The following is a 57,671-nucleotide window of genomic DNA, read 5'->3' on the forward strand; positions in this document are numbered from 1 at the left end:
TTCGCTTAACTGCTCTATATTCTTCCATTTAGCCTACCAGAAGAATATAGCGGAACAACGCTAAACAATTCTAATTACCAAACACTTACTCTATTCTTCCTGATTTTGCCTATCTTTGCGAGATTCTCACTATCTTTGTAAAACGTTAAATACGTAAACTGGAAAATATATGGGAGAGATTATAAAATTAGATTCGGTGCAAGACTACAACGAACTATTAGGAGTGGAAACCCTTCATCCGTTGGTAAGCGTTGTTGATATGTCGCAATTGGAGGTAATCCGTCACAGCGGCAAGAATTTTGGATTCTATTGCATAATTCTTAAACAACTTCATTGCGGTCCATTGTTGTATGGTCGCAATCAGTATGATTATCGGGAGGGAACACTTGTATTTGTTGCTCCCGGACAAGTTGCAGGTAATAATGATAATGGAGAAACCCTCAATCCACATGGGTGGATACTTATGTTTCATCCAGACCTACTACGTGGCACATCACTTGACAAGCAGATGAAAGAGTACACATTCTTTTCATACGAGTCGAACGAGGCTCTGCATATGTCTGAACGTGAACGTCAAATCGTCATCAACTGCTTTAACGAAATCCGTGAGGAGTTGGAACATGCTATTGACAAACACAGCAAACAGATTATTGCGGCAAATATAGAGGTGTTGCTCAATCATTGTGTGCGTTTCTATGATCGTCAGTTTGTTACTCGTGAGATTGTGAATCGTGACCTGTTAAGTAGATTTGAAAATTTACTTTGCAATTATTTCAATTCGGATAAACCGCAACAATTCGGCTTACCCTCTGTGGCATGGTGTTCTGGAGAGCTACATCTCTCTTCCAACTATTTCGGGGATCTGATAAAAAAAGAGACAGGCAAATCGGCGCAAGAATATATCCAACTGACAACTATTGAACGAGCAAAAGAACTCCTCTCCGAAGGCAAACGTTCTGTTAGTGAAATTGCCTATATATTGGGATTTAAGTACCCCCACCATCTAAGTCGTCTTTTCAAAAAAGTAACTGGGGTATCGCCGAATGACTATAGGCGTGTAAGTTGAGTATTTGAAAAACCTATTAATAGCTCCTCAATTACAAGCTAATCCCAAGCTCCGAAACATGAATGGAAGCATTTGAATATCGAATTAACCTTAAAAGAAGATCCTCAATTCCTTTGGGTCCAAATAAACCTTCATCAAAACGAGTTCTTGAAAATCGCAATGGAACAAACCGGAGTCAAACAGGGAAAGAACGGATTCGAAAAGAATAAGACGCCTGAAGGTACACCTGATACTCCGGACAATCCCGACAAATATAAAACACATAAATGACTTATAATGATGCATTTAATAGAAGAATTACCAGAAACGAATTGATTGAGCAAGTCGGATTAAGTACCGATAACTACTGGGGATTCTTCGAATTAACAGATGAGCAGTTTAACAATATAATATCAAGAGGTAAAATAAATGAAAGTATTATTATCGATTAAGCCTGAGTTTGTTCGCGAAATATTTGCAGTAAACAAAAAGTTTGAATATAGGATAGATATGTCTTTAATATAAAAGGTAATGATTATAGACTGGTTGCAATAGTATTGTTTACCGCTAAAAAGGTATTTATCCGATGGATTGGCACTCATAAAGAATATGATAATAAAGATTGTTCAAATGCTTAAAATATAAGGATATGGCAAAAATTAAAACAGAAAAGCAATAGATGAATAAAATAGAATACCCGAAAATGCATATTTTAAATTCTCTCGAAATATTTGAGATAGAGGAGGAGAAATATGAAATACCCAAAAGCCTTGTTTCTTTTGAAAAATGGGCAGGCTAATCCTATTTGATATTCGTATTGATTAAAATTAGATAACTTCATAAATATCACTATTTTTGCAAAAAAAATAAATCTACAAATATATGGCAAAACCAAGAATTTTTATCAGCTCTACATTTTATGACTTGCGACAAATTAGAGTAGAACTTGATAAGTTTTTAGAAAGTTTAGGATATGAACCTGTAAGAAATGAAGAAGGTGATATCCCCTATGGAAAAGAGGAAGCTCTTCAAAATTACTGCTATAAAGAAATATCTAATATAGATATTCTTGTTTCAATTATTGGGAGTAGGTATGGAAGTTCTGGAATTTCTAAAGAAAAAGAGCAAGAATATTCAGTCTCTCAGCTTGAAGGGAAGACTGCGTTAAAAGAGGATAAACAAGTTTTTATTTTTATTGATAAAAATGTATTTACCGAATACGAAACATATATTCTGAATAAAAATAATAAGGATGTTGTCTATAAGTATGTTGATAATGTAAATATTTATAAGTTTATCGAGGAAATAAAAGCCTTGCCGCATAACAACAATATCAAAGGATTTGAAACTGCTGAAGACATTACAGGTTATTTGAAGGAACAATTTGCAGGTTTATTCAAGCAGTTTATGTTAGAGAGCAAGAGGGTAAAAGAAGCTCTTGTCATTAAAGACATTGAAAGCACTGCAAAAACTTTGCGAGAAATGGTGGATTACTTAAAAGAAGAATCCCAAGGTAAGGATGAGGAAATAAATCGCATTATTAGAGTTAGCCACCCAATCGTCAATAGAATTAAGCAAGCATTGGGGGTAAATTACAATATATACATAGAAGGCGTCACTGACCTTGCAGCCCTTTTTAATGCCAGAGGGTATAAATTAGTTGAGGATTTATCTGAATCGCATTGGGAAAGGACTTCTAATCGTCCCAATAGTAAAATCGTTAAGAAAATCTATATTAAAGATAGCCTTTTTGAAGAAGGAAAGCTAAAATATATTAAGCAAGAAGATTGGGATGATAACTTTATTCGGATAGAAGAAACTGAAACTAAGAATAATCCGCTTGATGATGATTTGCCATTCTAAAGAACTTAGCTTACCGCCCCTATTTGCACCCCCTCCAAAAAAGAAAACCTCTGAAACGCCTTATTATAAGTAGTTTCAGAGGTTTCTTTGAGGTTCCTGGCGGATTCGAACCGCCGTACACGGTTTTGCAGACCGCTGACTAAGCCACTCATCCAAGGAACCATTTTTTCCTGTTTGCGGTTGCAAAGGTAGTACAAATTTTGAAATTACCAACTATCCGCAGCAATTTTTCTTTGTACTTTTTTTCTTTGTTTCGCACTCTTTTCGCTTCTTATCCATCATATCCTTTAGTTCACAACCAGTTACACAAGTTGAACAAGGATTAGTATTTTCTTTTGTCCGACGAAAAAAAAGAAAAATCCCATAAAATACACGGATAACGCAGAGTACAATTAATAAACCAACTACCCATTCCTGCCAATTACTCATACAAACAATCCTCCAATTTGATAAACAGCAAATGCAACAACCCAAGCCAAAATCGTAGTATACCCCGCTGCAAAAAGTGCCCACTTCCAACTGCCGGATTCGTGTTTAATAGCCACAAAAGTTGCAATACACGGGAAATAGATCAACACAAACAACATATAACAATACGCAATCAATGGAGTAATCGGTATACGGTCCGCCAAACTAACTTCTTCAGCATCAGCATCACCAGCATATAAAACGCCCAATGTGCTCACCACCAATTCTTTTGCTCCCACACCCGATATCAATCCGATACCCAATTTCCAATCAAATCCCAAAGGTTTTATAACAGGTTCAATTGCCTGCCCAATCCGCCCGATATAAGAATTTTCCTGTTGCTCTGCTACAGTTTCATACCCATCGTGATTCGGATAATATCCGAGGAACCAGATAATAATAGAAGCAATCATAATGATACCTCCCATCTTCTTCAGATATTGTTCACCCTTCTCCCATGTGTGACGGATGATAGATTTCGCTGTTGGCATACGATACGGAGGAAGTTCCATTACAAACGGAGTATCATCTCCTTTCACCAGAAATTTACTAAATATTCGGGCCAACAAAACCGCCAGCAAAATACCCGTCATATAAATACTCAACAATACCAAACTTGCTGAATGTGGGAAAAAGGCTCCTACCAACAACAAATATATAGGCAACCGGGCACTACATGACATCAATGGATTAATCAGCATCGTGATCAGGCGACTTTTCCTATTCTCTATAGTACGGGAAGCCATAATAGCAGGGACATTACAACCAAATCCCATAATCAAAGGAATAAACGACTTTCCATGCAATCCCATCTTGTGCATAATCTTATCCATAATAAAAGCAGCACGAGCCATATAACCGGAATCCTCCATCAATGAGATACAGAAATAAAGAATCAGGATATTGGGCAAAAAGACAATTACCCCGCCTACTCCACCGACAATTCCATCAATCAGCATATCCTTCAATGGACCTTCACCCATATTATTACGAATCAGATTTCCAAGCTGCTCTACCAGCCATTCAATCCCCATCATCGGATATTCGCCTAATACAAATGTCCCTTCAAACATCAGATACATAAAAAGGAAAAAAATAGGATACCCCCAGATACGATGGGTAACAATCGAATCGAGCACCTTCGTCGTCTGTTCCTGTTCCAAGTGATTATCAGTAAATGTCTCCTTCAATGCCCCACTGATAAAACCATATTTAGCATCGGTTATGGCAGATTCACAATCTTCATTCATTGTCTCCTGAATGCGTTTAGCCATTTTATCACGGACACGAATGACCTCTGCCCCATTAGGCAATGAATGAACAAACCGTTCAATATCGGGATCATTCTCCAATAATTTTATAGAAAGAAAACGAGTTGAATATTTGTGACGGATAAATTCATTTTTAGACACTTCCTCTTTGACCGCTTCAATCGCTTTCTCCAGATCGGGACCATGATTGATATGAATATGCCGGAACACACGTCCGGAAGAAGGATGTTTGTGCACATAATCCTCCATATGATCCTCTTCATGATTCTTACGATCCTCCAAAGAATCGTGCCATTCCGTCAGATCCTTCAATACTTCCGGATTCATCTTCCCACGCTTATCAAAGAAATCAATCCCTTCGTACAGATTAATGACGACATGAAACAACGTATCCACTCCCCTATTCTTCTTACAAACCGTAGGCACCATAGGCACCCCGAAGAGCTTGCTCAGCAGGTGATAATCCAAATCATTTCCACTGGCTTCCAGCTCATCATAAATATTGAGAGCCACCACCATGCGGACATTCATATCAATAAGTTGCGTTGTAAGATACAGATTACGTTCCAGGTTAGAAGAATCGACTACATTGATAATAACATCCGGAGTTTCATCAATAATATGCCGGCGGACATAAATTTCTTCCGGAGTATAAGCAGATAACGAATAGGTCCCGGGCAAATCGACAATCCGGAAATGATAACCTTCAAAATCAAAATAACCTTCCTTGGCATCAACAGTCACGCCACTATAATTTCCCACATGTTCGTGCGCACCGGAAGCCAGATTAAAAAGAGAAGTCTTACCACAATTCGGATTCCCCACCAAAGCAACATTAATCGTACGGCGTTTTCCCAAAGCAGCCCGCTTCAAGTCTTCTTCTTTGACGGATACATCCTCTGCCAGCCCTTCATGATAAGCAGAATCGATAGCAGTTCTTTTAGCTTCCTCTTCACTTACCACCTCTATCATCTCAGCTTCCTGCCGACGGAGAGATATTTCATAACCAAGAATCTTATATTTAATGGGGTCCTTAAGTGGAGCATTCAGTAATACTTCAACGGTTTTACCCTTAATAAAACCCATCTCCACAATACGTTTACGAAAACCGCCGTGTCCCAGCACCTTAACAATGACACCCTTTTCACCCGTTCTTAACTCAGATAAACGCATAACTCTCTTAATTTTCGGCAAAGATAATTCATAACTTTTTAGCACGCAAATTATTTAGAATGTTTTTAAATAACGTCATCAGATACCCCCTCATCCATTGTTCAATTGCCGATCTTCCTCATGTAAATGTTCACATTCCTTTTTACACCGGATATAGCGTAAAGTCCATTCATGTGTTTTTTGCAAAAACTCTTCTTCCGTAAGAAGTTCATAGTAATAATTAAGAATGCGCTCGTAAAAGTTTAAACATTTATCATCCCTTTTTTTAGTTTCTCATAAGTTTCTTTACTCATGTCTATTTCACAACACATTTTTGAAATATTCACATGATCAATTTTTAGTATTTCTTCGATAAAAAGTCCTAAGGCATAATGGTGATATTTTTTTTTCATTTTCTTTTCTTATTAAATTATTAAAAAATACAATCATACACTAAACATTTTAACAATGGTTCGGATATGTCCGAACCACATCCTTTGGGTTTATAATACTTTTGCAGCACGTTTTGAAAAACAAAGCAATAGTAAGTTTAACCAATAAAACAACAAATTTAATGACTAATATTTTAGTAGACAAATTTAAGATGTCCTATTTTATGTCACCCATTGCTCCGATAAGAGATGAACGGGGACGGACTGTCACTCCTGCCACACTGATTCCCTTTTGCGAAGTATCAGTAGAGCAGATACACCAGATGATTACCTGTAACGAAGACCTCAAAGTATTGACCGAACAAGTACGTGGCGCAGCAGATATGCGGGCAGCCAAATCTTCACTACTGCCTTACGTAACCCCTTGCGGCATATTCACCCGTCGAAATGGAAAGTGTTTGGTATCATCTTCCGGTTTAGTGATAGTCGATATAGATCACCTGGAATCCTATGAGGAAGCAGTAGAAATGCGTCATGCGCTGTTCGACGACCCTTTCCTGTGTCCGGTGCTCACATTCATCAGTCCCAGTGGTCGGGGTGTGAAAGCATTCGTACCCTACCGTGCGATAAAGCGGGATGATGAAATAAAATATGTTACAGAAAACATGATCTGGGCGATGCAATATGTGGAACTAACCTATGGCTCGAAAACTGAGCTTCCTTCCAATACGCCTGCTAAGGGAGTAGACATTTCAGGAAAAGACATCGTAAGAGCCTGTTTCCTTAGTCATGATCCGGAAGCATTATTTCGAAAATTATAAATTTTATCAATAGCGAATTACAAAATTCAAATTATTATCAATCATTAAAAAAATGAACAACATTGAATCTTTACGCCACCTCACCGAAGTGGTAGAAACAGCCGGGACCGATATTGCCCCTACTTATGCCGAGTATGTACAATTAGCATTTGCCATCGCAACAGATTGCGGTGAAGCCGGACGTGAGTTTTTCCATCGTCTATGCCGATTGTCGGCCAAGTATCAACATGAACACGCCGAACAGATATTCTCCAACGCACTCCTCAAGCAGCATGGAGACATACACTTAGGCACAGTATTTCATCTGTCCGAAATGGCAGGAATAGAATTCCCCGCGGAAAAAGCGATAAACAACCAAATGGGGACAGTAGGTACAGAAAATTCACCCCACCAAAATCTCACACACGCGCACGTATATAATAAGGTAAGCAATAAAGAAACAGAGGACGAAAGTGAAACAGAAGAACTACTGCCCGGCAGTGAACCCCAACAGCCACTGCCTACTTTTCCCACGGCAGACTGGCCAGAATTCTTAATGCGTATTATGAGCTACGGAACCACCGCCGCACAACATGATATTCTTTTACTCGGATCATTAACTGCCTTAGGTGCCAGCATGGAACGATATGTAAGATGTCCTTATGCCGGAAAATACCAATCACCTTGCCTACAGACCTTCATTGTGGCTCCTCCAGCTTCCGGAAAGGGAATTCTTTCTTTCGTTCGCCTGCTCGTAGAACCTATTCACGACCAACTCCGCCAGCAAACAGAAGAAGATATGAAAAACTACCAAAAAGAAAAAGCAGCCTACGACGTGATGGGCAAGGAACGTGGCAAAACAAGTGCTCCTGAAATGCCTAAAAACAAAATGTTTCTTATCTCAGGCAACAACACCGGTACAGGAATCCTGCAAAACATTATGGATGCCAACGGAACAGGCTTTATCTGCGAGGCCGAAGCAGACACCATCTCTACCGCCATCGGTTCAGAGTACGGACACTGGAGCGACACACTCCGCAAGGCGTTCGACCACGACCGATTGTCATATAACCGTCGCACCGACCGGGAATACCGGGAGGTAAAGAAGAGCTTTCTTTCCGTCTTACTCTCAGGAACGCCTGCACAAGTTAAATCACTCATTCCTTCATCAGAAAACGGTCTCCTTTCACGCCAAATCTTCTACTATATGTACGGCATACAGATATGGATCAATCAATTCGACAAGGACGAGACGGATCTGGAAACCACCTTCACGAATATGGGGCTGGAATGGAAAGAGAAACTAGAGCTACTGAAAAAACATGGTATTCACACACTCCGCTTCACCGACAAGCAGAAACAGGAATTCAATCAACATTTTTCCAACCTATTCAACCGTTCAGACATTGCCAACGGCAATGAAATGAGCAGTTCCGTAGCACGTCTCGCCATCAATACGTGCCGCATTATGGCTGAGGTAGCCACGCTGCGCGCCCTCGAGAACCCCGACCCCTATCACTTGCAAGCCACCGGCAACCCAAACTTTACTCCGGACAAGGAAATCGCTGCCGACAACATCAAAGATAACATCATTACCCGTTGGGATGTAACCATCACTCCCGAAGATTTTAAAGCTGTACTAGGGCTTATAACGCCCCTCTATCGTCATGCCACGCATATATTGTCCTTTCTTCCTTCCACCGAAGTCAGCCATCGAACGAATGCCGACCGCGATGCGTTTTTCGAAGCCCTGGGCAACGAATTCACCCGTAGACAGGTGCTAGAAGTGGCAGAAAAAATGGCAATCAAGCCCAACACAGCTCTCACCTGGCTAAAACGCTCGATCAAGCGCGGATTAATTACCAGTGTGGACGGTAAAGGTACTTACGCGCGCACACGCGTATGTGCGTGCTAGGGAGGCCCGGGAAAAGTGTACCTACTGTACCTGCGTCACTACAAAATAGCACCATACTTTGCAGGAGCTAAAGCAAAGCTTTAGAAGTCATAAAGCTATGCTTTAGCCAACGCAAAGCATAGCTTTCTACGGCTCGCCCAGTGCATCTACAATCACCCTTACTTCCAACGGGGTATAAGATCTCCGCTGTGGTTGATATCCCAAGTCGTAAAGATGTTGTTGAAGTCCGGGACATCGAGTAATCCATTTATTCATTTTCCGGTAAGCGGCAATACTAGTCAGTTCGGGAGAATAAAGTTGAGCAAGTTCCATGCGGCCATAAGCGCGTATTTTGAATTCTATCATGACTTATATGTTTCTGATTTACAGTCACAAAAATAGCAAAATATATTCACATTCGCAACATTATCCACCTGGAATAATGGACTATAATTGACTATAACTGACTCTTACAGATCATAACAGAACATAACCGACATTCCCGAATTCCAGTGAGTTATCTTTGTATCGTCCAAAGGGAGAAATCTCCGGGACAAGATGTTTAACCATTAAATTTTATTGTTTTATGATTCGTTACAAAATCTATCAAAACCAACAAAAGAAAGGAGTGAACGCAGGTAAGTGGTTCGCCCGTTCGGTAGCCGACGAAACGTTTGACTTAGCCAAGCTAGCCGAACATATGTCCAAACACAACACGCCGTATTCCAGTGGCGTCATCAAAGGTGTACTCACGGACATGGTAGGCTGTATCAAAGAATTGTTGCTCGATGGCAAGAATGTAAAAATTGACGATCTGGCAATCTTTGGGGTGGGAATCCGCAGTAAAGCGGCCGAAACACTGGAAGATTTCTCACTGGAGAAAAACATCACAGGTATGCGGCTCAAAGCCAGAGCTACCGGTAATCTATCAACCACCAATTTGAAACTTAACAGCCAGTTGAAGCAGCAAACTGAGTATCAGAAACCGACTACCACCGGAGGAGATGATTCCGGTTCCACTCCCGATCCTAAGCCGGATGAAGGCGAATCTCCTGATCCCACTCTTTAACCTTTCAACTTAAAAACTTATTCACTTAAAAATCAAAGCACATGAGTAGTTCATCGTCACCTCGCTCCAAATGGAGCCTTATTGTTAAAGTCATCATTACTATCGCTACCGCTATCGGAGGATTGATAGGCGTACAGAGTTGTATGTAGGCTTATGCGGACCATCACTCTACTCATCATTCATTGCAGTGCCACGCCGGAGGGAAAATCCCTCTCGGCGGAGGCTTGCCGAGAAGACCATATCCGTCATCGGAGGTTCCGTGATATCGGCTATCATTTTTACATCACACGTGATGGAGAAATCCACCGGGGACGTCCCCTGGAAAAAGTCGGAGCACATTGTCTGAATCACAATGCACACTCTATCGGGATCTGCTACGAAGGAGGATTAGATATTGACGGACTGCCCAAAGATACACGCACGCTGGCGCAACAAGGTTCTTTGCTGGCCTTGCTACGTGAATTACGAAGAAGATTTCCGAAGGCGTTGATTGTAGGACATCATGATTTGAATCCGATGAAGGAGTGTCCGTGTTTTAATTGTGTGAAAGAGTACACGGATTTATGATGAGGATAAATATTTTTTATTCTTACATATATGACAAAGGCGGTCAATTGACCGCCTTTATTTATTTGATTTCAGAAGAACGGTTATCTAATCTCTAAAGATAGCTCCCTGATAATCGATCCAATAATACGCCCAAATTCTCATGTTCGTGCACCACGTCCAACAGATTAACCAGCTTCTCTTTATCTACATACTTTGCCATACTCATGTCAAAGTTTAGCACCGATACTCTATCCATTCTTTCTCCAACCTCTCCATTGCCAGTCCCCGAAACAAATCTTTGCGACTGGAAAAATAGCTATGTAACGTAGAGGTAAGCAATGACTTTCCAAAACGACGGGGCCGACTCAGAAACATATAGCTAGATGCAGAATGCGTCATGCGATAAACATATTCCGTTTTATCAATATAGAGGTAATCACCCTCACGAATCTTCGAAAATGTTTGTATCCCTATAGGATATAATCGCTGCAAATCTTCCATATCGACTATCTTTTGCACAAAACTACAAAAAAGTATTAGACTTACCTAATCTTTTCTTACTCATAACATCGATTATATCCGTTATGTTTTTCCTGTACACAGACACTGTATGGCTATAATGCCCTTGCAAATATCATAGCCCACATTAAGCTATTTTTTTGATTAAACTTTAAGCTATTTTGCAATATTCATTGGCACAAGTGCCATGTAATCGGTATACTGGATACTAGTTTTCGTAAAACATCCGCAATATATTTAACAGGACGAAGCCCGTTTATCTTGCAGTTTTCAATAATTGAGTAAATCAAGGAAGTATTCTTGGCTGCTTGCTCCGAACCACAGAACAAATAATTCTTGCGACCTAAACAGATAGGCTTCATCATTCACTCCGCAGTATTATTGTCAATCTCAGCCCGACCGTTCTTCACGTTTTCACGATACCACTTGATAAAATTATGATGTTAAATACCCTCTGAAATACAATAAACATTGATAGAGATTTTTCGGGGAGCGGCCTCCGTTTGATAACGAAGCAAAAAGTCACTGTAAAATTCACTCATGTTCATAAAATTATAGCTTTAAAATTATGACACAAAAGTAACGGACGAAGATAATAATTTCAAGAGCCGTACAATAAGTGCTTAAAGATTTATATTAAGAAAAGAACTTTAGATAATCATCCTTTTGATATATATTCCTCGTGCTTTGCAAGGGATTCATTTGCTTATTAGGTTATTTTAATCTCTTCTAAAAACATCTCGAGTGTAAACTTTATCTACCACATCATCCAAGAGTGAATCATAACGATTTGCTATAATGGAATTGCACATAGATTTAAATTTATTTAAATCATTAACAACAAGACTTCCAAAGAATGTTGTTCCATCTTCAAGTGCTGGTTCATATATAATAACAGCTGCACCCTTAGCTTTAACACGCTTCATTATGCCTTGTATTGAACTCTGGCGAAAATTGTCAGAGTTTGCTTTCATCGTAAGACGGTAAACTCCAATAGTACAACCTTTCTCATTAGCCACATTGAAACCCGGTTCTGAATATGAATAATATCCAGCCTTTTGAAGCACTCTATCTGCAATAAAATCTTTACGAGTTCTATTTGATCCTACAATAGCCGACATCATGTTCTGAGGAACGTCCTCATAATTAGCTAATAATTGTTTGGTATCCTTTGGTAAGCAATAGCCTCCATATCCAAATGAAGGGTTATTGTACTGAGTGCCAATACGAGGATCAAGACACACTCCATCAATGATATGCTGAGTATTCAAACCTTTCATCTCCGCATAAGTATCTAACTCATTAAAGTAAGACACACGCAAAGCAAGATATGTATTAGCAAATAACTTAACAGCCTCTGCCTCTGTAAAACCCATAAACAAAGTGTCAATCTCTTCCTTGATAGCTCCTTCTTGGAGTAGTCCAGCGAATACCTTAGCTCGTTCAACTAATCTAGGACTATCCATATTGGTACCTACAATGATACGTGAAGGATACAAGTTATCATATAAGGCTTTTGATTCACGAAGAAACTCTGGACTAAATATTATATTGTCAGAGAGGTATTTTGCACATACAGATACAGTAAAACCTACTGGGATTGTAGACTTAATCACCATAATCGCATTAGGATTATACTGTATCACTAATTTAATAACAGCTTCTACCGCAGATGTATCAAAGAAGTTCTTCTTCGGATCATAATTGGTAGGAGCAGCAATAATGACAAAATCAGCATCTTTATATGCTTTTTCCGCATCAAGAGTCGCAACAAGTTTCAACTCCTTTTCTGCAAAATACTTTTCGATGTATTCGTCTTGTATAGGTGATATGCGATTATTAATTTTATCAACTTTTTCAGGTACTATATCTACAGCCATCACTTCGTGATGCTGAGATAGTAATGTCGCTATTGATAAACCCACATAACCTGTTCCGGCAACTGCTATTTTCATATTGACTTTATTATTTATTATTAGATTTATTCAAACACCACTGTGGGATGAATAAGAATACTAGTATTTTACCCAAATAGAAAAAACACTTTTTCATAATTACTATTGATTAAAAACTATTCAGTTATAGCCTCTTTAATGCAATCAACAATATACTTCACATCTTCGTCAGTTACACAAGGACCTGCAGGAAGACAAAAACCGACCTTGAACAAAGCCTCCGAAACTCCATTTAGGTATGCAGGACAGTCTTTGTAAACGGGCTGTTTATGCATAGGCTTCCACAATGGACGGCATTCGATACCTTTCATATCCATAAAAATACGTAGTGCCTCAACATTTGCATTAGGCTCACAATCTGTGTGAATTGAACTACCTGCATGAGTGACGCCAGCAGCACCACCAACTGCAGCTGTGATAGCTTTTGTATAAGCATTTTCTTGACCTTTCATATGTACATTTTCATCGATTGTAACAGTGCAAAGCCAATAGTTACTATCATACTCGCCAGTTGTCGGTTGGCAATGCAGGTGGATACCCTTCACATCTTTCAAAAGTTCCTCATACAGAGCCTGAATATGCTTGTGATGATTCACATGAACCTCTGCTACAGTCATCTGGCCACGACCAATACCTGCACAAATATTACTCATGCGATAGTTGTAGCCAATATATTCATGTTGATAGTAAGGATATGCTTCACGAGCCTGGGTAGCATAGAACATTATTTCTTTTTTATCTTCTGCAGTTGGTACAACGAGAGCACCACCACCAGAAGTAGTAATCATCTTGTTTCCATTGAAAGAGAAAACACCATACTTTCCAAAAGTACCACATACTTTTCCTTTATAACGAGACCCCAGCCCTTCAGCAGCATCCTCAATTACAGGTATGTCATACTTGCGAGAAATCTCCATAATCTCATCAAGTTTAGCAGGCATACCATAGAGATATACTGGAATGATAGCCTTGGGTTTTTTTCCAGTTTTTTCAATACGTTCAATAATAGCTTGTTCTAATAGCATAGGGTCCATATTCCAAGTGTCGGGCTCGGAGTCAATGAAAATAGGTGTTGCACCAAGATACTTGATTGGGTGACATGACGCACAGAATGTGAAACTCTGTACCAGAACCTCGTCCCCTGGTACTACACTACAAGCTATTAGTGCGAGATGTATAGCCGCTGTACCTGCGCTCAGTGCTACCACTTCATGGTCTCCACCAACATATTGTTTAATATCTTCTTCAAATCCGTTTACATTAGGACCAAGAGGCACAACCCAGTTTGTATCGAAAGCCTCTTGAATAAATTTCTGTTCATTGCCACTCATATGAGCTAGGCAAAGATAAATGCGTTTGTACAACATATTTACAATAAATCGTTTATGTATAAAATCAAATCATTTCTCCATTATATTCCATCTTTTTATCAAACAATGTGCAGAAAATAATCTGAATGTCCTTGATGAATGAGTAGTGCTCGTAGTAGTACTTGTTGATGCGTACCTTATCAGGATAAATCACCAGATCATTATATTCTTCTGCAATTTCTCGAACTGTACGAGTATCACTAGCTTTTTGTTTCTCAGCAACATACTCCGAAATCATTTCATCTTCAAGTCGATATTTCAGTGTAGCAGGACCAGTGATACCGGGACGAAGTTTTAGCACTATACGATCATCCCCTGTTAATTTATCGGCATAACCTGATATATCAGGACGCGGACCAACAAACGACATATTACCTATAATCACATCCCATAAACCAGGTAACTCGTCAATCTTATAATGACGCAACTTTGTCCCCAGCGGAGTGATACGACTATCACCAGCTACACTCACCGTAGAACCATTATGCTTTATCGTCATCGAACGAAATTTATGGCAAGTAAACAACCTGCCATCCTTACCTACTCGCTTTTGTTTGAAAATAGCTGGACCGTCCGGCATTTTCACTCGAATCAATACCCAAACCACAAGAAATACAGGCCACAAAACCAATAGACCGAACAACGCAGCCAGTCGGTCAAAAATAAATTTATAAAACATAATCTATTATTTTATGCGTTTAGCAGGAACTCCAGCATGGATCTCCCCGTCAGGAACTGATTTTATTACTAGCGAATTGGCACCGATAATCGCTTTTTCTCCGATAATCAAACCTAATTTCTGATGAGCCACCACTGAGGTCCGCATTCCAATATACGCACCATCTTTAATTACCATCTTCACATGTCCCTGACCTCTACCATGACACGCAAAATAGACACCATAAGAAATGGTCACATTATCCCCAATTTCAATAAAATCGTAGCACATATCATCTAAGTAACACCGCATTCCGATAAAGGTATTCTTACCAATCTTATATCCACACCGACGGTAGCACCACACACGAAGATTGTTAAATGGAATCGTTGGTATTAGTACGGCAGAGAACCATTTTCTGATGGGTTTACCAATGATAATAGCAAGAGAATAGTAACAATAATACGGTGGTTCCTTATGATATATCTTCCGATATAGCCACGAAATCAACGTTTCTTCACATTCTTTAGGGGAAGAAGATAAATTATTCATATTAAGTTTATTTGAGAATATGAAGTATAGATTCTTTAGATTGAATTTTTTTGTATTTAAAAAAGGCCTTTACAAACATATGGGTAAAAACACACCAATGTGCAAATAAAAGACTCTTTTGCTCGAATTGATGGACAACCATTATGAATGTTTTAAGTACTTTCCATTTATTACGAGAAATACTCCCTTTACGAATTCTGTAGAGAGCTAGACATTCATCCATCCCCATCGCATTCTTGCAATATTTCAACACACGCAAAAACAAAGCATGATCATTATTTTTCTTGATATCCTCTGCATAAATCTTGTGATTCAAATTCTGCTTATACATCACTGTTAGACATCCAGGCCAACAGTGCATGAGCATTTTGTTATATGTCAGATGTTTGATTACTTGAGCCTGTTTTAGAAGTGATTTCCCCTCTTCACTGATATGTTCGTAACAAGCAAAAGAAAAATCACAATTATTCTTTATCATAAAATCCAACTGCTTTTCAATCTTAGTTGGAAGCCAAATATCATCACTATCAAGATATGCAAGATACTCTCCTTTTGAACGTTCTATTGCATTATTACGAGTTATAGCAGCACCGCTTCTTTGGGTATTTATCTTAATTTTTATTCTAGAATCCTTTTTTGCGTACGACATAGCAATTTCTATACTTTTGTCTGTTGAACAATCATCTTGAATAAGCATTTCCCAATTCTGATATGTCTGAGATAATACTGATTCAATAGTCCTCCCTATATACTCTTCGCAGTTATAATTTGGAGTAATAATTGAAATTAAAGCATTACAATTCATTTTATAGATTGTATAATTACCTTTATACTTGCTAAAATTCTTGTCATATAAAAACATGTATCATATTTCCCAAAATCACCAAAATAAATCTTAGTATATTCATAAATTAATTTAATTCTATTTTGTAAAACATACTTACGCGACAACATACGGGACACAGCACTACCAACTCTATTACGTCTAAAGTATATTGCAAATGAAGATGATTGCCCAATATGTTTTATATTTTTAGAAATCAAGAACATAAAGAGTGAGTCTTCACCATTTTTAAACGATTCATCGAATGTGAAACCTTCTAAAACTGATTTATGAATCAACTTCATTACCGGTCCTGAAAAAAATTTTCTTGTATTATTAATAGTTTTCACCTCATGACATAATTTATTAAAAGCTAAATGAATATCATAGTTCTCATCTATTTGCCCCGTTACATCATCAAATGAGAATGTGTTTGATATAATAATATCATTATTTATTGATTCTTTTAATAATTCGTCAAGGAATGTAGATGAAATATAATCATCATCATCAATAAAAGTTATATATTCACCACTCGATATATTTAAACCAATATTTCTTGCATTGGAAACTCCTCCTTTATCAGTTTGAACTAATATTACATTATAATCGTATAGCGATAGATTTATAAATTTTTTTATTTGGGTTTGATATGGCTCATTACATCCATTTAATACAATTATAATCTCAAATAGATTCTTCGAAAGTGTCTGTTCTTTTATAGAATCCAAGCATTTCCAAATCCATTTTTCAGGTTTATATGATGGAATAATTATTGAAACTAACATGATTATATTTTACAAACAAAAAGAATATGGGACAGTTCCCTGACCATTATTAATAATTGAAGATATAAAAGGATAAATAACCAAAAAAGAGAATACCAAAAAGCATAACACCTTATTTTGATTACTAATCAATTTAAATAAAATTCCCCAAAAAAGAATTTCATATAAAGAGAACAGCAAACCTATTCTTTCCATAAATGGAAAAAAGTATCCTATTGACACCAAACATAAACCAAGTATTACTGTTAATATAGTATTCCTAATAAAAACATCTAATGATAGATTATCTATTCTAAAATCTTTTTTTTTCTTGAATAAATTAAAAGAAAAACATGCATAACAAATAAACAGCATTTTTCCAGAAGTCAAAAAACCAATATTTGATTCAGAATTTGAAAAGTACCCTCCAAATTGATTAAATGCAAACCTTGAAGCAACATATAAGATAAATGGAGACATCGCAATACCTATTCCTAATAATAGTTTCTGCGCTCTATTGAGATTTTTCCACTTTAATATCTCAAATGCAAACATTAAAAATCCAATCAATGATGAAAGGTGTAAAGTAGACGCAATTAAAATTCCAATAATAAATCTAATATAATCTCCTTTTGATAGATACCTAGTAAAATAAAAGATAATAGCAACAGCACAATATTGCCTTAACACATTCATACTCATCATTAAATGAGACATATATAACACTGATATCATTACAGGAAATGATGCTATTCTTTTAAAATCCCACAACCTGTTTATAATTAAAAAATATATTATCGAAGAAGAAGTAACAAAAATAGCAACAGGATTATCTGTAAATTTTTGTAATGCCAAATTCATCAGAGTAAACCCAGGTTCGACAAATGTCGCTCTACCATAATACAAATTATCCCATATATTAATATAATTTTCTGTATCAATTCCAACTTGCGATCCTCTAAATCCTGTTATAATAACAAAAATGACGCATATTAAAAATTTCAAAGGTTTACTATCTTTTTTATCTGCTACAACTGATAAAATAAGACAAATAAGATAGACAGAAATATAAAAAACCATATTTAATTAACAATATATTTTTTATTTTTCTTATAATTATTTTTTAATACAAATAAAGATTTAGGCCAGTCTTTCCAACCAATAAATATATTTTGCCTATAACATATAGCTTGTTTGACAAATTCCCAAAAAACATTTATACCATACGAAAAAGATTTAACCAAGTAAATCATAACAGAACTTTGATATATCCCAAGACCTCTTTCTTTTAAAAATTGATTTTTATTAAGGCATACTAAATATCGAGATTTAATAACTGGATAGTCCCAACGTTGTGATAGACTACCCCGTCTCATAGTAACGACATATACTGTACCAGAACTCACAATAAAGCTCTGAGCATAGTAGCCAGATTTTACGGAAAACATTACATCATTTGCAGCTAAAACCTCATCATAGCGAATATTATACTTAAGGATAAAAGACTTTCTCACCATTTTAGCCCACGGTACTACTATAGAAAGTTTAAACTTTATACTTGAAATACTATTACTTATATAATTATCAATTGCATTAACAAAAGGAATATGCCTATCACATTGTTCTAAAGTATCATCATATACACTATTTGATTTAAAATAAATCAAATCTGCATTATCTTTATGATACTTATCAAAAATATCAAATGCTTTTTCAGTAAAAAAATCATCAGAATCAGCAAATATAAGCCATTCTCCTTTAGCTTTGTCTATACCTGTATTTCTAGCTCCCCCTGCAAATTTTTCAGGGTTGGAATGTAAAACTATTAAATCTCTATTAATTTTTATATCATCTAAACTTATTCCTTTAACCGAATTATCTATTATAAAAATTTCAATATCATCCCGTCTAGGTATACTATTAATCAATCTAGGTAATGTTTCTAGAGAATTTTTATGCGGAATAATTACACTATAAATTATGTCTTTCATAATTAATCAAACAATCCAAACAATATTACAATTCGACATCTATAATCTTTTAAATCTAATATCTTTTATGTATATGTTGATCACTTACAATATTAAAGAAATCTACAACAGTAACATTTTATCTCATTATACAAAAATTCTTCGGCTTCAACAATAGATCCAATATTAGCATAATAATGACCATCTAGTTTGTATTTTTTTACAATAATTCTTATTATCCTATTCAATGCAGATCGTATTACTCTAACCATAAACACTCTCGACTTAGCAATATAAAAAGATAGGCTATTCCTATATCTCTTTTTTGCATCTAAAAAGAATTCATGAGAAATATCAGAATATGCTAACCAAATATTCTTATAATTTAAATATTGAATAAAATCTCTTCTATCAACATATTTTAAAGCAGACAGTGCTGATTCTGGCCATACTAAAGAACCATTCCAAATTCTTGGTAAACTACTGTCCCATTTTTCTATTGCTTTTTTTGAGATAAAGGACACCTCGTCTAAAGATAGTGTTTTATTTTTTTTAGCATAAACTCCACCGCCTGTGTTGCGACTTGTTCCTGGCACAATAATGGGTAGATTAATGAAGGCATATTTTTTTATGAAAAAAGACAATGCCACTCCATTAGCTATATCTGCGGAATTTCCAGGAAAGTATGTGTTACCTATAGCATAAATCTTATCTAAGCTTTCTTTCTTTACTATGCCATAATATAACGAAGGTAAAAGATCTATTTCTTGACATCCATTAGATAACACTTTTTTTAAAGACTCTATAGGAGACAAATACTTGATTTTTTTAGAATATAAACCTGTAGTTAATAAAGAATTCTTTCTAAAATCATCTGACCAATAGTAATTAGCTCGGCGAAACTTTACTGCATCAATATCATTATTATTCATAAAGGAAACAATATCGCATATATTTCGCAAGAGAAAGTCGTCATCCCCAATAAAAGCGATATATTTACCACTAGTATTTAATACAGCTTTATCAAAATTTTCTACACTAGTGAGATGGGAAGATTCATAATAATATTTAAATCTTGGGTCATTTATTGTATTCAAAAAAGGAATAAACACAGCATTATCACTTGTGTTATCTTGAATAATTAATTCAAATTCTTTCGAATCAAAAGACAAAATTAAATCTAGTATTTCTTTTAAATAATTATAACGCCCTTTTGTTGGAATAATTATGCTTAATAACGGAGTCATTACATCTAAATTATATGTTTATTAATTCACCCATTTTATTGAGTCTTGATTGTATAATAGTATTGTCATATCCTCCTGATGAAGTAAAAGTCATTTCACCAAAATATACTCTTCCACCAACTAAATAAAAATCTACCCTGACCTCGGGAAAACCTTGAGACAATATTTTTGCACTATGCAACATAGTTTCTAATGTTAATGGCTTATCAAAACTCTCACCTCTTGTAAATTTACCTTTAAAATCAAAATACGAATCAGTTATATTATTCCAATTTATATCATAAGCAAGACATTTAACGTCATGTTTTGTTCTATTATAATAGATTTCTATAGAATATGGATTTCCGTCAAAACACCAGATCTTATAATCAACTAAAGAACAAGATTCTACACTTTGCGAATCCTCTTTCAATAATTGCTCAATAACTAGTTTAGGTTTAATTTTTAGATAATGTGGCTCAGCTCTTAATAAACCTAATCTTGATTTCAAAGCTTTTTTAAGATCTTTTCTAAGTTTATTTATATCAATTTTTGACTTATCATTCACAATTACAACATCTCCACTACCATGGGTTGGTTTAATTATAAATTCATTTGGAAGAGACTCAAAGTCAATCTGTCTAGGAGTAGTATAAACTCCTATAAGAGGTACTAAAAGATCTTTTAGTCCCATTTCCTCAATGTATGTTCGAACTTGGTATTTATCTGCTAAACGACTCCAAGATGAAGTATCTGAATAAAATTTCAAATAATTGATTTTTTCATTTAAATCAACGGGATTCTTAAAATCTAATTTCCGTCCTAAACTTTTTCTAAATATATGCTTAGCAAGTGTCTTTGGCGATATTCTTCCCCACACACAATAAATAGAATTTAATACAAGTATTAATTTTTCTTTCATTTTATATCATTTTTTCAACTTATTAATTACAATAGCTAACAGATCTATTTCAAAACAATTCTTACAAACACGATATGAAAAAAACATAGAAATCGAAAATATCACTAATCCTAATAATGTTCTAGTTATTATGTCTGGAATGTAAGATATTAAGGTAGAAACAACCGCAAATCCTAATACAGTAGAGAACAATTTTATAAATTGCCTACTAAACTTTATTTTATATAGAACATAAACTGTGATGCACATTATTACCATATGTATCACCCCCAAACAAGCATATCCAACACCCAAACCCGTCAAACCATAGAGAGTATATAAAAATAAACAAAGCACCAATTGTATTATTCTAAAGACTATGGAAATAAATAAAAACACTTTAGATTTACCCTTGGCTACTAAAATCATATCAACTTGATTAGAACAAACTATAATTAAGGTCCAATAAATACCGTATCTTAAATAATCAATCGCAGGAATAAACTCTTTAGAATATAAAATAATAATAAAAAATTCAACAAAAGAAACAAGAAAAACAAACATTGGACAACACAAAACCACACTTACAGACGACTGTTTATTCAATTCATCCTGTAATAATGAATTATCCTTATTTACAGCTGCTATTCTTGGATAATAATCTGTTGATAATGCGTTAATTATTAGAGCAAAATAATTATTAATAATAGCCATTGCTGCAGAATAACATCCTACGTCCTCCAAACCTCCAGTTCTTTTAATATAAGAATTGATAACAAGAGCAATAGCTGTTTGCAACACACTAGTGAACATTAAAGCAGACCCTAGCTTAATCATCGGCATAGCTCCTATGAATACCTCTTTAATACTTATATTATTATATTTTCCAATAGAAGATTTCTTAATAAAAAATTTAGTAGCTATAAGTGCTATAGACCCTGCTATTATAAGTTCTGGAACAATACCTTTTTCTCCAAAAAAGTAATACAAGGGAATAGCAGTAAGTAATCCAGCACCTGTTCCAATCATAGAAGCAAAAGCCAAATAACGTAATTTTCTTAATCCCTTAAGTATAGCTAAATTTCCTTCATTAAGTATATTAAAAAAAACTGCTATACTTAATATCGCATAAGAAATAGTATAATTCGAATCACCCATCGTCCAATCACTAAGCTTACTAGAAAACAATAAAGTTATAATCGCTCCTATTAAAGCTATAATTAGAATAATATTAGTAGTTATCGATATAATTTTTGAAACAAGAATCTTATTATTTGAGCCATTAGACTCAGCTATATCTCTTACTGCACTTTGACTAATACCTAAACCAGCACCCGTTTGAATCAGTTGTAATGTAGAATTATAAATACCCATTACGCCCATGCCAGCAGGTCCCAATAACAATGCAACAGCTTTACTTTTTATTATTGATATAATTGCTTTAAATAATTGAACAAAGCCAAATAATGCTGTAGACTTAAATATGCCCTTATAAGTGTTATCTGCCATCTGCTATTCCATCCACCAGCCACAAGGTATGGCTACAAATTTTGTATAAAACTCCTCAACACAAGGTAAAGATCCTTGCTGACCAAATACTGAGTAGTAACTATTAGGAAGATGTACTCCAGATGCATAATATCCTTTATCTTTCATTCCTCTCAAAAAATCTAATTTATCCTCTCTCACTACACCATAAACCCAATAGTTTGGCTCTATCTCATCTCGATCTAGAGTTATTCTATTTTCTCCTAGAATATTAGTCCACTTTACTGCTTGTTGTTTCTGCTTTGCCAACAAAGTGTTTATATCCCCCATAGCAACACAACCAATATAGCTATTAAGTTCATTCATAGTAGCTCCATAGCCTTTCATGTAGATATCGCAATCTTTAGATATCTCACCATCTTGATCCCTAAAGATATTTCTACTAATACCAAAATCTCTCATTAAAAGAGCTTTTTCATACAAATCTTTATCTTTAAAAACAATTGCACCTCCATCTATAGTATTCGGCAATCTGACTGTCTGAAAAGAGAACAATGTAATATCCGTACCGAAATTACCAGCATAATTTCCTTTATATTTACTCCCGAAAGCCTCGACACAATCATCAATTACAAACAAACCATACTCTTTAGCAGTAGTATTAATTTCATCCACATACCCAATATACCCACAAAAATGATTATGAAAAATTAACTTAGTATTGTTAGTGATTTTTTGTTTTACGCTATCTGGCGATAATGTTCCAGTTTTAGGATCAATATCTGCCCAAACAACTTTTAAACCATATGTTGCTAATGGCATATTAGAAGCCAAACAACTCATCGGAGATGCAATAACTTCATCTCCAGGCTGTAAATCCAAGGCTGTTAAAGCTAGCTGAATTGCAGATGAAAAAGAGTTCGTTGTCATAAGGTTATTTATATTAACAAAACAACTTAATCTATTTTCAAATTCTCTCCCCCATTTCCCGTATGCTAAACTACCTGAACGAAGAATATTCTCCAACTCGGATAACTCTGCTGGCATATAAGGCTTATATAGTGATATCATTCTTAAAATAAGGGATTTGTATATTCTAATTTATTATAATCACTTGTGATATTAAAGACCATTGTATAAATATCATTCATAAAATATGGAATCTCATAATTGTTAGGTTCAACAATTATCCAACCAAATTTAGAATAGAATGGAACCAACTTATTCTTACAGAATAAAAGTCCTACTCTTGATTGTGCTACAATGTATTCATTAACCATTTGCATTAATAAACGACCATACCCTTTCCCTACATCAGTAGAGCAAACGTTACCAATACCATATAACTTAGTATTTTGACCATCAATGTACATAAATGAATCAACTAAATTCATATATGCTAATGGTTCATCTCCATTGATAAGAAGACAATGTATGTCATTTCCTAATAAATGCTCATAAATCCACTGAAGTTGCTTATCATATGGATAATTCCAAGCAACAGTTTTAATTCTAATAATATCTTTTAATTGTTGTTCGGAAACATCTTGATGTCTGATACACTGTAATTTGAACATCTTACCAGCCTTTCTTGATAGTATCTACAATCATTTGTCTATCTTCTTCAGATACCCACCATCCACATGGAATATGTACAAAATGATTATACCATTCTTCCATTCCAGGAAGGTTTCTCTTAGATGAATTAAAGATACTGTGAGTGTCACTTCTATGATGAAGTGGAGAAGCTAAGATCCCGGCTGCTTCCATTGACTTCATGAAGTTCTCTCTATCCTCTACCTTCATTGTATATAGCCAATAAGAAGCTTCTGTATTTGGACAATAGTCAACTAGTTTAACTCCATCTACACCTAACAATTCTTTATCATAGAACTTACCATTATTAATGTATTTGCTAATAACTTCCTCTATATGTCTCATCTGTACTAAACCAATAGTTGCATTTACATTATTCATAGCATATTTAAAACCTACTTCTATAATGTCATTCTCAAGACGTGAACGCTTCTTATCCAAACCAAACCATCTCATTCTACGGGCTCTATCCATCTGATCTGAATTGTTCATAGCCAAAAATCCACCATCTACTGTAGTCATATGCTTAATAGCCTGTAGAGAAAAGATTGTGTATGCAGAATTACATCCAGTTTGCTTACCATTGTACTTACTTCCCAAAGAATGAGCTGCATCTTCTATAATTGGAATATTAAACTTTTTAGAAATCTTATTAAACTCATCCATATTACATACCATACCAGCATAATGAACAAGAACAATAGCTTTAGTCTTTTCAGTAATTAACTCTCTAACACTATTGGGATCTAAAAGACCATTATTAGGATTCACATCACCCCAAACTACTTTACCACCTACCATTGCAATCGAAGTATTAGTAGGTTCCGCTGTCATTGGTGTACTAATAATCTCATCATTAGGTTGAATGCCAGCAAGTATATATGCTAAATGAAGTGCATCAGTACCTGAATGCAATGCCAAACAATTAGGATTCCCAATAAATGCTCTAAACTTATCTTCAAAATCATATACAGGCTGTCCTTCCGCAACATAACCACTATATATAATTTGCTCTAATTCTGGCATAAGTTCCTCTCTCGGAGGAAAAAATGGTTTAACCAAAGGAATCATACTATATTTTTTTTAATTCATTTTGTACATATTCTAGAGATAGAAGAAGCTCTTTCATCTCTTCAATATTCAGTCTTCTTGTATTATCCGAGTTGTACTCGTCATAATCTACTCTATGACCAAACTCATCTACATATTTGCTGTAATTAAGGTCACGCAAATCTGCTGGAATGCGATAGAAATCACCTATATCTTGTGCTTTTGCCATCTCCTCTTTTGTACAAAGCGTTTCGTACATCTTCTCACCATGTCGCGCACCAATAATCTTAATCTCATTGTCTGCATTAAAAATCTCTTTAACAGCCTGCGCAAGTACATCAATTGTTGCAGCAGGTGCCTTTTGGACGAAAAGATCACCTGGTTCTGCATTTTTAAATGCGAAAAGTACCAAGTCTACAGCCTCGTCAAGTGACATCATATAACGAGTCATCTCAGGAACTGTAATCGTCATAGGTTTACCTGCACGAATTTGGTCAATAAATAAAGGAATAATTGAACCGCGAGAACAAAGAACATTGCCATATCTCGTTGCACAAATAACAGTGCCTATTTCTTTTGCTCTTGGGTCTCTAGCCTTAGAGATTGCTAATTTCTCCATCAAAGCTTTAGTCATTCCCATTGTATTGATAGGATAAGCAGCTTTATCCGTACTAAGAACAACAACTTTTTTTACTTTATTTCGAACTGCAGCTTCAAGTACATTCTCAGAACCTAGAATATTAGTTCTTACTGCCTGCATGGGATAGAACTCACAGGAAGGAACTTGTTTTAATGCAGCAGCACTAAAAACATAGTCCACATTTGCCATTGCATTATTAATACTTTCAAAATCTCTTATATCTCCAATAATGAAATTAACTTTTGGATTGTTTAGTTTATGACGCATCTCATCTTGCTTCTTCTCGTCACGGCTAAAAATTCTAATTTCTTTAAAATCTTCGTTAATGAAACGATTCAAAACAGCATTACCAAAAGATCCTGTTCCTCCAGTAATCAAAAGTATTTTGTCTTTAAACATAATATTATAAAATTGTTTTAGTTTTTACCTATTAAATATTTTAACGAATTAAACTCAAATATCTTAACATATATCGACAACACAAAAGCGACACAAAATAATAATATAGAAAATTTACATGACGAGTACCCAGCTTCTTCTAAGAAGATATATAGAACAATTCTCATAATTATCCAATGCGCGGATAAGAAGATAATATATTTTTCCACGTAAAATAAAATCCGAAAATTATAGCGTATATTCTTAAACAGATTATTTATAACTATTATTACACTGATAAAATATCCATACCCAATTAACTAATGTTTATAAATTTCCGCATTCGTACAAACATCAACTACTGAAGGAGCCATAAACAATATTGATATAGAGGCTATTATTATACTATTTTTCAAACAGGTTATAAGGAATTTAGCTCGAGACACAGAAAGACTAAATCGAGACTTCTACCAAAAGTGTATCCACCTTATAACGGACAAATAAATATTCAAAAGAATTGTAGTTATACATTATTCAAAATCTTTAATTATAATGTTGCAAAAATCAGCTTTTATTATCATACGGGCAATACGCCATAATTTAATGCTAGCACATTACTATGCCATAAAAGATATAATACCCAAATCTAGAAATCAGTCATCTATTTGGTGAATTTATCCAATATTTCAAACCTTGAATTCCTAGAGATAAATTCCGGGACGATCTTCTTCATCAAAGCGACCGTGTCTACGATCCTGACGTTCCGGGCCAAGTTTTCAAATTCGGAGTAAGACTCCAACACGTCATCATACTCATAACGACGGACTTTGGCAATCTTAATCTTCTTATTAGAGGTCGGAAGCGTATTTTCCTCAGTACTCAACAACTCCTCATAAAGTTTCTCCCCGGGACGTAATCCTGTAAACTCTATCTTTATATCTTCATCCAAACGATAGCCTGCTAGCTCAATCATACGGGTAGCTAGATCCACAATCTTTACCGGTTCACCCATCTCAAAGACAAAGATTTCATTTCCCTCGCCCATCATACCGGCCTCCATTACCAGACGGCAGGCCTCAGGGATGGTCATAAAGTAACGAATGATATCAGGGTGGGTCACTGTCACTGGTCCTCCATTTTCAATCTGTTCCTTAAAGCGAGGAATTACAGAACCATTACTGCCCAATACATTACCAAAACGAGTAGTAATAAATTTAGTCTTGCCTTTTACCTTGCTTTCTTTGATGGCAGTTCCCAAACTTTGAACATAAATTTCAGCCAGACGTTTGGAAGCTCCCATTACATTGGTAGGATTTACAGCTTTATCTGTTGAAATCATGATCATTTTCTCTGCCTCATATTCCACTGCCATTTCAGCAACCTGACGGGAACCGATGACATTGACATAAACTGCTTCGCAAGGATTCTCTTCCATCAAAGGAACATGTTTATAAGCAGCGGCATGAAATACAATTTGCGGATGATGTTGTTCAAAAACCATACGTATGCGTTGCTTCACACGAACATCACCAATGACAGGAACAAAATTGATATTCGGATATTTCTTCTCAAACTCCAAACGGACATTATGAAGAGGGGTTTCTGCGGAATCAAACAAGATCAATTTACGAACTCCGATTTGGGCTAACTGCCGGCACAATTCGCTACCGATACTTCCGGCTGCTCCCGTGACTAATATCGTTTTATTGCAATATTCGGAAGCAATCTCTTGCATATTAATTTTGATTTCTTCACGCCCCAACAGGTCTTCAATCCGAATAGGACGGACAAATTGGTGGAAAACACCATCCGCATCAGCCTCACTGATGGAAGGTGCGATCATCATTTTTATGCCGCTACTTTTACAATACTCAAGCAGACGGTTCTCTTCATCTTTTATAGATTCATTCCGAGCAAACAGAATGCCCTGTATATGATGCTTTTTTACTAAGAGATCAAAATTTTCCTTATCACTAAAAGAATAAACTCGGGAGTCCACTAGTATTCTACGACTATGGTCAGGACTATAGATGCAAAAACCGGCTATCTTATAATGAGAACTATTACGCAAACGGGTTTTAAGAGCAACACTTTTGTCGTCGGTTCCATAAATTAAAATCTTCATATCTGTTTTACGGACAATACCGATCAAGGATTCATAGGTGACAATGACTAACACACGGAGACCTATCAAAGTGATCAAGGTAAGCATTCCGTCAGAGATGACAAATACCAGGTTCTGACTGCCGAACAGTTTATCATCCTTAAAAAAGAAAAAAACAAAGATAGCCATGCAAGCAGTTTTAAACAGGACACTGCAAGTGACTCGCCATAAATCTTTTATCTCAGAATAGCGAATCGTGTTACGGAATGTATTGAAGACCAAGTCTCCAATTATACTTGACAATAAGGCAATAGTAATTACCTGAATCAGTTGAATCGTATTCCACTCTATACCTGTAATATAGTGAATACCAACAAAAGTAAACAATGTGCATAAGCTGGCAATTACCGTATCTACTCCTAAAATAAGCCAGCAACTAAAAAAATTCCGACTGGTATATTGAAGGAACTTTTCCAATGATTTCTTCATGATTATATATCTATAGATTCCCCATTAAACATTATGCAAGCTCTTTCTTAAGCTTATTCAAAATATCTTTTACCCATAGTTTCCATACCGATGTGACAGCTACAGCCAAGAACACAAAAAGTATTACATACATTTTCTTTCCGGTGCCGGAAGGTTGTTGTGGAACGACGGCAGGTTCCACTATCGCAAACACGGGTTTCTCCTCCTGAACTTTCGCTCTGGCAACCTGCAATTGATTAGCCACCTGACTGTATACCTGATAGGCTAAACTCATATCGTTCTGCAAACGTTCCTGTTCGGCACGAACACTCTGAAGAATCAAATTGTCATGGGTATCTACATATTCCGCATATTTCTTTTGTGCCATATAATATTCATCCTGACGTTCTTTGAACAGTTTCTCTAAGTAAATGCAATCTTCTTTTGCTTTGGAGGTACGATAACCTGTTATGCATTCTTGCAATTTACGAACTACTGAATCTGCAACAGTTGCTGCAACCTTAGGATCTTGTAAGGTCACAGAAACACTGGTAATAGCTGTTTTCTTATCTACTGTAGCCGATATTTTTTTCTTTAAAGCATCTATTTTTTCTTTTTCTTCTTTGGTTAATGTGATTGTTCCCGATTTCTTTTTATCAGTAATATTATCTTCATTGTCATCAGTAAATAATGATTTCACACCACCTATGACCATACCGGGCATACCTAAGACGTAGCCCCACCAGGGAGAAGACTGCGTATCCAAATAAGAAGTCAAAGTCATGCTTTCGCCTTCATCTAAAGTAGGAACATTAATATCAAAAAGTTCTAATAAAAAAGGTGTAGAAGAGACAATGTCTGATGAAAGAGAAACATTCAATGCGTCAGAACCTTCCCCTACTGTTGCTCCATTACCCAAAAAAGAAGCAGCAAGTCCCGCAAGACCATTGTTGCCCTTGGAATTTCCCATTTCAGGAGATAAAGTTACTTTAACAGTATATTGTTTAGGAACACTCAAAGCCACCACAATGCCTATAATCAATCCTATCCCGGCAGCTTTATACAAAGTCTTACGGATACCTATTATTTTGCGTAAGATATCCATCAAATCAATCTCTACCTCATCAGTCTTTGGTTCGTTCGATATAGATGAGATTTCTTTATCTAGTTTCTGTTCTGTCATGATAGGTATTTATTATTTCTTTATCAGGTTAGCAACAGAAGCGATCATCATCCCTAAGGAACTGAATGAAGTAGCATAACCTAAAATCTCGGCCACATTCACTTTCTTTTTAGACTTACTAGGAACTATAATCTCACAACCAGGCTCAATCTGCTTCTTACCATTACCCTTTACCTTGGTTACCTGACCATTCATATAAATGATGAACTTCTTGCTCTTTTTCGCATTGTCTGAATATCCACCGGACTGATTCAAATAGTAATTAATATCCTTACCTTCGAGGTAAGATACGGTATTGGGCATCATCACAGCACCATCAATGGTTACGGTATTCGTATTCTTTGGAATAGAAATGACATCGCCTTCACGCAAAACAAGATCGGCATTACTCTTTGGGTTCTTTAGTGCTTTCTCCAAATCAATACCCACAGTAAACGTATTTTCCACTTCAATACCTAAAGAATCGATCATCGCTTCCCCCAACTGACGACGCATCAAACGGATGACATCGCCCATACGTTTCTTTTCACTGGCATTGGCTACACGAGTCAGTTTTGCTCCACGCAGGTAAGCGTAGTTGGTAGCTCCTCCGGCTTTGTTGATTAAATCGGAGAGGCGTTCTTCGCGACTGGTCAAGGCGTAAGTACCATCAAAAAGGATTTCTCCTTGAATACCGACATTTTGCTGAGCCTGATAACCGGGACTTCTACGAACATAGACTTCATCATAAGGCTGAAGCACAAAGCCGGGCTGACCGTCTATGACAAAACCGTCTTTCAAAGAAAAAGAAAACATTTGACCTATTGTGTCATTATCGACTGTACTACGGGAATTCTTAATTCGTCTGGTCACATCTACACGAACGGTAGAGGCGGCTTCACGCAAACCACCGGCTTGAATAATCAGATCCTCTAAGGTCATGTTGTCGGCATAGGGATAGGAATCGGGTTTGGCTACTTCACCATGAACTGTTATGTTGCCTCTGTCTTCCAAGTCGTGAATGCTGGGGATATAGAGGATGTCGTTCTTCATCAAGGCGATATTGGGAATGGTACCATCCATGATAGACTTAATGTCGATTGATAGTACTTCGGTGGTAAGGTCTTCGCGCTGACGATATAATACGGAACGGTTCAGGAAGGCGTCACCGGTCAAACCTTGGGCTTCATTCACTAGTTCACGGATGGTATTGAGTTTGCCGCTTAGTTGGTAGATACCGGGACGGTAGACGGCTCCGCGAATTTCAAGTTTATTGGTGAAGCGGTTGAGGATGGCTTCGGCGGTCACTACGTCGCCGTTACGCATCGGGTAAACACTGTAATCCATATCTTGCACGGTATTGACTTCGTATTCCTGTCCGTTCTGACGAACAACGCGCAAGGAACGGGTGTAGGAGTCGGCTTCAAAACCACCGGCATATTTAATTAAGGTGGAAAGTGTTTCATCTTTCTTCATTTCAAAACGCATGGGGCGTTTTACTTTACCACTGATCTTGACTAGGACTTCGTAAGCGGGGACGATAACGACATCACCTTCCTGTAGGCGGATGTCGTCTTGGGCGTTGCCTTTCATGATGAAGTCGTAGACGTCGATGGTAGCAATCTTCTTGCCATTTCTTACCAGTTGGACATTACGCAAACTTCCGATATCACTAACTCCGCCGGCACGATACAGTGCATGAAAGACGGTGGAGAAGGAAGAGAGTGCATAGGTGCCGGGCTGAACGACTTCACCCATGATATTGATCTGAATGGTACGGATATTACCTAATGTCAAATTGATATCAGAACTCGGATCGGTAGCATTGCTCAGACCATTATAGATTTTATTCAGGGATTTTTTGAGATAGTCATTTGCTTCAGTAACGGTTAATCCGCTCAGATTAACGGGACCGATTTTTTGGATATTAATGGTACCTTCCGGAGATATACGCTGACGAATCGTGTTTTGGCTGGCTCCCCAGATATCTATAATGACTTCGTCGCCGGGACCTAAACGATAATTGGAAGGGGTGGCGAGATTGACGCTGGGCTCGAATGTGAGGTTTCGGGTGTTGAAGATGTTACGGCCAAATACTTGGTCTTCACGGGCTAAATCCCGGGCAGTAGGCTGATCTTCGAGCATATCGGAAGTATTTTCCTTCATTTCCTCCCGAAGGCGGGATTCGTTGATGTCGGTTCCGGTGGATTTGGAGGTGTTTACGTTATTTTGCTTCTCGTAAAGTTCTTTGACCCGTATCGCTTGTTCTTTAGTGACTCCCTGACGTGCCAGCTCGGAGGCTATCTGTTTTTGTTCTTTTCCTTGCTTGATGCCTTCTTTTACATATTCGAGTACTTGCTGGTCGCTCATGGTTTGAGCAAGCAGTGAAGATGTATTTCCCAACATCAAAGCTAATAGTAGTATACTAAATAGTTTTTGTATTTTCATTTACTAATCAAATAAATATCAATTAATTTCGAATAAGTGTTGTAAACCGTTATAAGCTGAAAGAAGCTGTTCTTTTAAAGAAGAAGGTGGAAGAAATGAAAGAATTTTCCAAGTACGGAGTAGTACGGTCTGCTTTTTTAGCTCGTCTTCAGGATTAGCATACATCGACACACTATATCCCATCAAAAGAGCCAAACATAAAGTAGCTTCCTGCTCTATGGTTCTTCCTTGCTGAGAATATAGTTCATTCATCTGATCGTGAATGCTTTTATTTAAAAAGGAAAGGTCATCGGCATAGATATTCTCCATATCACTCCCAACAGGAAGCAACTTATGAGTCGCACTTAGCAAGTTTTCTATTTTTTCCTGTAATATAATCGTATCCATCTTATACACTGACACAAGTTCTGTGTGGTTCTACATAACCAACAGGCATATCGACACAAGCGCAACCTAACATATTCAGGCGAATAGCAATTTTACTTTTACCATCCATGGTGACAAACTCACCGATAAGTCCTGCTAATGGACCTTTAATCACACGCACTTCCTCACCACGAGACAAAGGAGTACTGTTCATTTGAACAGCTTCTTCGGAATAGTCAAGCATGAAACGGAAACGGGCCATCTGGTCATCCGGAATAACTGTCGGAGTGCTTTCACCGCGCATCACCATATAGCGGCTGACCGTAGAAAGAGTCAAAACGTCCATGCGTTCTTTAGGTGTAACATGGACAAAAACCATCATAGGAAGAAGAACCGCTTCCACTTTTTTGCGACGGTCACTCCATTGATGAATCTCCTGCTGAACAGGAATAAAACTGTCAATCCCCATTTTGCCTAAACGTTCGGCAACCTTCTTTTCGTGGTGCATACGAACCAACGCAACATACCAGCGTTTAGGGTGTGCTACGCCTTCCCCTGTCCCATAAATAGGCCCAGCACTTACTGATTTTTTTTCTAATGAAATCATATTTTTTACCCCATATTCATCTGTTACTTCTTAGGTAACGGAAAGAATACAAGCAGAAACAGACTAAACTAGAAAAGAGAAAAAAAATGACGAGATAACTAGAAAAGAGTATTTATCTTTAGTGATTGAGAGTATTCTTTTGAAAACAAGGCACATAACTTCTGAACATGAATATAAAATTATTTCATGTTCGAATATTTGTTTACTATATATCAAGAAAAAAAAGAGATTTTTTTGCTACCGATATATTATTTTGTCTATCTTTGCGCTGAATTCACATCCGTTACCTAAGAAGTAACACACACACATCATCACTATAATTCAACAAATTACCTCAATTCACTTAGTCACAAAATAATTTTTCACGTAAAATAAATTCTTTCTATTAACTTCTGTGCGTTCTTGAAGTTCAAAACCTTTAAGGTAAGTTTGAGTGGTTTTGATAGAGGTATGCCCTAGAGATTCACTTATCATTTCTACTGCGACTCCACGATACTTGGCTGTAGTAGCCCAAGAATGGCGAAGTGCATAGGAAGTGACATGGGAATGCAGTTTCAACGCCCGGGCGAGAGATTTCAGGCTATTATTAAAGTTACGGAGTGCTGATTGATATTCACGATAGGAACGTACATCTTTACGTGGCTTGTCACCGCAGAGAATATCAAAAAGATAATCAGGACAACCGGGTTGAGGAGGAAGACGATTACGAAGACTCTTTATTGTATCTCGGGCAGTATCAAGTACCTCTACGCACATCGGAGTTTTAGTTTTGATACGGTTATAATGGAGAATATTTTGTTCCAAAGCCGTTTTTTCTAAATGAGCAAAATCAGCAAAGGACATTCCGCAGAACTGGAACATTAAACCCGCAACAGACTGAGTACGCCGTAGACGTTCTGTACCGGGGTCTCCATACAATAAACGATGAAGTTCCCCAACGGGCAAGGCTTTCTTTTGACGAACAGCCACACCCGTATAAACCTCATGAAATAATAAAGGGACATAACTAGCATTACCGGACTCTATCCCTCGATTGTAAATACTGCGAAGCATACGCATATACGTTGAAACGGTGTTGGGTTTAAGACCACACTCGTAAAGATAACGCTCATAATGACGCAGACGATCCCGGTTAATTTGATTGAAAGATACGCTGGACACACCACAAAAACGGCTAAAAGACTTCAATGCATTCTCATACACATGAGCCGTAGCATGGCGACCTTCTCCCCTTAAACGGCCAATGTAGCGTTCTGCACATCGGCTAAATCCATCTTTTTTCATAATTTTCTTCTTGTTTTATTCATTACAACATGGAATTGCTTAATCCACGAGCAGGCAAAATTAGTTAAATTACAGTTCTTACATTGTTGATGCATTCATTGCATCGAACAGAATCTCTTCCTTCTGTACATACAAAGGGAAAATGCTTTGCTGCGCGCTGCATGAAACAGATAGTAGTAAGATAATGAAATATGAGTACTTACCCTCAATTATTTATTTTTTGCTTTTTCAATAAAAATCATACCTTTGCAGATATGATTAAACAACAAGTCATACGATACATCGAAAAAGAGCAGCTATTTTCGCAAAATAGTAAAATACTTGTAGCACTGAGTGGTGGAGCCGATTCAGTGGCTTTATTACGTATTCTTCATTCACTCGGCTACGATTGTGAAGCTGCACATTGCAATTTTCATCTACGAGGTAAAGAATCTGACAGGGACGAAATGTTTGTACGCCAGCTTTGCCAACAATATAACGTTCCGTTGCATAACATTGATTTTGACACCACCCGATATGCTGAAGAGAAACGTATTTCAATAGAAATGGCTGCCAGAGAGCTTCGCTACAAATGGTTTGAGAGGAAAAGAATGGAATGCGGTGCAGATTGGATCGCTGTTGCCCACCACCAGGACGACAGCGTAGAAACCATGCTACTAAATCTCATTCGGGGTACAGGAATCACCGGCCTATTGGGGATACGCCCCATAAACGGACACATAGTACGTCCACTTCTATGTGTCAGTCGAGAAGAAATTATCTGCTATCTAGAAAGTATCGGGCAAGAATATGTTACAGACAGCACTAATCTGGAAGACGAATATACTCGTAATAAAATCCGGCTTCACTTACTTCCATGGATGCAGGAAATTAATCCGGCCATCAAAAGTAGCCTGATCACAACAAGCAATCACTTAAATGAAGTGGCTACTATATATAATAGAAGTATAGCTGAAACAAAAGATAGAGTTATAACTCCGAAAGGTATTCTAATCAGTGCTCTATTGAATGAGCCGGCTCACGAAACAGTTTTATTTGAAATATTGCACCCACTGGGATTCAATCCGGCACAAATCAAAGACGTTTGTCATTCACTTCACGGACAGCCCGGAAAACAATTTAGCAGCAAAGAATGGAAAATTATCAAAGACCGTGATTTCTTGTTATTGGAAAAGACACAGTCAGAAAATGAAAATGAACCTTCTTTCCGGTTAATCAGAGAAGAAGCCGAATACACCACCTACTTCCGAATTCCACGTGAGAAAGAGGTAGCTTGCTTTGATGCTGATAAATTAAATGGAACAATCAGTCTGCGCAAATGGCAACCGGGTGATACTTTTATCCCCTTCGGCATGACAGGAAAGAAAAAAGTAAGCGATTACCTGACCGACCGTAAATTCTCTATTAGCCAAAAAGAACATCAATGGGTGCTTTGTTGCGACGAACGCATTGCTTGGCTGATAGGCGAGCGAACAGATAATCGCTTTCGTGTTGATGAAAACACAAAAAGAGTAGTTATCTACAGAATGGTTTGAGGCAATTTTTGTTTCTTGAAACAATCCGCCAACAACGCCGCAAAAGGAGTATCATATACTCTCGCATTCTTGTTACAGCATTTTACGCAAGCACAGCATTTAATACATTTATCGGCATCCGTATGTAGCTCGTCCCCTTTAATAATGGCTCCGGCGGGACAACGTGTCACACACAAACCACAGTGGGTACACAGACTTTCCTCCTCTACCCAAGGCGTGCGCGGGAGCGGAGTATCACTTTTACGCAGTTTGATTACTTTCCACAAGAAACGCAACAACGCGAAAAAAGGTTGAGCGGGACGACGAATAGCACGGATATCTACCTGATAAAGCTTGTCGGGACTGATAGCCGCTTGTATCTTTTCCATGATCTTACTTCCAAACTCGTTGGCTAAATTTAAATCCATATCGTCGGGACGTCCTTGAGCAATTGGATTTTTATCGGTACTATACGAGTGTTCTCCAATAAAAGTAGCTCCCGCGATTATTTTAAAACCATGAGGGATGGCAAAAGTATCCAACTCTATCAACGCTTTTTCATAAGCGCGATTTCCATAAACAACCACCAATACCGTAGGAGTATCGAGCCCACATATATTTTCCAAACGTTCCATGGCCAAGGGAGCCACATGCCCTCCATACACCGGAACCACAATAATAGCTAATGAGGATGCGGGAATTACAGTTTTCTCAGCCATTTGCAATGTCAAATCTACCGGAATTACATTTTTTATGCCAGTCCCGCAAACAATTGCCTCTCCCACTTGTTTAGAAGTATGGGTAGGCGAGAAATAAATTAAATGAGCTTCATTTACTGTCATACTATTTTCTTTTATACAGCAAAGATAGTCTTTTACATGAAAAAAACAGTTGATTGTTTATGAAAACAAAAAAAATTATTATCTTTGTCGCGTTGAAACTTTCTACGATTCAACACTAATATCCCTAATTCATAATAAAGAACAAAACATATGCTAGCATATCTGCAGTTATTGAGCCGCAGTAATGCTGTCCATATTCCGGCAAAAAAAGAAATATTAATAACTTACCATACTATATGTATAACATTATCCAATTGAACGACAAAAATCTGTCGGAACTTCAAATTATTGCTCAAGAACTGGGCATAAAAAAAGCAGACTCATTTAAAAAAGAAGAACTTGTTTATAAAATACTTGATGAACAAGCAATAGCAGGAGCTACTAAAAAAGTTGCCGCAGACAAGCTCAAAGAAGAACGCAAAGAAGATAAGAATAAGCGTTCACGTGTAAATCCAATTAAAAAAGAAGATAAGGTAATGTCCGCAACGAAAAACGGAGAAGTTACCAAAAACAAAGAAACTACTCCCCTTGCTAAACCACAACTTAAAGGTGAAATCACAAATAAGGAAATGGTAAACAAGGAAGTTGTCAGCAAAGAGATTGTAAACAAGGAAGTTGCAAATAAGGAGATTGTCAGCAAAGAGATTGTGAACAAGGAAGTTGCAAACAAGGAAATTATCAGCAAAGAAACTGCAAACAAAGAAAAAGAAAACTCTTCTGTAGAAACTAAGTCGGAGGAAACTACTGCCAAACGTAAAGTAGGACGTCCTCGCAAAGAGGCTAAAGTAACGGTGAAAAAAGAAATACAAGCTGTAAAACCGGTAGAAAAAGTAATAGAAAAAGCTCCCGAACAAAAAGCTCTTGTAGAACCTACAATCATTACTACTCCCAAAACGACTCCGGTTGAAGCTGAAAATAAAGTAAAAATAAACAAGCCGATTGCGGAACAAAAACCTATCTTAAAACCTAGAAAAGCAGAACCTGTAATTGACGAAGAAAGTAATATTTTGTCTGAAGCCGACGATGAAGACTTTATTCCAATTGAAGATCTCCCATCTGAAAAGATAGAGCTACCTACCGAACTCTTCGGTAAATTCGAAGCTACAAAAGCCGAACAAGCTCAAGAACCGGAACAAACTCCACAGCCTCAGCCTCAGCCACAGCAACCTCAACAAAATATCCAACGCCAACGTGTCGTACGCCCGCGCGACAATAATAATGGTAACAATAATGCTAATAACAGCATTAACAATGCCAACATTAATAACCCCAATAATAGTAATTACCAGCGCAACACCCCACGTACGCAGACGCAGCGTCCCGTACAACAGAATAATGGAAACGAAAATCTGCCGATACCACAGGAACGCAAAGTCATCGAGCGCGAAAAGCCATATGAATTCGACGATATCCTGAATGGTGTAGGTGTACTGGAAATTATGCAGGACGGCTATGGATTCCTCCGTTCTTCTGATTACAACTATCTTTCTTCGCCGGATGATATTTACGTATCACAATCACAAATCAAGCTCTTTGGGCTAAAAACCGGTGATGTAGTAGAAGGTGTAATCCGCCCGCCGAAAGAAGGAGAAAAATATTTCCCGTTGGTTAAAGTATCGAAGATTAACGGACGTGACGCTGCTTTTGTCCGCGACCGTGTACCTTTCGAACACCTGACACCTCTTTTCCCGGATGAAAAGTTCAGACTCTGCAAAGGCGGTTACTCTGACTCGATGTCTGCTCGCGTAGTAGACCTTTTTGCTCCGATTGGTAAAGGACAACGTGCTTTGATCGTGGCACAGCCAAAAACTGGTAAGACTATCCTGATGAAAGACATTGCCAATGCTATCGCAGCCAATCACCCGGAAGTATATATGATTATGTTGCTGATCGACGAACGTCCGGAAGAAGTTACCGACATGGCACGTAGTGTTAATGCCGAAGTAATTGCTTCTACTTTCGACGAACCGGCTGAACGTCACGTGAAAATTGCAGGTATCGTATTGGAAAAAGCAAAACGATTAGTAGAATGCGGACACGATGTTGTTATCTTCCTCGATTCTATCACCCGTCTGGCCCGTGCATACAATACAGTATCCCCTGCATCCGGTAAAGTACTTTCCGGTGGTGTGGATGCTAATGCACTTCATAAACCCAAACGATTCTTCGGTGCTGCACGTAACATCGAAAACGGAGGTTCATTGACTATCATCGCTACTGCTCTGATAGACACCGGTTCTAAAATGGATGAAGTTATCTTCGAAGAATTCAAAGGTACGGGTAACATGGAATTGCAACTCGACCGCAACTTGTCCAACAAACGTATCTTCCCCGCTGTCAATATCACTGCATCAAGTACCCGTCGTGATGACTTATTGCTCGACAAGACGACTCTTGACCGTATGTGGATCTTACGCAAATATCTTGCCGACATGAATCCGATCGAAGCTATGAATTTTGTTAAAGACCGTTTGGAGAAGACAAGAGACAACGAAGAATTCCTGATGAGCATGAACAGCTAATCAACGATACAATTTAAGTGAATGTCTCAAAATAAAAAAGCTATCATTATGCTCTGAATGACAAAATGATAAGTTTATTTATATTTTGAGACATTCTTTTTTTTCTCTTGCAGTACTCTTATCTGCATACATCTTTCATTTTTAACCGGTATCATTTATTGTTCTTCATTCAGTTTCCTTTGTTTGTTTCATTTTTGTAGAAATTCCTTTCACTCACGTCCAAAACTATTTCCAAGCACTTTTTCGCCTTCCTCTTTTACTTACTTTTGCCTCAAAATGATTTATTACTTAATTCTAACCGGAATGAAAACAATTTATCCATTCATGGGATTGGCTTTTTACGGTATGGCGGCCCAAGCACAAGAAAAGCCCAATTTTCTGATTATCCAATGCGATCACCTGACACAACGTGTTGTTGGTGCTTACGGACATACACAAGGCTGTACCCTCCCCATTGATGAAATAGCTTCCAAAGGAGTCATTTTCTCTAATGCTTATGTAGGCTGTCCCCTCAGTCAGCCATCACGTGCAGCTCTATGGAGTGGCATGATGCCTCATCAAACAAATGTACGTTCCAACTCAGAGGAGCCTATCAACACGCGCATACCGGAAAATGTACCAACTTTAGGAAGTCTTTTTTCTGAAAATGGTTATGAAGCCATTCATTTTGGAAAAACTCACGATATGGGTTCATTAAGAGGATTCAAGCATAAAGCACCGGTAGCAAAGCCATTTACAGATCCTGAGTTTCCGGTCAATAATGATAGTTTTCTAGATGTAGGTACTTGCGAAGATGCAGTTGCCTATCTGAGCAATCCTCCCAAAGAACCGTTCATTTGTATCGCCGACTTTCAAAATCCTCACAACATTTGCGGGTTTATAGGTGAAAACCAAGGGATACATACCGACCGTCCAATCAGCCAACCTCTACCCGACCTACCCGATAACTTTGATATTGAGGACTGGAATAACGTGCCGACTCCGGTACAATATATTTGTTGCAGCCATCGACGCATGACTCAAGCTTCTCATTGGAACAATGATAATTATCGCCATTATATCGCAGCTTTCCAGCACTATACCAAGATGGTGTCAAAACAAGTAAAAAGTGTATTGAAAGCTCTTTATTCTACACCGGCAGGTAAAAACACAATTGTAGTTATTTTGGCTGATCATGGCGATGGCATGGCTTCTCATCGAATGGTGACCAAGCATATCAGTTTTTATGACGAAATGACGAATGTTCCGTTTATCTTTGCCGGACCCGGTATTCAACATCAGAAAAAACCGGTAGATCATATTCTAACTCAGCCCACTCTGGACCTTCTGCCTACACTTTGCGACCTAGCAGGAATCCCAGTCCCGGCAGAAAAGATGGGTATCAGCCTTGCTCCAACCCTAAAGGGAGAAAAACAGAAAAAAACTCATCCTTATGTCGTGTCCGAATGGCATAGTGAATACGAGCTTATCACTACTCCCGGACGTATGATACGTGGTCCCAGATATAAATATACCCATTATCTGGAAGGTAATGGAGAAGAACTTTATGACATGAAAAAAGATCCGGGTGAACGCAAAAATCTGGTTAAGAACCCTAAATATGCCAAGATTCTTGCTGAACACCGCGTCTTACTGGATGATTATATCAAACGTACCAATGACGATTACCGCAGTTTAAAAGTAGATGCAGATTCCCGATGCAGAAATCACGCTCCCGGTTATCCTAATCACGAAGGACCGGGAGCAAGGGAAATCATTAAAAACAAAAAGTAAGTAGTATACAACCATTCCGTCATGAAAATTGAAAACATAAATACAATATCATCTAAGACATAAAAGCATAGAATGATATAGATTGTGAGACTGTCAGACGTTAATCATGTAACTAATATGTGTTTTCTTGACGCGGATGAGCGCGGATTTTTTCTTATCTTCCTAATAATCTCAACAGCTTCACTACATCTAGCAATAATATAAAAAGACAATATTACATTTAACATATGTACTTGTGTCTTCACAGCGATAGAGATTTCAGAATAAAGCGCTATCTTTGCAAAATGCAAACTTAAACACTTAATTATGTACACCAACAAACAGATTTGGAGTGTCAGTTACCCCATTTTACTCAGCTTGCTGGCACAAAATGTCATTAATGTCACCGATACAGCATTCCTTGGGCACGTAGGAGAAGTGGCCCTGGGAGCTTCTGCGATGGCCGGATTATTCTATATATGCATATTTACAATTGCATTCGGTTTCAGTATCGGATCACAGATCGTCATTGCCCGACGCAATGGTGAAGGACGTTATACCGATGTTGGTCCGGTGATGATTCAGGGAGTCATATTTATGTTACTCATGGCATTGCTCCTGTTTAGTTTCACAAAAGCCTTTGGTGGGAATATCATGCGTTTGTTAGTATCTTCCGAAGCCATTTATAAAGGAACAATGGAGTTTCTGGACTGGCGTATTTACGGATTCTTTTTCTCCTTTATCAATGTTATGTTCCGGGCTTTATACATAGGTATCACACGCACCAAAGTACTGACCATTAATGCTATCGTTATGGCATTAACCAACGTTGTGCTAGACTATGGGTTAATTTTTGGAAATCTCGGTCTGCCCGAAATGGGAATAAAAGGAGCTGCCATCGCTTCGGTATTGGCAGAAGCCTCTTCTATCCTTTTCTTCCTTATTTATACTTATATTACTGTTGATCTGAAAAAATATGGAATGAATCGTTTACGCACTTTCGACTTGTCTTTACTGATGCGTATCCTCAGCATTTCTTGTTTTACCATGCTTCAATACTTCCTTTCAATGGCTACCTGGTTTATCTTCTTTGTTGCCGTAGAACGGTTGGGACAAAGAGAATTGGCAATCGCCAACATCGTACGAAGCATTTACATTGTACTATTAATTCCGGTCAATGCATTAGCTACAACTACCAATAGTTTAGTCAGCAATGCCATCGGTGCAGGAGGTATCCAGTATGTGATACCACTTATAAAAAAAATAGCCCGCTTCTCATTCTTTATCATGTTGGGATTGGTTATCTTATCAGTATTATTCCCACAGTTCCTACTTTCCATTTACACCAGTGAAGCGGCATTAATTGCAGAATCAGTACCTTCGGTTTACGTTATTTGCAGTGCCATGCTTATTGCGTCGGTAGCAAATATTGCATTCAACGGAATCTCGGGTACAGGAAATACACAAGCTGCCTTATTGCTCGAAACAATTACAATTGCCATCTATGGTTCATACATTATTTTTATCGGTATGTGGCTGAAAGCTCCTATCGAAATCTGTTTTACAATTGAAATAGTGTACTATACCTTACTGTTGGTAACGAGTTATATTTACCTCAAAAAAGCAAAATGGCAGAATAAAAAGATATAAATATGAGAGATTTTTGTAAATTTGCAGCCTTAATTTAGTAATTAGTAATAAAAATAAATATGTTCGACAATTTAAGTGAGAGACTAGAACGGTCATTTAAGATTCTGAAAGGTGAAGGACAAATCACCGAAATCAACGTAGCGGAAACGCTGAAAGATGTACGTAAAGCGCTACTTGATGCCGACGTAAACTATAAAGTTGCCAAGAACTTCACTGATACAGTGAAGGAAAAAGCCATCGGCCAGAACGTACTTACGGCTGTGAAGCCAAGCCAGTTGATGGTAAAAATCGTACATGACGAACTTACTCAGTTGATGGGTGGAGAAACTGCCGAAATAGACATTGATGCCCGTCCGGCAGTAATCTTGATGTCAGGTCTGCAAGGTTCAGGTAAGACTACCTTCTCGGGTAAATTGGCACGTATGCTGAAAACGAAGAAGAATCGTAAACCGTTACTGGTTGCCTGTGACGTTTACCGTCCGGCAGCTATCGAACAGTTGCGCGTATTGGCTGAGCAGATTGAAGTACCGATGTACTGCGAACTGGACAGTAAAAATCCGGTAGAAATCGCTCAACACGCTATTCAAGAAGCCAAAGCCAAAGGATATGACCTTGTCATCGTCGATACAGCCGGTCGTCTGGCAGTAGACGAACAGATGATGAACGAAATTGCTGCTATCAAGAAAGCGATCAATCCGAACGAAATCTTGTTTGTAGTAGACTCTATGACAGGCCAGGATGCTGTAAACACAGCTAAAGAATTTAATGAGCGTCTGGACTTCAACGGTGTGGTATTGACCAAACTTGATGGTGATACCCGTGGTGGTGCGGCTCTTTCTATCCGTTCGGTAGTCAATAAACCAATCAAATTCGTTGGAACCGGTGAAAAGCTAGATGCAATCGACCAATTCCACCCGGCACGTATGGCTGACCGTATCCTCGGTATGGGTGATATCGTGTCTTTGGTAGAACGTGCTCAGGAACAATATGACGAAGAAGAAGCAAAACGATTGCAGAAGAAGATTGCCAAGAATCAGTTCGACTTCAACGACTTCCTCAGCCAGATTGCCCAAATCAAGAAAATGGGTAACCTGAAAGACCTCGCTTCCATGATTCCGGGGGTAGGTAAAGCCATTAAAGATATTGATATTGATGATAACGCTTTCAAGAGTATTGAAGCGATTATTCATTCAATGACTCCCGCAGAACGTTCTAATCCTGAAATCCTGAACGGTTCACGCCGTACTCGTATTGCTAAAGGTAGTGGAACAACTATTCAGGAAGTAAATCGTTTGCTAAAACAGTTTGACCAGACTCGTAAAATGATGAAGATGGTAACTAGCAGTAAAATGGGCAAGATGATGCCTAAAATGAAACGATAGACTTTCATCAAATAAGATTAAGTTAAAACAGAGAATCAAACAATGAAGAAACAGATCTTATTTTTAATAATATGTCTGTCAGTATCCTTTTCTGCCCAAGCCAAAATAATAAAGATACTTGCTATTGGCAACAGTTTTTCGGCTGACGCCATAGAGCAATATCTATACGAATTAGCTGCAGAAGGGGGTGACAGTTTGGTTATCGGTAATGCTTATCGGGCTGGACAAGGTTTCGAATCACATTGGAAAGTGGCTGAGCAAAACAAAGCGAATTTTAAATACCATAAAATAGTTGGCGGCAAGAATACTAACCAAAGAAAAACATTATTGGAATGTATTCAAGATGAAGAATGGGATTATATAACCTTTCAACAAGCAAGTCAGGATAGCGGTGATTATGCAACCTATGAACCTTGGCTGACCCAGTTGCTGGAATACGTAAAACAGTATGCACGTAACCCCAAAGTGAAATATGCACTACACCGGACTTGGGCTTACTCGCAAAGTTCCGATCATAGAGGATTCCACAAATATGGCAAGGATCAGTTGCAGATGTTTAAGAAAATAGTAGAAGCTACTAATCTATCAAAGAAACAGCATAAGGAATTTTGCATGATCATTCCTGCCGGAACAGCTATACAGAATGGGCGTTCAAGCATGATAGGAGATAATTTTAATCGTGACGGTTATCATCTCAGCCTTGGACTTGGACGTTATACGGCAGCTTGTACCTGGCTTGAGAAAATAACAAAACAAAAGGCTGTTGGGAAAAAATTCAGACCGAAAGATGTCAGTGAGGAAGAAGCGCTTATTGCTCAGAAAGCTGCTCACTATGCTGTTCGTCATCCGGATGTGATCACTGAGATTAAAATAAAAAAGAAATGATTATATAAAGAGGGAGTTTAGGCTTCCTCTTTTTTTATGTCCGAAAGATTGCCGGGTTCGACAAAATATTCTATTTTTGTCCATTATCAAAAGAATAATGCATATGAAACGTACTTTTTCATTAAGTTTAATCGTCATTTTTGCCTGTTTCTGTTACGCACAGCAAAAGGTAGCAACATACATTGTTAAAGGTCTCCTGTCAGACTCTACGATGCAAGGAGAAACGATCTTTATGTTGAATTATGAAAATTCAGAGAAAATAAACAGTGCTAAAGTTTTAAATGGAAAATTCCAATTTACCGGAGAAGTAGAAACTCCTTTTTTGGCAAAAGTTTATGCTGGAAAGCATTATGGCATTTGCATAATAGAAAAAGGGACGATCATTCTAGATCTCGAAAAGACTCATACAACTTCCGGCCTGCCAATAGTGAATCCAGCCTTGGGAACTCCGCTAAATAATGAATTCGCCAATCTAAAGACTTCCATAGATAGTCTATCATTTGATGCTTATGAACAACAGAAGCAGATACAGAAAGAATCCGCTGACAGCTATACAAGGGCAAAGCTGGAGAAAGAACTTATCACGAAAATACGCGAAACTATCATCCCTCAATATCAAGAAGTCTTTAAACAACATAAGAATGATGTACTTGGAGCTTACACCATCACTCAACTCTCAAAAGAATTATCTCCTGATGAAACGGCACTCATAATTGCTCAGGCAGGTCCATATATAATGTCACTCCCAAGCATACAGAATATAGTTAAACAGCTCGAGAAACTGAAACAGACTTCGGAAGGAAAAATGTTTGTCGATTTCGAAGGAAAAGACGCAAACGGAGAACCTCTCAAATTATCGAATTTTGTCGGTAAAGGAAAATATACTTTAGTTTCTTTTTGGTCAAGAAGCTGTGGTGGTTGCCGAGTAGAAATACCTATTATTGCTGAAATTTATAAGCAATTTGGTAATAAAGAACTGGAGGTGGTTGGTGTGGCTGTTAATGAAGGGTCTGTCAGTACCAAAAAGGCAATCAAGGAACTAAATGTAATATGGCCTCAACTCTTTGAAACAGGTTCTCAGCCTTATGAGTTATACGGATTTAGTTACATTCCACAAATCATGTTATTTGGTCCGGACGGTACAATTATCGCACGAAACTTGCGTGGAGACGGCATTAAAGTCAAAGTGAAAGAAGTTTTAAAACCATTATAAATTAAAAATATGACATTAATAGACGGAAAAGCCATTTCCGAACAAGTAAAACAAGAGATTGCAGCCGAAGTAGCAGAGATCGTAGCTCGTGGTGGTAAACGCCCACATCTGGCAGCCATTCTCGTAGGACACGACGGTGGTAGCGAGACGTATGTAGCTGCAAAAGTAAAAGCTTGCGAAGTATGTGGATTCAAATCTTCACTCATCCGCTACGAAAGTGATGTAACCGAAGAAGAATTGTTGGCAAAAGTACGCGAACTGAACGAAGATGACGATGTAGACGGATTTATCGTACAGCTTCCGCTGCCCAAACATATCTCTGAACAGAAAGTGATTGAAACGATTGATTATCGTAAAGATGTAGACGGCTTTCATCCTATCAACGTAGGACGTATGTCTATCGGTCTTCCCTGCTATGTATCGGCTACTCCTAACGGTATCCTCGAACTGTTGAAGCGTTATGAAATAGAAACTTCCGGTAAGAAATGTGTTGTACTTGGACGCAGTAATATTGTGGGTAAACCAATGGCGGCATTAATGATGCAAAAAGCATACCCGGGCGATGCTACTGTAACAGTGTGTCACAGCCGCAGTAAAGATCTGGTAAAAGAATGCCGCGAAGCTGATATTATCATTGCTGCTTTAGGGCAACCAAACTTTGTAAAAGAAGAGATGGTTAAAGAAGGTGCAGTAGTAATCGACGTAGGTACAACTCGTGTTCCGGATGCTACCAAAAAGTCCGGTTTCAAACTAACCGGTGATGTAAAATTCGATGAAGTGGCACCCAAATGTTCTTACATTACTCCCGTTCCGGGTGGAGTGGGTCCGATGACAATCGTATCACTCATGAAGAATACGCTTCTAGCAGGAAAGAAGGCTATTTATCAATGAAACAGACTTGGTTTCTAATGATCATATTACTCTCTTTGTCCTGCACCTCACAGTCGCAGGCAAAGAGAGAATCCGGCAATATTCCACTGGATAGTCTTTCTCTTTCTGACAGTATATCACCCGCTGACACGCTCCGACTACTTTTCGTTGGAGACCTCATGCAACATCAGGGACAGATAAACGCAGCATATGCTGCTAAAGGTTTGAAAGGATATGATTACTCCTCGTATTTCGAATATGTCAAAGAAGAGATACGCAGAGCTCATTTTGCCATAGCCAATCTGGAAGTTACTTTAGGAGGTAAGCCCTATAAAGGCTATCCCGCTTTCAGTGCTCCCGACGAATATCTTACAGCGATTCATGAAGCAGGTTTCAATGTTCTTGTTACTGCAAATAATCATAGTCTCGATCGTAGACAAAAAGGATTGGAACGTACTATACACCTTATTGATTCTCTGGATATCCCTCATGCGGGTACGTATATAAATGCTGAAGAACGAGCAGAGAAGTATCCACTTGTATTAGAGAAAAATGGTTTTCGCATCGCACTGCTTAATTATACCTACGGAACGAATGGAATTCCAGTAACGCCACCTAATATCGTTAATTATATCGATACTGTTATTATTGCCAAAGATATTGAAACTTGCAAAACCTTGCATCCGGATGCAATCATCGCCTGTATGCATTGGGGAGAAGAATATCAGTCACTTCCTAATAAAGAGCAGAAATTCCTTGCCGATTGGATGATCCTAAAAGGTGTGGATCATATCATCGGCTCACATCCACACGTCGTACAACCCATAGAAGTACGTAAAGATAGCCTTACTAGCAAAAGCCACCTTATTGTTTACTCATTGGGTAATTATATTTCTAATATGTCCGCCCGTCGTACTGACGGAGGATTAATGGTCAGGATGGAATTAGTGAAAGACAGTACTGTTCGTCTCAATAGCTGCGAATATAGTTTAGTATGGACAGCCCGTCCCACACAATCCGGAAAAAAGAATCATCAATTGTACCCTGTCAATATACCTACGAATTCCATTCCTATCAATACACGTAACTCCTTGAAAATCTTCACGAATGATGCGCGAAACCTCTTCAGTAAGTACAATCAGGGAATAAAAGAATATACTTTTTACGAAAAAAAATAGTAGAATCTTTTGGAGATTTAAAGATTATATCTATCTTTGCACCGCATTAGAGAAATGCAAACATGGTGGATGTAGTTCAGTTGGTTAGAGCGTCAGATTGTGGTTCTGAATGTCGCCGGTTCGAGCCCGGTCTTCCACCCCAAAAAAGAATCCTTATAAGTCAAAGTACTTACAAGGATTTTTTTGTAATTAGGTATTTCTCAATAACCAGTATCCAGACTTAAACAGCGACTTTGTTTTCCAATTTAAGAATGAGCTAATTATACCGGCTATTTAAAAAGAATTTAATTAGTAAAATAATTGCATATACTGAAAAGAATTTCAATAAGACAACCTAGAAATATACTACTTATGGAAAATAAAAAATTAACCCGTTCTTCCAATAGAATGATTGCAGGGGTATGTAGCGGAATTGCTGAATATTTTGGCTGGGATATCACTTTATTAAGGATAGTCTATATATTAGCAACATTCTTCACCGCTTTTGCCGGAGTAATTATATATGTTATTCTATGGATTGTTATGCCTGAAAAAAGACCTAGTGAAGGATATGAAGATCGCATGAATGAACAATTAAACAATAAAAAATAGCATACTTTAAAAACAAAGTGTATCAGAAATAGAGCGTGCGAGAGCAGAAGCGATCATCTCATAACTCCTGATATCAATAAAGTTCCAATCCGAACTCATCTTTTAATTGCATCAATGCCTCATTCTTCTGCGCCATCAACTGGAACTTCTCAACGCGCCCTACGGCACGAACTGTTTCTGTTGGCGCACTAACCCGTACCGTCATCTGCACTTTGCTATTCTTCAGCCGTTTGCGAAGATAATCTTGCATTTTTGGAATCAGAGCTGTAAAATCCTTAGCAGCAATCTCATTATCAACTACTACTTCAAATGACGTGGAATTCCCTATTAGCACGGGACGAAGCCCCTGCATACGCTTAGCGATAGCCACTTGCTCTTTAGGCAACTGTCCGGCATATTCCTGCCAATAGTAATTCAAATCCCGATCGTTGAATATCAAATCTTCCTCGGGTTGCACCTGAATATTAGCAGTAGGTGTTGTAGTCGAATTTTGAGCGACCTGCTCCCGTTGCGGACGCTTGATAGATACCCCCAGACTCGACATCTTCATCACGGGAATCTTCTTTTCCTCTCTAATTGCAGGAGAAGCTCCTGCCCCTTGAGAACCGGAAGTAGAAACAGACGTCATCGGGTTTGCAGATGTGGCTGTAGACGCGTGTGTTTGTGGCACAACAGCAGCATTGACAGGAACTTGTGTTGCAACCGGCGATTGAGCGGAATGAACTACATTTTGTTGAGCAGGAGATGCACTAACAACCCGTGGTTGCTGTACAACGGCAGGTTGAGTAAATACGGGGTTAAGAGTCTTTTTAGGGCTACGCCCACCAATCACATCATCCCCCTCGGTGGTAAGTTGTGCAACTTGTATCAAAGTCAATTCAACCAGCAAACGCTTGTTCTTACTGGTACGATAATTCAAATCACAATCATTACACAACTTCATCGCACGGTACAAGAAAGGCAACGAACATTTTTGAGCCTGTTCCTGATAGTGCTGACGTATACTAGCCCCCACTTCTAACAGTGAAATAGTAGCAGTATCTTTACTTACCAACAAATCCCGTAGATGAGAAGAGAGTCCTGTAATGAAATGACTTCCGTCAAATCCTTTATTCAGCACATCATTAAAAAGTAACAATGCATCACTCACTTTATTTTCCAGAAAATAATCTGTCAGACGGAAGTAATAGTCATAATCCAACACATTGAGATTCTCAATCACGCTTTTATAAGTGATATTCCCTCCGGTAAAACTGACTACCTGGTCGAAAATAGATAATGCATCACGCATCCCTCCATCGGCTTTCAAAGCAATCACATTCAAAGCTTCCGGCTCTGCTGTAATCCGCTCCTTTGAAGCAACATACGACAAATGTTCTACTGTATCTTCGACACTGATCCGATTGAAATCATAAATCTGACAACGGGAAAGAATAGTAGGAAGAATCTTATGTTTTTCTGTGGTAGCAAGAATAAAAATAGCATGGCGGGGTGGCTCTTCCAATGTCTTCAGAAAGGCATTGAAAGCAGAAGCTGAAAGCATATGTACCTCATCGATAATATATACTTTATACTTACCGATCTGGGGCGGAATACGTACTTGTTCAACCAACTGACGAATATCATCTACCGAATTATTGGAAGCAGCATCAAGTTCGTGTATATTATAGGAGCGTTGTTCATTGAAAGCAACACAAGACTCACACTCATTACATGCCTCACCGTCAGCGGTAGGTGTCATACAATTTATTGTCTTGGCGAAAATACGAGCACAAGTCGTTTTTCCCACTCCTCGCGGTCCGCAAAATAAATAAGCATGGGCCAATTTCTGAGTAGCAATTGCATTTTTCAGTGTGGTAGTCAGCGCCCGCTGCCCTACTACTGATTCAAATGTGGACGGACGATATTTACGGGCTGATACAATATAGTTTTCCATATCCGGGATTCTCTCTGTTTTTGAGTTTCTGAAAAATAACGCGAATAAGGCTGATTAAAGCATTCTTGGGCAATGCACGTACGACCTATTATCGCTTTCAGTGCAAAAGTACATAAAAAAGTGATAAGTAATAAATGTTAGATAGAGAAGTTTTGAACCCAAAGCGATAAGTTTTTAAGTTATTAGTTTTATCTTTGCAGATATAAAAAGAGAAATTATGGGCAAACTCATCACTATCTGGAATTTTATATGCAGCCACAAGTATTTGATTACTATTGGTACATTTGCTGTCATTATTGGCTTTCTGGACGAAAACAGTCTGATCCGTCGTTTTGGATATGAACGTGAAATCAGCCAACTGAAAGAAGAGATTGAGAAATACCGGATAGATTACGAAGAGAACACCAAACGCCTCAACGAACTAAATTCTAATCCGGATGCCATTGAGCAAATCGCCCGTGAAAAGTATCTGATGAAAAAACCCAACGAAGATATTTACGTTTTTGAAGAAAATCAATGAAGCAATTAGTACCTGCCTTTTTTGTTGTAGGAGCCATTATGGCTCTCGCCGGAGCTGCTATTTATATTACCGGTTGGAATTATGCTCCTTATATTTATACCATCGGAGCCGGATTTGTTGCATTGGCACAAGTAAATACTCCGGTTAAGGGAAAAAGCAAAACCCTCAAGCGATTGCGTATCCAACAGATATTCGGTGCACTGGCATTAATCCTGACGGGTGCTTTTATGTTTACGACCCGTGGAAATGAATGGATCGCTTGTCTTACTATAGGAGCTATTTTAGAACTCTACACTGCTTTTCGAATTCCTCAGGAAGAAGAGAAAGAAAGGTAATAAAAAAAGCCTATTATGACTTCACAGTCTTAAACAGGCATACATACACAAATATAAGAAAAATCAAGAAAAAAAACTCCTTCCTCTTTTTAGAGAAAGGAGGCTATATAAATTATTTTATTTCTTAGCCGGAGCTGAATATCTGGCATTCAATCCGTCTACTATTTCTTTTGTGATATTGAAAGCGCTATCAGCATAAAGCAAGTTATCAAAACCTGTATTGCTGAAAATCAAATTATAACGATGTGTCTTATTATATTCTTTCAAGAAAGCATTGATAGAGTCGCGGAATAACAAACTGTTTTTATTATTCTCTTCCATCAAACCATTTTGAAGTTTGTTACTAAGTTCTTGTAAATCTTGCTCCATTTTAGCAAGGCGGTTATATTCTTGTTGAGCTCTCTCCGGTGAAAGGAAAGCATTATTCTCATACTTTTTCTGCCATTCCTGTTGGTCTTTTCTCAAAGCATTGCTTTTTTCAGTCAATGTCAAGCGAACGTTTTCGCTCTTCTTTACCATCGCTTCATTTAAATCAATACAAAAATTATATTTAGACAGCAATGTATCTATTTCAACATAAGCAATCTTCATTCCTGAAAGTTCGGCATTAGCCGTCTGAGTTGGAGCTGTAGCAGTTTGATTATCAGTTTTGCCGGTGCATTGTGAAAATAAAACGATAAACGCAAGAGCAGCTAAACCGTTCATGAGGTAGTTCATTCTATTCATAACTATAAATATTGTTTTTAATTAATTAGTTCATACTATCGTTTAAGGCTTTTTCCAATTTATCAATAGAAAAACGCGGTTTCTTTTGTGCTTCACGATCTTGTGACTGCGCACAACCTATTCCTTTTTTCCGCAATGCTTTATTGCCGCTTACATGACCATTCGGGAACTTCCCACCCTTCGTAAAGAATACTTTCACCCCTAATAATAAAAGGGAAATAGCAACTATTAACAAAGTTATCAGTACAGTCTCAACCATTTCTATTAATTTTGTGGATGCAAAGATAGGCTTTAATGAGATATGAGTTCAGATAAGTCAATCAAATTAACCATATTTAGCAATAGAAAGGACTGAAAACGATCCCTCTATTCCTATTATAAAATAAATAGCATGGAAAAAAAAGATTTAAAGCCGGCTGGCGTATTCAAGTATTTCGAAGAAATCTGTCAAGTGCCGCGCCCTTCAAAGAAGGAAGAGAAAATGATTGCCTACCTGAAGGCATTCGGAGCAAAACATAACCTGGAAACAAAAGTAGACGAAGCAGGTAACGTATTGATCAAGAAACCTGCTACTCGGGGAAAAGAACACCTCCAAACAGTCGTATTACAGTCACATATCGACATGGTATGCGAAAAGAACAACGATGTTAAACATGATTTCCTCACTGATCCTATTGAAACAGAAATAGATGGTGAATGGTTGAAGGCAAAAGGAACAACTCTTGGAGCTGACAACGGTATTGGAGTGGCTACAGAACTTGCCATTCTGACCGATGACAGTATTGAACACGGACCACTGGAATGCCTCTTTACTGTAGATGAAGAAACTGGGCTGACCGGGGCTTTCGCTCTACAAGAAGGATTTATGAGCGGTGATATTTTGTTGAACCTTGACTCAGAAGACGAAGGAGAAATCTTTATCGGATGTGCCGGAGGTATTGATTCTGTGGCGGAATTTAAATATAAAGAAGTAGAAGTTCCTGTAGGATATTTTTTCTTCAAAGTAGAAGTAAAAGGCCTGAAAGGTGGACATTCCGGTGCTGATATTCATCTAGGAAGAGGTAACGCTAATAAGATATTGAACCGCTTCCTCAGCCGCATGGCTGCCAGACAGGATTTGTATCTTTGTGAGATTAATGGAGGCAACTTGCGCAATGCTATCGCCCGCGAAGCATATGCTATCTGCGCTGTTCCCGAAAATGCGAAGCATGATGTTCGTACTGAACTGAATATCTTCACCAGCGAAATAGAAAATGAGCTTGCCGTTATCGAACCGGACTTGAAACTAGTACTTGAATCAGAGATTCCTCGTAAAACAGCGATCGACCAAGATACGATGAACCGCCTGTTGAAAGCATTATATGCTGCTCCTCACGGAGTATATGCCATGAGTCAGGATATTCCGGGCTTGGTAGAAACTTCTACTAACCTCGCTTCTGTTAAAATGAAACCTGATAATATTATCCGTATTGAAACCAGCCAACGCAGTTCTATTTTGTCAGCCCGTAATGATATGGCGAATACGGTGCGTGCAGTTTTCCAACTGGCGGATGCTACTGTCACCTTTGGTGAAGGATATCCAGGTTGGAAACCGAATCCACACTCAGTCATTCTGGAAGTTGCAACTGAGTCATACAAACGACTGTTCGGGGTGGATGCCAAGGTTAAAGCTATCCATGCCGGTTTGGAATGCGGCCTGTTCCTCGATAAATATCCGACTTTGGATATGGTTTCTTTCGGTCCGACCCTTACCGGTGTACATTCACCGGACGAACGGATGCTGATTCCTACTGTAGAGAAATTCTGGAAGCATCTGTTAGATATTCTGGCACATGTCCCGGCAAAGAAATGACAGACAAATAATTTCACATAAAGAGGATTATGGCGATAGCAAGAAAAGATTAGCTATTGCCATAATCTTTTTGGGTATGTCCTTTTTAATTGTGTTCCATGCTTGGGGACAAACACAAAAAACACCTGTTATTACTAGACCTCACATCTCTTTCCGAGTGATGGAATGGAATTTAGAAAACTTGTTCGATATTCAGCATGATACTTTAAAGAACGATTACGAATTTCTTCCTGACGCCATCCGCCACTGGAACTACAACAGATACCAAAAGAAACTCGTTGATATCGCACGAGTAATCACAGCAGTCGGCGAATGGACCCCTCCCGCTTTAGTAGGACTTTGTGAGATAGAAAATGACTCTGTATTACGTGACCTCACCCGACGTTCTCCTCTAAAGAAATTAGGCTATCGCTATGTTGTAACTCACTCCCCCGATCAACGAGGTATAGACGTAGCTCTACTCTATCAACGTGATGTTTTCAAACTCATATCTTACCAATCTATAACCATTCCTCCCTTCCGACAACATCGTCCCACAAGAGATTTGCTCCATGTCAGTGGTCTATTATTAACGGGAGATACTTTAGATGTTATTGTCTGTCATTTTCCATCACGTTCCGGTGGAGCAAAAGAATCTGAGCCATACCGTCTCCACACTGCACAAATTCTGCAGACAGCGGCAGATAGTATTTTATTTACCCGTCAGCATCCACAACTGATTATTATGGGAGACTTCAATGACTATCCCACAAATAAATCTATCCGGGAAGTATTAAGCGCACAAGAACCTCCGATAAACTCCGTGGACACTGTTACATCAAATAGTTCTTCCGCCTTCTCAATGCCATCCATTTCGCCACAAAAACTTTATCACCTTCTTGCCCGTAAAGCAAAGTCACGTGATTTTGGTTCCTACAAATATCACGGAGAATGGGGATTACTTGATCACTTGATCGTATCGGGTACTCTATTAAATAAAGAAAGCAATTTTTATACCAGTGAAGAAAAAGCTCAGGTTTTCCGAGCTCCATTCCTTCTCACCAAAGATAAAAAATATGGCGACGATGAACCATTCCGTACCTATAAAGGCATGAAATATCAAGGAGGAATCAGTGATCATCTCCCTATTTATAGCGATTTTGAACTAATATTTGACCCGGAAACAGACTACTAATAGTCGAAATATAGACTATTAATAGCTGTCATGTAGAGGATTAATAGCTATCAGGTAGAGTATTAATAGCTGTCATGTAGGGTATTAATAGCTATCATTGAGTATATTAACAGCTGATAAACAGACCATTAACAGTATGCAGATAAAATTACTTTTTTCAACTACATAAGAGGAGGAGACGTAACAACAAAAAAGTTAATGATGTAGTGAAAAAGTCGGAAATACTATTCCGAATATTGATAAACTTTCAAATCAAACTTCGGTACCATTGCAAATAGGTGATCGAATATATCCGACTGAATTCGTTCATATTCTTTCCATACCTTATTTCTCGAAAAGAAATATACTTGTATAGGCACTCCGTACATGGTAGCCTCCTTCTGACTGATTATCAGATCTAAATCTTGATTCACAATGGGAAGACTACATAAATATCTTTCTATGTATACTCGATATACCTGTGAATTAGTAGGAACCACTCCTTGATCCGGTTGATAATCTGCCATTAAAGGAATTTCTTTTCGATAACGATCTAACATTTCCGGAGTACAGAATTGAAGAGTTGTCAGATCCAACGTAATATTCTTCATCACCCGGCGACCACCGGATTGCACCATTCCGCGCCAATTCTGAAAAGACCCGCTTATCAACGTATATGGAGGAATCGTAGAAATTGTATTGTCAAAATTCTGAATCTTGACTGTATTGAGTGAAATTTCTTTCACAATACCATTTGCATCACCTGAAGGAAGTGTAACCCAATCTCCCGGACGAATCATATCATTGGCAGAAAGTTGAATCCCCGCAACAAATCCCAGAATGGAATCTTTAAACACCAACATCAAAATAGCTGCCGAAGCTCCCAGACCAGCAAACAAACTTGCAGGTGATCTATTCACAATAATAGCAATGATGACGATTCCGCCAACAAAGAAAAGAATAACTTGCAACACTTGGATAAATCCTTTCATAGGTCGATCTTTCATAGACTCCTTCCCGTCATAAATATCCATTATCATTAATAATATACCATTAATGGCCAACAACAAGGAAAAAATAATATAAACAGTACAAGCCTTCTGAGAAATAAGCAACAACTCCTTCCCGCGAATAAAAGCCATAGGTAGTAAAGCATAAATCAAAAATGCAGGAATCGTATGAATCAGATTGTGAAACACTCTTCGCTTCATTAACAACGTATTCCATACGTGTGGTTTGCGACGAGTATATTGTCGCATTCCTCCTACAAAAATCGCCTGACAGAGATAGTTCAATCCAATAGCAATCGCAACCATCAATATGGCAATTATCGTTTCATCAAACCGATTCGCTATGTTCGGTTCCATCCCCCAATCTATCAGGATTTTATTCATCCATTTTCCTAAATCGACTACTAGCATAAGTTCCATCTTTTTAGATAGAATAACAGGCAAATTACAATTTAGTTTAGAAAAAAAGGGCTGATAGCCGATTCAATAATCGAAACTACCAGTCCCACTGCTACTCTCTAAGCATTTCTTCTCTATAGTGGCAGGCCGTAGCGGTCATCTACAATCTTTTCCAACTGTTCCGCCATCTTCTTAACTAATTTATGTTTCTCTTCTGCCAAGTTATTCTTTTCTGCCGGATCTTTCCTCAAATCATAGAGTTGTGGTTCCGGGCTATTTCCTAACTCAATGTTCACTTGTTTATTATATACCGGACCTTTTCCGGGACGAAGATATTTCCACACACCATCCGTCACCGAAAGATTATTCTGTGCATTCTGAAGCACAAGCCATTCCCGGCCTTTCTTCTGTTTACCTGTCCAAGACTTCAACATGGACTCACTGTCCGGTGCCGCACCTTCAGGCAAATGAGTATTCAATATATCTGCCAATGTTGCAAACCAGTC

At 38.0% G+C, this 57,671-nt stretch carries 55 protein-coding genes, 2 tRNA genes and 2 pseudogenes (1 of these 59 running past the window's edge); 25 read left to right on the forward strand and 34 right to left on the reverse strand.

Annotation, left to right across the window (positions count from 1 at the left end):
- Positions 1-169: 169 nt before the first annotated feature.
- From PHO71_RS09770 to PHO71_RS09790, 5 genes and pseudogenes are all read left to right on the forward strand, one after another.
- Complete coding sequence (locus PHO71_RS09770; protein WP_300202414.1) at positions 170-1,066, forward strand: AraC family transcriptional regulator; 897 nt, start codon at positions 170-172, stop codon at positions 1,064-1,066.
- A gap of 72 nt (positions 1,067-1,138) precedes the next feature.
- On the forward strand, positions 1,139-1,336 hold the full coding sequence (locus tag PHO71_RS09775) for a hypothetical protein (protein WP_300202417.1): 198 nt from the start codon (positions 1,139-1,141) through the stop codon (positions 1,334-1,336).
- The gene (locus tag PHO71_RS09780; RefSeq protein WP_300202420.1) at positions 1,333-1,497 is read left to right on the forward strand and encodes a hypothetical protein; all 165 of its coding nucleotides are present in this window, start codon (positions 1,333-1,335) and stop codon (positions 1,495-1,497) included. Before PHO71_RS09775 ends, PHO71_RS09780 begins: the two co-directional genes overlap by 4 nt.
- Positions 1,498-1,548: 51 nt before the next feature.
- Positions 1,549-1,683 (forward strand): annotated as a pseudogene (locus tag PHO71_RS09785) (type II toxin-antitoxin system HigB family toxin); the annotation flags it as partial.
- A 244-nt stretch (positions 1,684-1,927) separates the two neighbouring features.
- Positions 1,928-2,908, forward strand: a complete 981-nt coding sequence (locus tag PHO71_RS09790; protein ID WP_300202423.1) for a DUF4062 domain-containing protein — start codon at positions 1,928-1,930, stop codon at positions 2,906-2,908.
- 90 nt (positions 2,909-2,998) lie between these two features.
- Here PHO71_RS09790 and PHO71_RS09795 read toward each other — a convergent pair.
- From PHO71_RS09795 to PHO71_RS09810, 4 genes are all read right to left on the reverse strand, one after another.
- A tRNA-Cys gene (locus PHO71_RS09795) sits at positions 2,999-3,070 on the reverse strand.
- A gap of 51 nt (positions 3,071-3,121) precedes the next feature.
- The gene (locus PHO71_RS09800; protein WP_300202426.1) at positions 3,122-3,337 is read right to left on the reverse strand and encodes a hypothetical protein; all 216 of its coding nucleotides are present in this window, start codon (positions 3,335-3,337) and stop codon (positions 3,122-3,124) included.
- Positions 3,334-5,820: a ferrous iron transport protein B gene (gene feoB / locus PHO71_RS09805; RefSeq protein ID WP_300202428.1), complete on the reverse strand. Its 2,487-nt coding sequence runs from the start codon at positions 5,818-5,820 to the stop codon at positions 3,334-3,336. Before feoB ends, PHO71_RS09800 begins: the two co-directional genes overlap by 4 nt.
- Positions 5,821-6,062: 242 nt before the next feature.
- Positions 6,063-6,212, reverse strand: coding sequence for a hypothetical protein (locus tag PHO71_RS09810; protein ID WP_300202430.1), 150 nt, complete (start codon positions 6,210-6,212; stop codon positions 6,063-6,065).
- Positions 6,213-6,373: 161 nt separating this feature from the next.
- Here PHO71_RS09810 and PHO71_RS09815 point away from each other — a divergent pair, with 161 nt between their 5' ends.
- Together PHO71_RS09815 and PHO71_RS09820 are read left to right on the forward strand one after the other, a co-directional pair.
- Positions 6,374-7,012: a BT4734/BF3469 family protein gene (locus PHO71_RS09815; protein ID WP_300202433.1), complete on the forward strand. Its 639-nt coding sequence runs from the start codon at positions 6,374-6,376 to the stop codon at positions 7,010-7,012.
- A 52-nt stretch (positions 7,013-7,064) separates the two neighbouring features.
- Positions 7,065-8,906: a DUF3987 domain-containing protein gene (locus PHO71_RS09820; protein WP_300202436.1), complete on the forward strand. Its 1,842-nt coding sequence runs from the start codon at positions 7,065-7,067 to the stop codon at positions 8,904-8,906.
- Positions 8,907-9,032: 126 nt separating this feature from the next.
- On the opposite strand, the gene PHO71_RS09825 is transcribed toward PHO71_RS09820, so the two are convergent.
- Entirely contained in the window at positions 9,033-9,251 is a 219-nt protein-coding gene (locus PHO71_RS09825; RefSeq protein ID WP_300202438.1) for a DUF4248 domain-containing protein, read from the reverse strand.
- Between the two features lie 220 nt (positions 9,252-9,471).
- Between PHO71_RS09825 and PHO71_RS09830 the strand changes: the two genes are divergently transcribed.
- Genes PHO71_RS09830 through PHO71_RS09840 form a run of 3 tightly spaced genes read left to right on the forward strand, consistent with a single transcriptional unit; the run spans position 9,472 to position 10,521 of the window.
- Positions 9,472-9,954, forward strand: coding sequence for a DNA-binding protein (locus tag PHO71_RS09830; protein WP_300202441.1), 483 nt, complete (start codon positions 9,472-9,474; stop codon positions 9,952-9,954).
- 41 nt (positions 9,955-9,995) lie between these two features.
- Entirely contained in the window at positions 9,996-10,103 is a 108-nt protein-coding gene (locus tag PHO71_RS09835; RefSeq protein WP_300202444.1) for a smalltalk protein, read from the forward strand.
- 4 nt (positions 10,104-10,107) lie between these two features.
- Positions 10,108-10,521: an N-acetylmuramoyl-L-alanine amidase gene (locus tag PHO71_RS09840; protein ID WP_300202447.1), complete on the forward strand. Its 414-nt coding sequence runs from the start codon at positions 10,108-10,110 to the stop codon at positions 10,519-10,521.
- A gap of 133 nt (positions 10,522-10,654) precedes the next feature.
- Here the strand turns inward: PHO71_RS09840 and PHO71_RS09845 are convergent.
- From PHO71_RS09845 to PHO71_RS09955, 23 genes and pseudogenes are all read right to left on the reverse strand, one after another.
- Positions 10,655-11,004, reverse strand: a pseudogene (locus tag PHO71_RS09845) (AAA family ATPase); the annotation flags it as partial.
- A gap of 188 nt (positions 11,005-11,192) precedes the next feature.
- Complete coding sequence (locus tag PHO71_RS09850; RefSeq protein ID WP_367279892.1) at positions 11,193-11,387, reverse strand: transposase domain-containing protein; 195 nt, start codon at positions 11,385-11,387, stop codon at positions 11,193-11,195.
- A 354-nt stretch (positions 11,388-11,741) separates the two neighbouring features.
- A complete protein-coding gene (locus PHO71_RS09855; protein WP_300202450.1) occupies positions 11,742-12,977 on the reverse strand; it encodes a nucleotide sugar dehydrogenase in 1,236 nt (411 codons plus the stop codon).
- Positions 12,978-13,093: 116 nt separating this feature from the next.
- Positions 13,094-14,344, reverse strand: a complete 1,251-nt coding sequence (locus PHO71_RS09860; RefSeq protein ID WP_300202453.1) for an aminotransferase class I/II-fold pyridoxal phosphate-dependent enzyme — start codon at positions 14,342-14,344, stop codon at positions 13,094-13,096.
- A gap of 28 nt (positions 14,345-14,372) precedes the next feature.
- A complete protein-coding gene (locus tag PHO71_RS09865; protein ID WP_300202456.1) occupies positions 14,373-15,026 on the reverse strand; it encodes a sugar transferase in 654 nt (217 codons plus the stop codon).
- A gap of 6 nt (positions 15,027-15,032) precedes the next feature.
- Positions 15,033-15,557 (reverse strand): DapH/DapD/GlmU-related protein, encoded by a 525-nt coding sequence (locus PHO71_RS09870; protein ID WP_300202459.1) that lies wholly within the window; start codon positions 15,555-15,557, stop codon positions 15,033-15,035.
- A gap of 7 nt (positions 15,558-15,564) precedes the next feature.
- On the reverse strand, positions 15,565-16,362 hold the full coding sequence (locus PHO71_RS09875; protein WP_300202462.1) for a glycosyltransferase family 2 protein: 798 nt from the start codon (positions 16,360-16,362) through the stop codon (positions 15,565-15,567).
- Complete coding sequence (locus PHO71_RS09880; protein WP_300202464.1) at positions 16,359-17,168, reverse strand: glycosyltransferase family 2 protein; 810 nt, start codon at positions 17,166-17,168, stop codon at positions 16,359-16,361. The genes PHO71_RS09875 and PHO71_RS09880 overlap by 4 nt, the downstream gene beginning before the upstream one ends.
- 9 nt (positions 17,169-17,177) lie before the next feature.
- Complete coding sequence (locus tag PHO71_RS09885; protein ID WP_300202467.1) at positions 17,178-18,227, reverse strand: EpsG family protein; 1,050 nt, start codon at positions 18,225-18,227, stop codon at positions 17,178-17,180.
- 2 nt (positions 18,228-18,229) lie between these two features.
- Positions 18,230-19,138, reverse strand: coding sequence for a glycosyltransferase family 2 protein (locus tag PHO71_RS09890; protein WP_300202470.1), 909 nt, complete (start codon positions 19,136-19,138; stop codon positions 18,230-18,232).
- Between the two features lie 92 nt (positions 19,139-19,230).
- A complete protein-coding gene (locus tag PHO71_RS09895; protein WP_300202473.1) occupies positions 19,231-20,364 on the reverse strand; it encodes a glycosyltransferase in 1,134 nt (377 codons plus the stop codon).
- 10 nt (positions 20,365-20,374) lie between these two features.
- Positions 20,375-21,265, reverse strand: a complete 891-nt coding sequence (locus PHO71_RS09900; RefSeq protein WP_300202475.1) for an ATP-grasp fold amidoligase family protein — start codon at positions 21,263-21,265, stop codon at positions 20,375-20,377.
- Positions 21,266-21,271: 6 nt separating this feature from the next.
- Positions 21,272-22,753 (reverse strand): oligosaccharide flippase family protein, encoded by a 1,482-nt coding sequence (locus PHO71_RS09905; protein ID WP_300202478.1) that lies wholly within the window; start codon positions 22,751-22,753, stop codon positions 21,272-21,274.
- A 3-nt stretch (positions 22,754-22,756) separates the two neighbouring features.
- The gene (locus PHO71_RS09910; RefSeq protein WP_300202481.1) at positions 22,757-23,803 is read right to left on the reverse strand and encodes an aminotransferase class V-fold PLP-dependent enzyme; all 1,047 of its coding nucleotides are present in this window, start codon (positions 23,801-23,803) and stop codon (positions 22,757-22,759) included.
- A 2-nt stretch (positions 23,804-23,805) separates the two neighbouring features.
- Positions 23,806-24,309: a GNAT family N-acetyltransferase gene (locus PHO71_RS09915; RefSeq protein WP_300202484.1), complete on the reverse strand. Its 504-nt coding sequence runs from the start codon at positions 24,307-24,309 to the stop codon at positions 23,806-23,808.
- A 1-nt stretch (position 24,310) separates the two neighbouring features.
- The gene (locus PHO71_RS09920) at positions 24,311-25,399 is read right to left on the reverse strand and encodes a DegT/DnrJ/EryC1/StrS aminotransferase family protein (RefSeq protein ID WP_300202487.1); all 1,089 of its coding nucleotides are present in this window, start codon (positions 25,397-25,399) and stop codon (positions 24,311-24,313) included.
- Between the two features lies 1 nt (position 25,400).
- Complete coding sequence (locus PHO71_RS09925; RefSeq protein ID WP_300202490.1) at positions 25,401-26,417, reverse strand: polysaccharide biosynthesis protein; 1,017 nt, start codon at positions 26,415-26,417, stop codon at positions 25,401-25,403.
- A 640-nt stretch (positions 26,418-27,057) separates the two neighbouring features.
- Positions 27,058-28,989 carry a nucleoside-diphosphate sugar epimerase/dehydratase gene (locus tag PHO71_RS09930; RefSeq protein WP_300202493.1) on the reverse strand — a complete coding sequence of 644 codons (1,932 nt, stop codon included), beginning with the start codon at positions 28,987-28,989 and terminating at the stop codon, positions 27,058-27,060.
- A gap of 31 nt (positions 28,990-29,020) precedes the next feature.
- Complete coding sequence (locus tag PHO71_RS09935) at positions 29,021-30,151, reverse strand: chain-length determining protein (RefSeq protein WP_300202496.1); 1,131 nt, start codon at positions 30,149-30,151, stop codon at positions 29,021-29,023.
- A 12-nt stretch (positions 30,152-30,163) separates the two neighbouring features.
- The gene (locus PHO71_RS09940) at positions 30,164-32,578 is read right to left on the reverse strand and encodes an SLBB domain-containing protein (RefSeq protein ID WP_300202499.1); all 2,415 of its coding nucleotides are present in this window, start codon (positions 32,576-32,578) and stop codon (positions 30,164-30,166) included.
- Between the two features lie 18 nt (positions 32,579-32,596).
- The gene (locus PHO71_RS09945) at positions 32,597-32,965 is read right to left on the reverse strand and encodes a UpxZ family transcription anti-terminator antagonist (protein WP_300202502.1); all 369 of its coding nucleotides are present in this window, start codon (positions 32,963-32,965) and stop codon (positions 32,597-32,599) included.
- A gap of 1 nt (position 32,966) precedes the next feature.
- Entirely contained in the window at positions 32,967-33,551 is a 585-nt protein-coding gene (locus tag PHO71_RS09950) for a UpxY family transcription antiterminator (RefSeq protein ID WP_300202504.1), read from the reverse strand.
- Between the two features lie 339 nt (positions 33,552-33,890).
- Entirely contained in the window at positions 33,891-34,838 is a 948-nt protein-coding gene (locus PHO71_RS09955) for a tyrosine-type DNA invertase cluster 3b (RefSeq protein ID WP_300202718.1), read from the reverse strand.
- 251 nt (positions 34,839-35,089) lie between these two features.
- On the opposite strand from PHO71_RS09955, the gene tilS reads away from it, so the two are divergent.
- Complete coding sequence (tilS, locus tag PHO71_RS09960; protein WP_300202506.1) at positions 35,090-36,370, forward strand: tRNA lysidine(34) synthetase TilS; 1,281 nt, start codon at positions 35,090-35,092, stop codon at positions 36,368-36,370.
- Here tilS and PHO71_RS09965 read toward each other — a convergent pair.
- A complete protein-coding gene (locus tag PHO71_RS09965; RefSeq protein ID WP_300202509.1) occupies positions 36,355-37,191 on the reverse strand; it encodes a 4Fe-4S dicluster domain-containing protein in 837 nt (278 codons plus the stop codon). The genes tilS and PHO71_RS09965 overlap by 16 nt on opposite strands.
- A 236-nt stretch (positions 37,192-37,427) precedes the next feature.
- Here PHO71_RS09965 and rho point away from each other — a divergent pair, with 236 nt between their 5' ends.
- From rho to PHO71_RS10015, 10 genes are all read left to right on the forward strand, one after another.
- Positions 37,428-39,713 carry a transcription termination factor Rho gene (rho, locus tag PHO71_RS09970; protein ID WP_300202512.1) on the forward strand — a complete coding sequence of 762 codons (2,286 nt, stop codon included), beginning with the start codon at positions 37,428-37,430 and terminating at the stop codon, positions 39,711-39,713.
- A gap of 303 nt (positions 39,714-40,016) precedes the next feature.
- Complete coding sequence (locus PHO71_RS09975; RefSeq protein ID WP_300202515.1) at positions 40,017-41,486, forward strand: sulfatase-like hydrolase/transferase; 1,470 nt, start codon at positions 40,017-40,019, stop codon at positions 41,484-41,486.
- Between the two features lie 306 nt (positions 41,487-41,792).
- Positions 41,793-43,115: an MATE family efflux transporter gene (locus tag PHO71_RS09980; RefSeq protein WP_300202518.1), complete on the forward strand. Its 1,323-nt coding sequence runs from the start codon at positions 41,793-41,795 to the stop codon at positions 43,113-43,115.
- A 59-nt stretch (positions 43,116-43,174) separates the two neighbouring features.
- Entirely contained in the window at positions 43,175-44,497 is a 1,323-nt protein-coding gene (gene ffh, locus PHO71_RS09985) for a signal recognition particle protein (RefSeq protein WP_300202521.1), read from the forward strand.
- A gap of 42 nt (positions 44,498-44,539) precedes the next feature.
- Entirely contained in the window at positions 44,540-45,382 is an 843-nt protein-coding gene (locus PHO71_RS09990) for a DUF4886 domain-containing protein (RefSeq protein WP_300202523.1), read from the forward strand.
- Positions 45,383-45,485: 103 nt separating this feature from the next.
- The gene (locus PHO71_RS09995; protein WP_300202526.1) at positions 45,486-46,595 is read left to right on the forward strand and encodes a TlpA disulfide reductase family protein; all 1,110 of its coding nucleotides are present in this window, start codon (positions 45,486-45,488) and stop codon (positions 46,593-46,595) included.
- Positions 46,596-46,604: 9 nt separating this feature from the next.
- On the forward strand, positions 46,605-47,486 hold the full coding sequence (gene folD, locus PHO71_RS10000) for a bifunctional methylenetetrahydrofolate dehydrogenase/methenyltetrahydrofolate cyclohydrolase FolD (protein WP_300202529.1): 882 nt from the start codon (positions 46,605-46,607) through the stop codon (positions 47,484-47,486).
- The gene (locus tag PHO71_RS10005; RefSeq protein ID WP_300202531.1) at positions 47,483-48,643 is read left to right on the forward strand and encodes a CapA family protein; all 1,161 of its coding nucleotides are present in this window, start codon (positions 47,483-47,485) and stop codon (positions 48,641-48,643) included. Before folD ends, PHO71_RS10005 begins: the two co-directional genes overlap by 4 nt.
- 65 nt (positions 48,644-48,708) lie before the next feature.
- A tRNA-His gene (locus PHO71_RS10010) sits at positions 48,709-48,785 on the forward strand.
- A 209-nt stretch (positions 48,786-48,994) separates the two neighbouring features.
- A complete protein-coding gene (locus PHO71_RS10015; protein WP_300202534.1) occupies positions 48,995-49,234 on the forward strand; it encodes a PspC domain-containing protein in 240 nt (79 codons plus the stop codon).
- Between the two features lie 73 nt (positions 49,235-49,307).
- Here PHO71_RS10015 and PHO71_RS10020 read toward each other — a convergent pair whose 3' ends face one another.
- Positions 49,308-51,170, reverse strand: a complete 1,863-nt coding sequence (locus PHO71_RS10020) for a DNA polymerase III subunit gamma/tau (RefSeq protein WP_300202537.1) — start codon at positions 51,168-51,170, stop codon at positions 49,308-49,310.
- A gap of 217 nt (positions 51,171-51,387) precedes the next feature.
- On the opposite strand from PHO71_RS10020, the gene PHO71_RS10025 reads away from it, so the two are divergent.
- The gene (locus PHO71_RS10025; RefSeq protein WP_300202540.1) at positions 51,388-51,690 is read left to right on the forward strand and encodes a septum formation initiator family protein; all 303 of its coding nucleotides are present in this window, start codon (positions 51,388-51,390) and stop codon (positions 51,688-51,690) included.
- Positions 51,687-52,025: a hypothetical protein gene (locus PHO71_RS10030; protein WP_300202543.1), complete on the forward strand. Its 339-nt coding sequence runs from the start codon at positions 51,687-51,689 to the stop codon at positions 52,023-52,025. The genes PHO71_RS10025 and PHO71_RS10030 overlap by 4 nt, the downstream gene beginning before the upstream one ends.
- A gap of 117 nt (positions 52,026-52,142) precedes the next feature.
- Here the strand turns inward: PHO71_RS10030 and PHO71_RS10035 are convergent, their stop codons facing one another.
- Together PHO71_RS10035 and PHO71_RS10040 are read right to left on the reverse strand one after the other, a co-directional pair.
- A complete protein-coding gene (locus tag PHO71_RS10035; protein WP_300202546.1) occupies positions 52,143-52,751 on the reverse strand; it encodes an OmpH family outer membrane protein in 609 nt (202 codons plus the stop codon).
- Between the two features lie 25 nt (positions 52,752-52,776).
- Entirely contained in the window at positions 52,777-53,010 is a 234-nt protein-coding gene (locus PHO71_RS10040; protein ID WP_300202548.1) for a hypothetical protein, read from the reverse strand.
- Positions 53,011-53,142: 132 nt separating this feature from the next.
- Here PHO71_RS10040 and PHO71_RS10045 point away from each other — a divergent pair, with 132 nt between their 5' ends.
- Together PHO71_RS10045 and PHO71_RS10050 are read left to right on the forward strand one after the other, a co-directional pair.
- The gene (locus PHO71_RS10045; protein WP_300202551.1) at positions 53,143-54,603 is read left to right on the forward strand and encodes an aminoacyl-histidine dipeptidase; all 1,461 of its coding nucleotides are present in this window, start codon (positions 53,143-53,145) and stop codon (positions 54,601-54,603) included.
- Positions 54,584-55,777: an endonuclease/exonuclease/phosphatase family protein gene (locus PHO71_RS10050; protein WP_300202554.1), complete on the forward strand. Its 1,194-nt coding sequence runs from the start codon at positions 54,584-54,586 to the stop codon at positions 55,775-55,777. Before PHO71_RS10045 ends, PHO71_RS10050 begins: the two co-directional genes overlap by 20 nt.
- 224 nt (positions 55,778-56,001) lie before the next feature.
- On the opposite strand, the gene PHO71_RS10055 is transcribed toward PHO71_RS10050, so the two are convergent.
- Positions 56,002-57,177 (reverse strand): mechanosensitive ion channel domain-containing protein, encoded by a 1,176-nt coding sequence (locus PHO71_RS10055; RefSeq protein WP_300202720.1) that lies wholly within the window; start codon positions 57,175-57,177, stop codon positions 56,002-56,004.
- 122 nt (positions 57,178-57,299) lie between these two features.
- A protein-coding gene (locus PHO71_RS10060) for a sulfatase-like hydrolase/transferase (protein ID WP_300202557.1) crosses the window boundary here: on the reverse strand, positions 57,300-57,671 show its 3' portion. The gene runs 1,176 nt beyond the window's last position; 372 of the gene's 1,548 nt are visible here — the last part of the coding sequence; its start codon lies off the right edge, out of view; its stop codon occupies positions 57,300-57,302.

The sequence above is a fragment of the Bacteroides sp. genome, assembly GCF_028690125.1.
In the GTDB taxonomy this organism is placed as follows: domain Bacteria; phylum Bacteroidota; class Bacteroidia; order Bacteroidales; family Bacteroidaceae; genus Bacteroides.

Bases quoted from the DNA above. Each gene is read 5' to 3' on its own strand.
- PHO71_RS09770 (WP_300202414.1), top strand. From the start codon at position 170: ATGGGAGAGATTATAAAATTAGATTCGGTGCAAGACTACAACGAACTA.
- PHO71_RS09780 (WP_300202420.1), top strand. From the start codon at position 1,333: ATGACTTATAATGATGCATTTAATAGAAGAATTACCAGAAACGAATTG.
- PHO71_RS09790 (WP_300202423.1), top strand. From the start codon at position 1,928: ATGGCAAAACCAAGAATTTTTATCAGCTCTACATTTTATGACTTGCGA.
- PHO71_RS09800 (WP_300202426.1), bottom strand. From the start codon at position 3,337: ATGAGTAATTGGCAGGAATGGGTAGTTGGTTTATTAATTGTACTCTGC.
- feoB (WP_300202428.1), bottom strand. From the start codon at position 5,820: ATGCGTTTATCTGAGTTAAGAACGGGTGAAAAGGGTGTCATTGTTAAG.
- PHO71_RS09810 (WP_300202430.1), bottom strand. From the start codon at position 6,212: ATGAAAAAAAAATATCACCATTATGCCTTAGGACTTTTTATCGAAGAA.
- PHO71_RS09815 (WP_300202433.1), top strand. From the start codon at position 6,374: ATGACTAATATTTTAGTAGACAAATTTAAGATGTCCTATTTTATGTCA.
- PHO71_RS09820 (WP_300202436.1), top strand. From the start codon at position 7,065: ATGAACAACATTGAATCTTTACGCCACCTCACCGAAGTGGTAGAAACA.
- PHO71_RS09825 (WP_300202438.1), bottom strand. From the start codon at position 9,251: ATGATAGAATTCAAAATACGCGCTTATGGCCGCATGGAACTTGCTCAA.
- PHO71_RS09830 (WP_300202441.1), top strand. From the start codon at position 9,472: ATGATTCGTTACAAAATCTATCAAAACCAACAAAAGAAAGGAGTGAAC.
- PHO71_RS09835 (WP_300202444.1), top strand. From the start codon at position 9,996: ATGAGTAGTTCATCGTCACCTCGCTCCAAATGGAGCCTTATTGTTAAA.
- PHO71_RS09840 (WP_300202447.1), top strand. From the start codon at position 10,108: ATGCGGACCATCACTCTACTCATCATTCATTGCAGTGCCACGCCGGAG.
- PHO71_RS09850 (WP_367279892.1), bottom strand. From the start codon at position 11,387: ATGATGAAGCCTATCTGTTTAGGTCGCAAGAATTATTTGTTCTGTGGT.
- PHO71_RS09855 (WP_300202450.1), bottom strand. From the start codon at position 12,977: ATGAAAATAGCAGTTGCCGGAACAGGTTATGTGGGTTTATCAATAGCG.
- PHO71_RS09860 (WP_300202453.1), bottom strand. From the start codon at position 14,344: ATGTTGTACAAACGCATTTATCTTTGCCTAGCTCATATGAGTGGCAAT.
- PHO71_RS09865 (WP_300202456.1), bottom strand. From the start codon at position 15,026: ATGTTTTATAAATTTATTTTTGACCGACTGGCTGCGTTGTTCGGTCTA.
- PHO71_RS09870 (WP_300202459.1), bottom strand. From the start codon at position 15,557: ATGAATAATTTATCTTCTTCCCCTAAAGAATGTGAAGAAACGTTGATT.
- PHO71_RS09875 (WP_300202462.1), bottom strand. From the start codon at position 16,362: ATGAATTGTAATGCTTTAATTTCAATTATTACTCCAAATTATAACTGC.
- PHO71_RS09880 (WP_300202464.1), bottom strand. From the start codon at position 17,168: ATGTTAGTTTCAATAATTATTCCATCATATAAACCTGAAAAATGGATT.
- PHO71_RS09885 (WP_300202467.1), bottom strand. From the start codon at position 18,227: ATGGTTTTTTATATTTCTGTCTATCTTATTTGTCTTATTTTATCAGTT.
- PHO71_RS09890 (WP_300202470.1), bottom strand. From the start codon at position 19,138: ATGAAAGACATAATTTATAGTGTAATTATTCCGCATAAAAATTCTCTA.
- PHO71_RS09895 (WP_300202473.1), bottom strand. From the start codon at position 20,364: ATGACTCCGTTATTAAGCATAATTATTCCAACAAAAGGGCGTTATAAT.
- PHO71_RS09900 (WP_300202475.1), bottom strand. From the start codon at position 21,265: ATGAAAGAAAAATTAATACTTGTATTAAATTCTATTTATTGTGTGTGG.
- PHO71_RS09905 (WP_300202478.1), bottom strand. From the start codon at position 22,753: ATGGCAGATAACACTTATAAGGGCATATTTAAGTCTACAGCATTATTT.
- PHO71_RS09910 (WP_300202481.1), bottom strand. From the start codon at position 23,803: ATGATATCACTATATAAGCCTTATATGCCAGCAGAGTTATCCGAGTTG.
- PHO71_RS09915 (WP_300202484.1), bottom strand. From the start codon at position 24,309: ATGTTCAAATTACAGTGTATCAGACATCAAGATGTTTCCGAACAACAA.
- PHO71_RS09920 (WP_300202487.1), bottom strand. From the start codon at position 25,399: ATGATTCCTTTGGTTAAACCATTTTTTCCTCCGAGAGAGGAACTTATG.
- PHO71_RS09925 (WP_300202490.1), bottom strand. From the start codon at position 26,417: ATGTTTAAAGACAAAATACTTTTGATTACTGGAGGAACAGGATCTTTT.
- PHO71_RS09930 (WP_300202493.1), bottom strand. From the start codon at position 28,989: ATGAAGAAATCATTGGAAAAGTTCCTTCAATATACCAGTCGGAATTTT.
- PHO71_RS09935 (WP_300202496.1), bottom strand. From the start codon at position 30,151: ATGACAGAACAGAAACTAGATAAAGAAATCTCATCTATATCGAACGAA.
- PHO71_RS09940 (WP_300202499.1), bottom strand. From the start codon at position 32,578: ATGAAAATACAAAAACTATTTAGTATACTACTATTAGCTTTGATGTTG.
- PHO71_RS09945 (WP_300202502.1), bottom strand. From the start codon at position 32,965: ATGGATACGATTATATTACAGGAAAAAATAGAAAACTTGCTAAGTGCG.
- PHO71_RS09950 (WP_300202504.1), bottom strand. From the start codon at position 33,551: ATGATTTCATTAGAAAAAAAATCAGTAAGTGCTGGGCCTATTTATGGG.
- tilS (WP_300202506.1), top strand. From the start codon at position 35,090: ATGATTAAACAACAAGTCATACGATACATCGAAAAAGAGCAGCTATTT.
- PHO71_RS09965 (WP_300202509.1), bottom strand. From the start codon at position 37,191: ATGACAGTAAATGAAGCTCATTTAATTTATTTCTCGCCTACCCATACT.
- rho (WP_300202512.1), top strand. From the start codon at position 37,428: ATGTATAACATTATCCAATTGAACGACAAAAATCTGTCGGAACTTCAA.
- PHO71_RS09975 (WP_300202515.1), top strand. From the start codon at position 40,017: ATGAAAACAATTTATCCATTCATGGGATTGGCTTTTTACGGTATGGCG.
- PHO71_RS09980 (WP_300202518.1), top strand. From the start codon at position 41,793: ATGTACACCAACAAACAGATTTGGAGTGTCAGTTACCCCATTTTACTC.
- ffh (WP_300202521.1), top strand. From the start codon at position 43,175: ATGTTCGACAATTTAAGTGAGAGACTAGAACGGTCATTTAAGATTCTG.
- PHO71_RS09990 (WP_300202523.1), top strand. From the start codon at position 44,540: ATGAAGAAACAGATCTTATTTTTAATAATATGTCTGTCAGTATCCTTT.
- PHO71_RS09995 (WP_300202526.1), top strand. From the start codon at position 45,486: ATGAAACGTACTTTTTCATTAAGTTTAATCGTCATTTTTGCCTGTTTC.
- folD (WP_300202529.1), top strand. From the start codon at position 46,605: ATGACATTAATAGACGGAAAAGCCATTTCCGAACAAGTAAAACAAGAG.
- PHO71_RS10005 (WP_300202531.1), top strand. From the start codon at position 47,483: ATGAAACAGACTTGGTTTCTAATGATCATATTACTCTCTTTGTCCTGC.
- PHO71_RS10015 (WP_300202534.1), top strand. From the start codon at position 48,995: ATGGAAAATAAAAAATTAACCCGTTCTTCCAATAGAATGATTGCAGGG.
- PHO71_RS10020 (WP_300202537.1), bottom strand. From the start codon at position 51,170: ATGGAAAACTATATTGTATCAGCCCGTAAATATCGTCCGTCCACATTT.
- PHO71_RS10025 (WP_300202540.1), top strand. From the start codon at position 51,388: ATGGGCAAACTCATCACTATCTGGAATTTTATATGCAGCCACAAGTAT.
- PHO71_RS10030 (WP_300202543.1), top strand. From the start codon at position 51,687: ATGAAGCAATTAGTACCTGCCTTTTTTGTTGTAGGAGCCATTATGGCT.
- PHO71_RS10035 (WP_300202546.1), bottom strand. From the start codon at position 52,751: ATGAATAGAATGAACTACCTCATGAACGGTTTAGCTGCTCTTGCGTTT.
- PHO71_RS10040 (WP_300202548.1), bottom strand. From the start codon at position 53,010: ATGGTTGAGACTGTACTGATAACTTTGTTAATAGTTGCTATTTCCCTT.
- PHO71_RS10045 (WP_300202551.1), top strand. From the start codon at position 53,143: ATGGAAAAAAAAGATTTAAAGCCGGCTGGCGTATTCAAGTATTTCGAA.
- PHO71_RS10050 (WP_300202554.1), top strand. From the start codon at position 54,584: ATGTCCCGGCAAAGAAATGACAGACAAATAATTTCACATAAAGAGGAT.
- PHO71_RS10055 (WP_300202720.1), bottom strand. From the start codon at position 57,177: ATGCTAGTAGTCGATTTAGGAAAATGGATGAATAAAATCCTGATAGAT.